The organism is Vibrio gangliei, assembly GCF_026001925.1.
GTDB lineage: Bacteria > Pseudomonadota > Gammaproteobacteria > Enterobacterales > Vibrionaceae > Vibrio > Vibrio gangliei.
Genome location: NZ_AP021870.1, coordinates 403,319 through 460,989, shown reverse-complemented (window position 1 = coordinate 460,989; position 57,671 = coordinate 403,319). Strand labels below are relative to the sequence as shown.

General features: G+C 43.2%; 55 protein-coding genes and 4 pseudogenes (3 of these 59 only partly in view). 22 read left to right on the top strand and 37 right to left on the bottom strand.

Annotation, left to right across the window (positions count from 1 at the left end; all coding sequences use genetic code 11):
* Positions 1 to 319 carry the 5' portion of a DMT family transporter gene (locus tag Vgang_RS14075; RefSeq protein WP_105901479.1) on the bottom strand. The gene continues 14 nt to the left of window position 1, outside the view, so only the first 319 of its 333 coding nucleotides appear in the window; the start codon lies at positions 317 to 319; its stop codon lies off the left edge, out of view.
* Positions 320 to 640: 321 nt separating this feature from the next.
* Between Vgang_RS14075 and Vgang_RS14070 the strand changes: the two genes are divergently transcribed.
* Complete coding sequence (locus tag Vgang_RS14070) at positions 641 to 1,900, top strand: D-amino acid dehydrogenase (RefSeq protein ID WP_105901478.1); 1,260 nt, start codon at positions 641 to 643, stop codon at positions 1,898 to 1,900.
* A complete protein-coding gene (alr, locus tag Vgang_RS14065) occupies positions 1,893 to 2,969 on the top strand; it encodes an alanine racemase (RefSeq protein WP_105901477.1) in 1,077 nt (358 codons plus the stop codon). Before Vgang_RS14070 ends, alr begins: the two co-directional genes overlap by 8 nt.
* A 49-nt stretch (positions 2,970 to 3,018) precedes the next feature.
* Here the strand turns inward: alr and Vgang_RS14060 are convergent, their stop codons facing one another.
* Entirely contained in the window at positions 3,019 to 3,915 is an 897-nt protein-coding gene (locus Vgang_RS14060; RefSeq protein ID WP_105901476.1) for a LysR family transcriptional regulator, read from the bottom strand.
* Positions 3,916 to 4,147: 232 nt separating this feature from the next.
* On the opposite strand from Vgang_RS14060, the gene Vgang_RS14055 reads away from it, so the two are divergent.
* Together Vgang_RS14055 and Vgang_RS14050 are read left to right on the top strand one after the other, a co-directional pair.
* Positions 4,148 to 5,320: an MFS transporter gene (locus tag Vgang_RS14055; RefSeq protein ID WP_105901800.1), complete on the top strand. Its 1,173-nt coding sequence runs from the start codon at positions 4,148 to 4,150 to the stop codon at positions 5,318 to 5,320.
* A gap of 159 nt (positions 5,321 to 5,479) precedes the next feature.
* Positions 5,480 to 6,055 (top strand): nucleoside triphosphate pyrophosphohydrolase family protein, encoded by a 576-nt coding sequence (locus Vgang_RS14050; RefSeq protein ID WP_105901475.1) that lies wholly within the window; start codon positions 5,480 to 5,482, stop codon positions 6,053 to 6,055.
* Between the two features lie 418 nt (positions 6,056 to 6,473).
* Here the strand turns inward: Vgang_RS14050 and btuD are convergent, their stop codons facing one another.
* From btuD to Vgang_RS14030, 4 genes are all read right to left on the bottom strand, one after another.
* Positions 6,474 to 7,223 (bottom strand): vitamin B12 ABC transporter ATP-binding protein BtuD, encoded by a 750-nt coding sequence (gene btuD / locus Vgang_RS14045; RefSeq protein WP_105901474.1) that lies wholly within the window; start codon positions 7,221 to 7,223, stop codon positions 6,474 to 6,476.
* On the bottom strand, positions 7,207 to 8,205 hold the full coding sequence (gene btuC, locus Vgang_RS14040) for a vitamin B12 ABC transporter permease BtuC (RefSeq protein WP_105901799.1): 999 nt from the start codon (positions 8,203 to 8,205) through the stop codon (positions 7,207 to 7,209). The genes btuD and btuC overlap by 17 nt, the downstream gene beginning before the upstream one ends.
* Before the next feature lie 148 nt (positions 8,206 to 8,353).
* A complete protein-coding gene (locus Vgang_RS14035; protein WP_105901473.1) occupies positions 8,354 to 9,400 on the bottom strand; it encodes a succinylglutamate desuccinylase in 1,047 nt (348 codons plus the stop codon).
* A 154-nt stretch (positions 9,401 to 9,554) separates the two neighbouring features.
* Positions 9,555 to 10,490, bottom strand: coding sequence for a siroheme synthase (locus Vgang_RS14030; protein ID WP_105901472.1), 936 nt, complete (start codon positions 10,488 to 10,490; stop codon positions 9,555 to 9,557).
* 492 nt (positions 10,491 to 10,982) lie between these two features.
* On the opposite strand from Vgang_RS14030, the gene Vgang_RS14025 reads away from it, so the two are divergent.
* The 7 genes from Vgang_RS14025 (at position 10,983) to Vgang_RS13995 (ending at position 17,686) form a co-directional block, all read left to right on the top strand.
* Positions 10,983 to 12,005, top strand: coding sequence for an amino acid ABC transporter substrate-binding protein (locus Vgang_RS14025; RefSeq protein ID WP_105901471.1), 1,023 nt, complete (start codon positions 10,983 to 10,985; stop codon positions 12,003 to 12,005).
* An 81-nt stretch (positions 12,006 to 12,086) separates the two neighbouring features.
* The gene (locus Vgang_RS14020; protein ID WP_105901470.1) at positions 12,087 to 13,301 is read left to right on the top strand and encodes an amino acid ABC transporter permease; all 1,215 of its coding nucleotides are present in this window, start codon (positions 12,087 to 12,089) and stop codon (positions 13,299 to 13,301) included.
* 16 nt (positions 13,302 to 13,317) lie between these two features.
* Positions 13,318 to 14,415: an amino acid ABC transporter permease gene (locus Vgang_RS14015; RefSeq protein ID WP_105901469.1), complete on the top strand. Its 1,098-nt coding sequence runs from the start codon at positions 13,318 to 13,320 to the stop codon at positions 14,413 to 14,415.
* Between the two features lie 34 nt (positions 14,416 to 14,449).
* A complete protein-coding gene (locus tag Vgang_RS14010) occupies positions 14,450 to 15,199 on the top strand; it encodes an amino acid ABC transporter ATP-binding protein (protein WP_105901468.1) in 750 nt (249 codons plus the stop codon).
* Between the two features lie 243 nt (positions 15,200 to 15,442).
* Positions 15,443 to 16,321 (top strand): hypothetical protein, encoded by an 879-nt coding sequence (locus tag Vgang_RS14005; protein WP_105901467.1) that lies wholly within the window; start codon positions 15,443 to 15,445, stop codon positions 16,319 to 16,321.
* A gap of 178 nt (positions 16,322 to 16,499) precedes the next feature.
* Entirely contained in the window at positions 16,500 to 17,159 is a 660-nt protein-coding gene (locus Vgang_RS14000) for a Bax inhibitor-1/YccA family protein (RefSeq protein ID WP_105901466.1), read from the top strand.
* A gap of 197 nt (positions 17,160 to 17,356) precedes the next feature.
* A complete protein-coding gene (locus Vgang_RS13995; protein ID WP_105901465.1) occupies positions 17,357 to 17,686 on the top strand; it encodes a TusE/DsrC/DsvC family sulfur relay protein in 330 nt (109 codons plus the stop codon).
* Here the strand turns inward: Vgang_RS13995 and yccX are convergent.
* A complete protein-coding gene (gene yccX / locus Vgang_RS13990) occupies positions 17,681 to 17,953 on the bottom strand; it encodes an acylphosphatase (RefSeq protein ID WP_105901464.1) in 273 nt (90 codons plus the stop codon). The two genes, Vgang_RS13995 and yccX, sit on opposite strands and share 6 nt — an antisense overlap.
* A gap of 449 nt (positions 17,954 to 18,402) precedes the next feature.
* Here yccX and Vgang_RS13985 point away from each other — a divergent pair, with 449 nt between their 5' ends.
* Together Vgang_RS13985 and Vgang_RS13980 are read left to right on the top strand one after the other, a co-directional pair.
* Positions 18,403 to 19,662 (top strand): class I SAM-dependent methyltransferase, encoded by a 1,260-nt coding sequence (locus Vgang_RS13985; RefSeq protein WP_105901463.1) that lies wholly within the window; start codon positions 18,403 to 18,405, stop codon positions 19,660 to 19,662.
* Between the two features lie 115 nt (positions 19,663 to 19,777).
* A complete protein-coding gene (locus Vgang_RS13980) occupies positions 19,778 to 20,128 on the top strand; it encodes a DUF2750 domain-containing protein (RefSeq protein ID WP_105901462.1) in 351 nt (116 codons plus the stop codon).
* A 109-nt stretch (positions 20,129 to 20,237) separates the two neighbouring features.
* On the opposite strand, the gene queC is transcribed toward Vgang_RS13980, so the two are convergent.
* The 3 genes from queC to Vgang_RS13965 form a co-directional block, all read right to left on the bottom strand.
* Complete coding sequence (gene queC, locus Vgang_RS13975; protein WP_105901461.1) at positions 20,238 to 20,930, bottom strand: 7-cyano-7-deazaguanine synthase QueC; 693 nt, start codon at positions 20,928 to 20,930, stop codon at positions 20,238 to 20,240.
* Positions 20,927 to 22,387 (bottom strand): bifunctional NUDIX hydrolase/phosphatase PAP2 family protein, encoded by a 1,461-nt coding sequence (locus Vgang_RS13970; RefSeq protein WP_170066818.1) that lies wholly within the window; start codon positions 22,385 to 22,387, stop codon positions 20,927 to 20,929. Before Vgang_RS13970 ends, queC begins: the two co-directional genes overlap by 4 nt.
* Before the next feature lie 65 nt (positions 22,388 to 22,452).
* Complete coding sequence (locus Vgang_RS13965) at positions 22,453 to 22,932, bottom strand: GNAT family N-acetyltransferase (protein ID WP_105901459.1); 480 nt, start codon at positions 22,930 to 22,932, stop codon at positions 22,453 to 22,455.
* Between the two features lie 167 nt (positions 22,933 to 23,099).
* Between Vgang_RS13965 and Vgang_RS13960 the strand changes: the two genes are divergently transcribed.
* Both Vgang_RS13960 and Vgang_RS13955 read left to right on the top strand, forming a co-directional pair.
* Positions 23,100 to 23,732, top strand: coding sequence for a LysE family translocator (locus tag Vgang_RS13960; protein WP_211293997.1), 633 nt, complete (start codon positions 23,100 to 23,102; stop codon positions 23,730 to 23,732).
* Between the two features lie 502 nt (positions 23,733 to 24,234).
* Positions 24,235 to 25,611 carry an L-cystine transporter gene (locus tag Vgang_RS13955; RefSeq protein ID WP_105901457.1) on the top strand — a complete coding sequence of 459 codons (1,377 nt, stop codon included), beginning with the start codon at positions 24,235 to 24,237 and terminating at the stop codon, positions 25,609 to 25,611.
* A gap of 90 nt (positions 25,612 to 25,701) precedes the next feature.
* Here Vgang_RS13955 and Vgang_RS13950 read toward each other — a convergent pair whose 3' ends face one another.
* Entirely contained in the window at positions 25,702 to 26,232 is a 531-nt protein-coding gene (locus Vgang_RS13950) for a 3'-5' exonuclease (protein ID WP_105901456.1), read from the bottom strand.
* Positions 26,233 to 26,541: 309 nt separating this feature from the next.
* On the opposite strand from Vgang_RS13950, the gene Vgang_RS13945 reads away from it, so the two are divergent.
* From Vgang_RS13945 to Vgang_RS13930, 4 genes are all read left to right on the top strand, one after another.
* A complete protein-coding gene (locus tag Vgang_RS13945) occupies positions 26,542 to 27,168 on the top strand; it encodes a DUF2760 domain-containing protein (RefSeq protein ID WP_105901455.1) in 627 nt (208 codons plus the stop codon).
* Positions 27,168 to 28,979, top strand: a complete 1,812-nt coding sequence (locus Vgang_RS13940; RefSeq protein WP_105901454.1) for an Hsp70 family protein — start codon at positions 27,168 to 27,170, stop codon at positions 28,977 to 28,979. The genes Vgang_RS13945 and Vgang_RS13940 overlap by 1 nt, the downstream gene beginning before the upstream one ends.
* Before the next feature lie 105 nt (positions 28,980 to 29,084).
* Positions 29,085 to 31,898, top strand: coding sequence for an Hsp70 family protein (locus tag Vgang_RS13935; RefSeq protein WP_105901453.1), 2,814 nt, complete (start codon positions 29,085 to 29,087; stop codon positions 31,896 to 31,898).
* A 234-nt stretch (positions 31,899 to 32,132) separates the two neighbouring features.
* On the top strand, positions 32,133 to 32,807 hold the full coding sequence (locus Vgang_RS13930) for an SDR family oxidoreductase (protein ID WP_105901452.1): 675 nt from the start codon (positions 32,133 to 32,135) through the stop codon (positions 32,805 to 32,807).
* Between the two features lie 100 nt (positions 32,808 to 32,907).
* On the opposite strand, the gene Vgang_RS13925 is transcribed toward Vgang_RS13930, so the two are convergent.
* From Vgang_RS13925 to Vgang_RS13900, 8 genes and pseudogenes are all read right to left on the bottom strand, one after another.
* The gene (locus Vgang_RS13925) at positions 32,908 to 34,203 is read right to left on the bottom strand and encodes an NRAMP family divalent metal transporter (RefSeq protein ID WP_105901451.1); all 1,296 of its coding nucleotides are present in this window, start codon (positions 34,201 to 34,203) and stop codon (positions 32,908 to 32,910) included.
* Between the two features lie 470 nt (positions 34,204 to 34,673).
* Complete coding sequence (locus Vgang_RS13920) at positions 34,674 to 34,862, bottom strand: hypothetical protein (RefSeq protein WP_105901450.1); 189 nt, start codon at positions 34,860 to 34,862, stop codon at positions 34,674 to 34,676.
* A gap of 250 nt (positions 34,863 to 35,112) precedes the next feature.
* On the bottom strand, positions 35,113 to 35,727 hold the full coding sequence (locus Vgang_RS13915) for a fumarylacetoacetate hydrolase family protein (protein ID WP_105901449.1): 615 nt from the start codon (positions 35,725 to 35,727) through the stop codon (positions 35,113 to 35,115).
* Positions 35,728 to 35,785: 58 nt separating this feature from the next.
* Positions 35,786 to 36,148, bottom strand: a pseudogene (locus tag Vgang_RS17155) (SbcC/MukB-like Walker B domain-containing protein); the annotation flags it as partial.
* An 80-nt stretch (positions 36,149 to 36,228) separates the two neighbouring features.
* Positions 36,229 to 36,427: pseudogene (locus tag Vgang_RS17150) on the bottom strand (hypothetical protein); the annotation flags it as partial.
* 2,240 nt (positions 36,428 to 38,667) lie between these two features.
* A pseudogene (locus Vgang_RS17120) lies at positions 38,668 to 39,574 on the bottom strand (AAA family ATPase); the annotation flags it as partial.
* The gene (gene sbcD, locus Vgang_RS13905) at positions 39,571 to 40,941 is read right to left on the bottom strand and encodes an exonuclease subunit SbcD (protein WP_105901447.1); all 1,371 of its coding nucleotides are present in this window, start codon (positions 40,939 to 40,941) and stop codon (positions 39,571 to 39,573) included. The pseudogene Vgang_RS17120 and the gene sbcD, both read right to left, overlap by 4 nt.
* A gap of 745 nt (positions 40,942 to 41,686) precedes the next feature.
* Positions 41,687 to 41,824, bottom strand: coding sequence for a hypothetical protein (locus Vgang_RS13900; RefSeq protein ID WP_157946000.1), 138 nt, complete (start codon positions 41,822 to 41,824; stop codon positions 41,687 to 41,689).
* Positions 41,825 to 41,920: 96 nt separating this feature from the next.
* Here Vgang_RS13900 and Vgang_RS13895 point away from each other — a divergent pair, with 96 nt between their 5' ends.
* On the top strand, positions 41,921 to 42,772 hold the full coding sequence (locus Vgang_RS13895) for an IS5 family transposase (RefSeq protein WP_105901446.1): 852 nt from the start codon (positions 41,921 to 41,923) through the stop codon (positions 42,770 to 42,772).
* A 147-nt stretch (positions 42,773 to 42,919) separates the two neighbouring features.
* Here the strand turns inward: Vgang_RS13895 and Vgang_RS13890 are convergent.
* Positions 42,920 to 43,081: pseudogene (locus Vgang_RS13890) on the bottom strand (L-threonine 3-dehydrogenase); the annotation flags it as partial.
* 416 nt (positions 43,082 to 43,497) lie between these two features.
* On the opposite strand from Vgang_RS13890, the gene Vgang_RS13885 reads away from it, so the two are divergent.
* Positions 43,498 to 44,109 (top strand): Rha family transcriptional regulator, encoded by a 612-nt coding sequence (locus tag Vgang_RS13885; RefSeq protein ID WP_105901445.1) that lies wholly within the window; start codon positions 43,498 to 43,500, stop codon positions 44,107 to 44,109.
* Between the two features lie 89 nt (positions 44,110 to 44,198).
* A complete protein-coding gene (locus tag Vgang_RS13880) occupies positions 44,199 to 44,489 on the top strand; it encodes a hypothetical protein (protein WP_105901444.1) in 291 nt (96 codons plus the stop codon).
* Between the two features lie 54 nt (positions 44,490 to 44,543).
* On the opposite strand, the gene Vgang_RS13875 is transcribed toward Vgang_RS13880, so the two are convergent.
* Positions 44,544 to 45,545, bottom strand: coding sequence for a contractile injection system protein, VgrG/Pvc8 family (locus Vgang_RS13875; protein ID WP_105901443.1), 1,002 nt, complete (start codon positions 45,543 to 45,545; stop codon positions 44,544 to 44,546).
* Positions 45,536 to 45,742 carry a tail protein X gene (locus tag Vgang_RS13870; protein WP_105901442.1) on the bottom strand — a complete coding sequence of 69 codons (207 nt, stop codon included), beginning with the start codon at positions 45,740 to 45,742 and terminating at the stop codon, positions 45,536 to 45,538. The genes Vgang_RS13875 and Vgang_RS13870 overlap by 10 nt, the downstream gene beginning before the upstream one ends.
* Positions 45,717 to 46,121, bottom strand: coding sequence for a phage tail protein (locus Vgang_RS13865; protein ID WP_105901441.1), 405 nt, complete (start codon positions 46,119 to 46,121; stop codon positions 45,717 to 45,719). The genes Vgang_RS13870 and Vgang_RS13865 overlap by 26 nt, the downstream gene beginning before the upstream one ends.
* The gene (locus Vgang_RS13860; protein ID WP_105901440.1) at positions 46,121 to 47,911 is read right to left on the bottom strand and encodes a phage tail protein; all 1,791 of its coding nucleotides are present in this window, start codon (positions 47,909 to 47,911) and stop codon (positions 46,121 to 46,123) included. Before Vgang_RS13860 ends, Vgang_RS13865 begins: the two co-directional genes overlap by 1 nt.
* A gap of 105 nt (positions 47,912 to 48,016) precedes the next feature.
* Positions 48,017 to 48,307 (bottom strand): phage tail assembly protein, encoded by a 291-nt coding sequence (locus Vgang_RS13855; RefSeq protein ID WP_105901439.1) that lies wholly within the window; start codon positions 48,305 to 48,307, stop codon positions 48,017 to 48,019.
* A gap of 68 nt (positions 48,308 to 48,375) precedes the next feature.
* Positions 48,376 to 48,891 carry a phage major tail tube protein gene (locus Vgang_RS13850; RefSeq protein WP_105901438.1) on the bottom strand — a complete coding sequence of 172 codons (516 nt, stop codon included), beginning with the start codon at positions 48,889 to 48,891 and terminating at the stop codon, positions 48,376 to 48,378.
* A complete protein-coding gene (locus Vgang_RS13845) occupies positions 48,891 to 50,357 on the bottom strand; it encodes a phage tail sheath C-terminal domain-containing protein (protein ID WP_105901437.1) in 1,467 nt (488 codons plus the stop codon). The genes Vgang_RS13850 and Vgang_RS13845 overlap by 1 nt, the downstream gene beginning before the upstream one ends.
* A 57-nt stretch (positions 50,358 to 50,414) precedes the next feature.
* Complete coding sequence (locus tag Vgang_RS13840) at positions 50,415 to 53,213, bottom strand: phage tail-collar fiber domain-containing protein (protein ID WP_105901436.1); 2,799 nt, start codon at positions 53,211 to 53,213, stop codon at positions 50,415 to 50,417.
* Positions 53,214 to 53,216: 3 nt separating this feature from the next.
* Positions 53,217 to 53,930 (bottom strand): phage tail protein I, encoded by a 714-nt coding sequence (locus Vgang_RS13835; protein ID WP_105901435.1) that lies wholly within the window; start codon positions 53,928 to 53,930, stop codon positions 53,217 to 53,219.
* Positions 53,927 to 54,820: a baseplate assembly protein gene (locus tag Vgang_RS13830; RefSeq protein WP_105901434.1), complete on the bottom strand. Its 894-nt coding sequence runs from the start codon at positions 54,818 to 54,820 to the stop codon at positions 53,927 to 53,929. The genes Vgang_RS13835 and Vgang_RS13830 overlap by 4 nt, the downstream gene beginning before the upstream one ends.
* Positions 54,820 to 55,158 (bottom strand): GPW/gp25 family protein, encoded by a 339-nt coding sequence (locus Vgang_RS13825; RefSeq protein WP_105901433.1) that lies wholly within the window; start codon positions 55,156 to 55,158, stop codon positions 54,820 to 54,822. Before Vgang_RS13825 ends, Vgang_RS13830 begins: the two co-directional genes overlap by 1 nt.
* Positions 55,159 to 55,163: 5 nt before the next feature.
* A complete protein-coding gene (locus Vgang_RS13820; protein WP_105901432.1) occupies positions 55,164 to 55,454 on the bottom strand; it encodes a PAAR domain-containing protein in 291 nt (96 codons plus the stop codon).
* Entirely contained in the window at positions 55,442 to 55,924 is a 483-nt protein-coding gene (locus Vgang_RS13815) for a hypothetical protein (protein WP_105901431.1), read from the bottom strand. The genes Vgang_RS13820 and Vgang_RS13815 overlap by 13 nt, the downstream gene beginning before the upstream one ends.
* Positions 55,924 to 56,571: a phage baseplate assembly protein V gene (locus tag Vgang_RS13810; RefSeq protein WP_105901430.1), complete on the bottom strand. Its 648-nt coding sequence runs from the start codon at positions 56,569 to 56,571 to the stop codon at positions 55,924 to 55,926. The genes Vgang_RS13815 and Vgang_RS13810 overlap by 1 nt, the downstream gene beginning before the upstream one ends.
* Positions 56,558 to 57,094 carry a hypothetical protein gene (locus Vgang_RS13805; RefSeq protein ID WP_105901429.1) on the bottom strand — a complete coding sequence of 179 codons (537 nt, stop codon included), beginning with the start codon at positions 57,092 to 57,094 and terminating at the stop codon, positions 56,558 to 56,560. The genes Vgang_RS13810 and Vgang_RS13805 overlap by 14 nt, the downstream gene beginning before the upstream one ends.
* Positions 57,091 to 57,671: the 3' portion of a phage tail protein gene (locus Vgang_RS13800; protein WP_105901428.1), read on the bottom strand. The gene runs 34 nt beyond the window's last position; only the last 581 of its 615 coding nucleotides appear in the window; its start codon lies off the right edge, out of view; the stop codon is at positions 57,091 to 57,093. The genes Vgang_RS13805 and Vgang_RS13800 overlap by 4 nt, the downstream gene beginning before the upstream one ends.
* A protein-coding gene (locus tag Vgang_RS13795) for a head-tail joining protein (RefSeq protein ID WP_105901427.1) crosses the window boundary here: on the bottom strand, position 57,671 shows a 1-nt sliver of it. The gene runs 347 nt beyond the window's last position; only 1 of the gene's 348 nt is visible here; its start codon lies beyond the right edge, outside the window — the gene reads right to left on this strand; only part of the stop codon is in view: it crosses the right edge, with 1 base visible at position 57,671. The genes Vgang_RS13800 and Vgang_RS13795 overlap by 35 nt, the downstream gene beginning before the upstream one ends.

Sequence of the window (57,671 nt, the reverse complement as noted above, 5' to 3'; positions counted from 1 at the left end):
TTTTTGAAAATACATTGATGATAATAACCCCAAGCAAAATTAGCCCCATTCCGAGCACTGCGGGTAAGTCGAGTTTTTGGCCATGAAAAATCCAGCCGATTACGCCAATTAACACAATGCCTAAACCAGCCCATATTGCATAGGCAATCCCGACTGGAATGGTTTTTAGTGTTAATGACAAGAAATAAAATGCAACTGCATAGCCCGTCACAACAATGAGTGAAGGCACTAATTTAGTGAAACCATAACTCGATTTCATTGCAGAAGTCGCGACCACTTCGGAAACAATTGACACAGCTAAAAACAACCAATGCTTCATATAACTCTCCACTTGGCGACATACAAAGATAAATACTCTAAGTAACTATATAAGAAGGATATTTTACACTATTTCGTGATAAATTGCACCACATTTGATATTCATTATCATTTAGAGTCTTGTAATAAGCACTTAAATTGCATTTTTATTTGATGAGGTTCTCACTTTGTAGCACGTTAAAATTTAATCATTTTAATCACCATTTTTTAATAATTTATTAGCATTTATATCTACAAATAAAAAAACTTCAAAGTTCAATTCTCCTAATATTGAAATAGAATCAGTTATATCCATTGTTTAGGCGACAAATTAAGGAAGATCATGAAGATTGCAATTTTAGGTGGTGGTGTTTTAGGGGTCACAACGGCCTGGTACTTAGCGAAATCAGGACATGAAGTCACTGTGATTGATCGTCAATCCCATGTCGCGGAAGAAACCAGCCATGGTAATGCGGGTATGATATCACCGGGGTATAGCTCACCTTGGGCTGCTCCGGGTGTGCCGATCAAAGCGATTGGCTGGATGATGCAAGATCTGTCCCCTTTTATGATCAACATGAAAGAAGTCGATGCTTACACGCTGTCGTGGATGAGCAAAATGTTGGCCAACTGCAATACTAAAAGCTATCAAATCAATAAAGCGCGTATGTTGCGAATTGCTGAATATAGCCGTGATTGCTTTGTCGATCTGAGAAAAGAGCTTGATATACATTATGATGGTCGCCAAAAAGGCACGCTGCAATTGTTCCGAAAACAAAAGCAAATTGACGCTCTACAGAAAGATATTGAAGTGCTGAAGCAACTTGGCATTGAGCACCAGGCGCTTGATATGAAAGGCTGTGTTGAATTTGAGCCAGCTTTAACACACGTTAAAGATAAGTTTGTCGGTGGTTTACGTTTACCCGGTGACGAAACCGGCGATTGCTATAAATTTACCACTGAACTGGCTAAACAATGTGAGGCCATCGGGGTTGAATTCATGTTAAGCACCAAGGCAGAGCATTTAGTGCAATCGAACGGTAAGATTGTCAGCGTCAAAACGGATAAAGGCGTGGTGAAAGCCGACACCTTTGTTTGTGCACTTGGTAGTTACTCACCCCATTTAATGAAACCGCTGGGCATTGACTTGCCGATTTACCCAATCAAAGGCTATTCATTAACGCTGCCAATTGAAGATGAAAGCCGCGCGCCTCAATCTACAATTATGGATGAAACCTATAAAGTGGCGGTGACTCGCTTTGACGATCGGATCCGTGTTGGTGGCACGGCTGAAATTGCTTCTTATAATTTAGAGCGCCCTGTAAAACGCAGAGCCAGTATTGATTTTGTGGTACAAGATATGTTCCCAGGTGCAGCAGATGTTGCCAAGGCAGAATTCTGGTGTGGGTTACGACCAATGACTCCTGACAGCACGCCAATCCTAGGTGGCACAAAATATTCTAACCTTTATTTGAACACAGGCCACGGAACACTTGGTTGGACAATGTCTCTTGGCTCGGCCAAATTTGTTGCCGATATTATCAATAACAAAAAGCCTGACATTAACCCTGAAGGGCTTTCCATTGAGCGCTATTATGGCTAGACCAACAAAAGCAAGCATCGATCTTGCCGCATTCAAACACAACTACGCATTAGCTAAATCAACGGCCCCTAACGCTCAAGCCGTTGCCATTGTGAAGGCCGATGCGTATGGTCATGGCGCCGTCACCTTATCTAAAGCATTAGAAAATGAAGCGGATGCATTTGGCGTGGCTTGCCTAGAAGAAGCGATTGAATTACGTGAAGCCGGTATAAAGCGCCCTATTTTACTGCTTGAAGGTTTTTTTGAGCCCAGTGAATTAGCGCTGATACAACAATATCAGTTATGGACTGCCGTGCATTGCCAGCAGCAGATTGAGGCGATCAAAGCACAACCAGAGTTAAGCCAACTCCACATTTGGCTAAAACTGGATAGTGGGATGCACCGACTTGGTTTTAACCCTCAAGATTACGCGAAGGCTTTTCATGAGTTATCTGTCTTGCCCCAAGTCACTCAAATGGTTCACATGACGCATTTTGCCTGTGCCGACGAATTACATAAAGGCATGACGCACAAGCAACTTCAAGCTTGCCATGCGGTTTTGGACAACCTTCCGGCAGGTGCCAGTTTTGCTAATAGCGCAGCGACACTCGCTCACTCACAAGCCCATCAGGCGTATATTCGCCCCGGTATCATGCTCTATGGTGCTGACCCTTTAGACGAGGCCAACCGTCTATCGAAACAATTGCGACCGGTTATGACTCTCACCTCTAAAATCATTGCTGTGCGTGATATTGAAGCGGGTGAATCTGTCGGTTATGGCGAACGGTTTAGAGCCACAAAACCGATGCGAATTGGTACGGTGGCGATCGGTTATGCTGATGGCTATCCACGTCATGCTAAAGATGGCACACCGGTTATGGTTGATGGCGTGCGAACTCAATTAGTGGGTAGAGTCTCAATGGATATGCTGACGGTTGACCTCACACCGCTTCCTGATGCACACATTGGTTCAGAAGTCGAATTATGGGGAAAACAGGTTCTTGCTCAAGAAGTGGCTGAGTGCAGTGATACCATTCCTTATACCTTATTTACGGGCATCACACGCCGCGTCTATAAAGAATATCGTTAACCCCAACTGCGGATAGCTAGACGTCACTCACTAGCGTAGAGCAAGTTATTTAGCTTTTAGCTCTGCCGGTGAGTGCGGGTAAAGCCTGCTTGGTAAATTCCATAAAGGCTTTATCTGCCACTGATAAATAGCCTGATTTACGCCACGCCATGCCAATTTTTAATCGAATCGGCGTTTCAAACGGAATGCCGACAACACCTTTTTCCTGCTCTGTCACCAATCTTAACAGTGCTCCGATAGCGAAGTCTTTTTGTACCACTTTTAAAATCATAGGGATCAAATTGGTTTCAATCGAAATATTGGGCTCAAAGCCATGCTGAGCACACAAACGATCGACCATTTCGCGATGAAAATAACCTTTTTTAAACATGATGAGTTCTTGTGAGAAAAATTCCGTTAGTGACAATGAAGTTCGCTGAGCAAACTCATGTTCTGGGCTCACAACCACCAGCATGTCATCTTCAATTAAAGGTTCAATGTCGAGTGAATCCGGTACATTTTCATTTAAGATCACACCAAGATCCAAGTCTCCGTCTAGTAGCATTTTTCGAATTGACTGTGTACCCGCATCCACAATCGTCAGTTTCAGATCTGGATATTGCTGTTTAAATGCCATCAAAATATCGGGGAAAAAATACGAGCCCATCATACTCGGCACGCCGAGACGTACTTCTCCTTTCGATAACCCCCTTAACTCCTGCATTTCGAGCGTAGCATCATCAAGCTGACGCAAAATCTGCTTGGCATGCTTGTATAGCCGAGCCCCTTCATCCGTCAATTGCACGCCTTTTTCATGACGATGTAATAATACTAATCCAAGCGCTGATTCGAGCTTTTTTATCGAAATGCTCAAAGCCGATTGCGCAATATGCAGTTGTTCTGAAGCTCGACTAAAGCTGCCTAGATCAACCACCGAAACAAAGTATTGCAGTGATTTGGTATTCATAAAATTCAACTCGAAATAGCTTAAAATCTGATAAGTGTTTAGATCAAAAATAGATGGATGTTATATAAATAATATATTTTATATATAGCACGCCGATTGTTACTATTCCGTTATCCAGTTCACATGAGTCGCGGCTATGAGCAGTAAAACCTTGAATCAAGAATCCCTTTCCTTAGCACAAGATGCTCCCCATTCAGCTAAACAAAATCAAGGCGACTCACATGCTGATGTGATGCAATCGGATTCATTAAAGAAAGTCACGTTTGGTTTATTCATTGGTTCGTTCATTTCTTTCTGCAACCTTTACCTATTCCAGCCATTACTGCCTTTGATTGCTGAGCATTATCAAGTGTCTGCTACCCATGTAAATTGGGTTTTAGCTTCGGCAACTTTAACCTTAGCTTTCTCACTTGTGCCGTGGGCGATTTACTCTGAAAAAATTGGCCGCCGCAAAATCATGTTGTTTAGCCTGTATGCTTCCCCATTTGCTGGCCTATGTATTCTCTTTTCTGATCAATTAACGCTATTGATCGCCGCACGCGCTTTAATGGGCATTACCTTATCTGGCTATATTTCCGTGGCCGTTGCTTATATGGCTGAGGAGTTCAGTCCTAAAGTCTTTTTACTGGCGGTTGGTTCTTATATCGGAGCCAATTCACTCGGTGGAATCACCGGCCGAATTTATGGCGGTATTGTGGGTGAATGGTTGGGCTGGGAAACGGCTGTTGCAGGCATGGCATTATTTAGCCTTTGCGTTGCGGTACTTGTGCATTTATGGGTGCCAGCGCAAAAGCACTTTCAAGCCTCAGATACATCGTTAAATCAGCATATTAAAAATGCGCTGCTGCATACAAAAAACACCAAACTCTGGTTTGCCATGTTAATTGGTGGATTAAATTTTGCGTTATTCGTTAACCTTTACACGGTAATGGGGTTCCGTTTAGTGGCCGCGCCATTTTCACTGCCTGTCAGCTTGGTTTCTTTAATATTTTTATGTTACTTAACCGGTACACTCACGTCGAAATTGAGTGGCCAATGGAGCTTACGCTTTAGTGCCACCAGCGGTATGACATTAGGTACGATTGTCAGCTTAATTGGCATGTTGATTGCCCTCATCCCAAACCTATACGCTATGTTTGTTTCTCTCATCTTCATTAGTGGCGGCGCATTTTTTACTCATTCATTAGCTTATGCCTGGGTCAGCTCTAAAGCCGAACAAGCAAAAGCCAGTGCCACCGCTTTGTATCTCGTGCATTACTATGCTGGAGGTAGCTTAGGAGGCTTTTATCTTATTTACTGTTGGCAGCATGGCGGCTGGAGTATGGTTGCTCTCGGAGGCATTGTGCTGTATTTCGCCATTCTAGGATTGGTATACCTGTTAAATCGAATAGAACAAGCTGCCTAAGGCCTGATGTTTTTTCAATTACTGAGCTTATAAACTACCGAACTTACCAATTATTGAATTTACCAATGACTGACATGACAAATAGCAGTGTGTAACGATATCGGCACTGACGGTATATTTTGTTATGATGGCGCTTTTCAGGTTTAACAGGATAGCGCCATGCAACTGACTCTTCTTACGGAGCAACTTTACCAACACCTTTATCGTGATATTACTGAGTTTCGTACCACCTTTGATCTCCCAGTCAACGACCTGTCTTCTCTAGATGATAAAGCCGATACCCTTCACACTTCGCTTGCCATTGAAGAACTGACTGAATTAGCGGAAGCAGATTGCAAAACAGAGCAAGCCGATGCCATTGTGGATACGGTTTATGTATTAATGGGTCGTTTGGTGCACCGTGGTGATAGCCAAATCACGAGTAACATTGGTATGAGTTATATCATTGAGCTTTTGCTTCATGTCGCTAAAAATCGCGGCATTGATTTCTTACCATGCTGGGACGAAGTTCATTCAAGCAACATGAGTAAGGTTTGTCGTACTGAACAAGAGTTTATCGACACTCAAGATTTTTACGCCAAGCAAGGTGTGGAATTAGAAGGTATTCAAAAAGGAGAATACATTATTGCTAAGTGCGCAAAAGATGTCGACATGCAAGGCAAAACAGTACGTAAAGGTAAGGTTCTAAAATCAGTTTACTACCGCCCTGCCGATCTCGCTTCGTTAACTCGATAGCGGCAATTAAAGACACATAATTTCGGCTTGTCAGGTATAACATTCTTAACAAGCAAGCTGTACACAAAAATCAAGATAAAAAAAAGCCTGTCTCAGATGAGGCAGGCATGTGTGTTACGTGTAAAGATATCCATAAACGGGTAACTTTCTCAATTAACACAAGGTAGGACGAGAATGTATCACTCTAACTTATGCTAATCGCGTGCCAACTTTTAAATAATAATAAATAAAAACATAAAGCATTGATTTTAATAAACTAAAAATTAACAACAATGCAACAAGCCAAGGTTCGCACTGCGTACTACTTTAGTATTAATTTTGTTTGCACACTTTTGGTGGGAATTGCTCTAAAAGCGATCACGACAACCATCATAAATGCTGCTCAAGAAGATGAGCCACTAGCTAACTTCAACTGGGCTTAGTTAAAAATCAAAAATGGCCTTCCTTGATGCTCAATTCTACTGACATCACTATCAAATACTTGACTCACGAGGCTATCCGTTAATACCTCTTCGGCTTTACCATACGCTTTTACTATGCCACTTTTTAACACCAGTACGTTATCCGCGTGATGTAAGGTTCGATTAAGGTCGTGATTTGCCACAACAACACACAATCCCTGTTGAGACATTAAATCCATCATTTTATACAGCGAGCTTTGTTGCCCTACATCGAGCGGTGCGGCGGGTTCATCCAGTAACATCATACGGGCATGAGGATTGATAGACGGCCATGCTTGAATGCAGACTGCCGCAATACGCACACGCTGCCACTCACCGCCAGATAGATGATGAATCGATTTCGTGAGTTTAGATTCAATGGCCAGTTCATGAGTAATGGTTTGAATCGCCTTCTCAACCAATGACGCCTCTGCTGATTGAGGTATCGACAAACTTAAATAATGAAATACCGACATATTAAAGGCAGGAACACCCGATTGCGGTAAATAAGCGCGAATAGTGGCGAGTTCACTCAAATTACACTGATGAACCGAGCGTTCGTTAATCGTCACCTCACCGTTATAAGTCAGCATGCCGGCTATCGCGGCTAATAACGTACTCTTACCGCTGCCATTTGGGCCTATGACATGGAGCTTTTCTCCTGCTGCGACGTTAATACTTAATGGCAGCAGGCGCGGTTCAATGGCCAGATTATTTACGCTGATCATGATTTCTTAATAACATCCATATAAAAACGGGAGCGCCTAGTGTGGTGGTCATGACGCCAAGCGGTAATTCAGCACTAGATAAAGAAATGCGCGCTAATAAATCAGCAAGCACCAATAAACAGGCCCCACTAATGGCAGACAATGGCAACAAATAGCGATTTTCACTGCCAAAGGCCAGACGAATTAAATGCGGAACGACCAAACCAATGAAGCTGATTACCCCACCTAATGCGACTGAACAGCCAACCAAAATCGACACAAATACAATCAGTTGCCAACGAAGTTTATGTACATCTAACCCTAGTTGTTTGGCGTGTAACTCTCCCGCCATCAACATATCCAACCAACGCGCCTGGCAACACAGCCACACAATGCAAGGCAGCATAATCAACCCCAGCGCTACTTGCGGCCAAGTTACTCCACTGATGCTTCCCATTAACCAGTACATCAAAATACGCAGGTTAAAGTTATCACTAAAATAAAAAGCCCAGGTGACGACTGAACTGGATAAAATCCCAAGTGCAACCCCTACCAAAAGTAATCGCCCGGTTGATAAACGCATTGCCTTTGCCAGACTCACAATTAAAAAAGTAAACGCTAATGCGCCAATAATGGCAACCAACATTGCGCCGTATGTCGTCATGACAGCTGGAAAGAAAAACAGCGCGATCACCATAGCTAAACTTGCCCCGCCTGAAATGCCTATCACACCCGGCTCGGCCAATGGATTACCCAGTAAGACTTGTAACGTCGCGCCAGCTACGGCCAGTGATGCTCCCAACAAAATCGCAGCGATCAGCCGAGGTAAACGTAAATTAACAATAATTTGCTGCTGTAACTCACTCATAGGTTGAGACAGCGATAAGGATAATTCCCCAACCGACAGGTATGCAAAGCTCATCACTACCAAGAGCACTGACAACACAATAAATGGTAATGTCCACAATCGCCGCTTTGAGCGAATAAGTTGATTGAAATGCATTTGAGGCATGGTCATAAAAGAAGTTGCTTATAACATGAGGTGCAAAAGAATTTGGCTACCATAACCAGTTATGTGGCGGTTGAAAAGTATTACAGCGGTATTTCTGTTATCCAAACAAAAGCATAACTCATTCTTTTAGCTAATTCTTTCAACTGATTCGTTCAACTAAGAGCGCTGCACGTTGCCCTATTTCAACATCGGGGTTAGCAAAAACTAAAGCATGCCGACCCGATTCACAAATGAGCGGTAATCCATTTTGAATGGCGTATTCTTGATTAAAATACAACGGCTCAAAATTTATCAGCGCTTGCGTTGCGGTAAAGACTAAATCATCAGACTGTTTTCTGAGTTCTTCCACAACGTTATAAATCGCCATCGGTTGTTTTCTATTCTCACCAAAGTTTGGAACAAGGCTACGGGCCAGTAGGCTTTCCACTCCACTAGAAAATTCGTGAAATTCACTGAGATCATTTTCACCTAACGCTCGTAATTGCCCGAGTTCGATTGTCAGGCTCTTGGCTTGACAATATTCCCCAGTGAACCAACTAAATGTGAAGTTAGGTTGCTGACATTGTAAAAACGCTTGAATATCGGCCTGGCGAGCAAAAGCCATGAGTTGCTCATCATCCGAATGCGAAAGGTGCCGTGTTGCTGGGCGGATAGCAAAGACTGGATATTGTGAAGGCTGTGATGAGCAATGCAAGTCCAAATGCCATCGATTTTGTGGTGCAGCACGTTCGTAAAACAGCTCCACCACATCCTTAATTTTTGCAGCGATCATGCTTTCTAAGCCCTGAACAGGCATAGATGACATTTCAAACATCTGGTTAAGGTTGTGCTCAATAAATCTAACTTTTTTAGCGGTCGCATCTGGATGGGCAAAGATGAACAAGCAAGGATGTGACAATGTCACCTTACCATGAAGCACTTGATCGACTAGCCGATCCACTAATTCAATCGGCCCGGTCTCATCGCCATGAATCCCAACAGAAATAACCGTCGCTCCACTTTCTTTGGCATATTTCTGAGGTGAGATACTCAACATACCTCGGTAATAAAAGCGGACGATCAGCCCGTTATCCAAGGTCAAGGTTTGTTGTGGCCAAGTGAGGTGGTGAAGTGATGTATATATCAACCCTTTATCCAGTAGCTCCTGTAATAACGGGTTTTCACTTTGATAATGCTGATGGGTCATAACTCCCCCCGTCAAGTGTCTCTTCTAAGTTTAGACGAGATTCTTATACATTGAGGAGTTAGACCAAATAAGATCAGTGAGTTAATGGGCTATTTAACTATCTTTCTTAATTAACTATCTTTCTTATTAACTTTCTTTCTATATGACTATCTTCCTATTTGACGATAGGAATATAAGTATCATTTCCCATCAAAAGTTTTAATTGTGCGGAGCACTCCTGCTTAGGAATAAAAATGCACACACGTAATTTGTCTTGTTTCGCTTGTTCAATCAGCTGTGCAAGATGATGAATATCTTTATATTCCATCCTGTCGGCATCACGGCGGCATAAGTCCACAAACTCAAAAGGACAGTTTGAGGGATATAGGACTAATTCAGATTCCTGCATTAATCGCAGGCCTTTCAGTGATAAGTTTTCGACATCGTTACCAAATTGAATCCACGTTAGTGAAGCGGTGACTTCTACTCTATCTGCAAGAATGTCTTCATATAAACGCTCAAGCTGATCACGCTCTGTGATGGTCGATAACTCTGGCGATGAATAAAAACGCTCCCAAAATTTTCGTCTTTCATCTACCGAAGGTAATGCAGCTTTTATGCTATTTCGTTTTGATGCGCCAAAATCCGCCAATGTAGAAAGATTTTGCGGTAAAACAGATTCTAATTTTTCTCTTAAATAACGAATCAAAACTGGTGAAGCGCCGCCACTGGAAATCGCTACTTGAATACGGCCGCGATTAATCATAGAAGGCGTTATGAAATCACAATAGGGTTTGTCATCGACGACATTCACCATGATATTTTGCTTTTTAGCATCGTGGTGAACCTTGTGATTTAGTTCAGGGTTATCCGTGGTCGCCCACACTTGAACATAATCATGCAGCATATCCGATTGATAAAAGGCCTTAACCCACAGCAAAGCTTCTTCTTGCGCCAGAGCAAGTAAATGTGGATGAATCGTTGGTGAAACAACCGTGACATTCGCCCCAGCTCTTAAAAGCATATCCACTTTGCGACAAGCCACTTCTCCACCGCCAACGACCAGCACGGCTTTATTGTTTAAATCGAGAAAGATTGGGAAATAGCGCATTCCATTCCTTTTTTGTGATGTGTGACGGAAGATTGATACTATCAAATTTGTGCAAATTGGGTACATAAGATCTAGTTCACAAACAATTTTACTCCGAATTTTCACTACCCACTTATAAATCAATCTAAATGAGCGCTATCTATAAAGTTATAAATATCGAAGATCACCTCATCGATAGTACAAAAAATAACAAGCACTATTTTGGTGCATTTTTGCACTATTTACATTGCCATAACAATTATTCATTCTAGATTTAAAGGAATATTTGTGAACTTACTCAAGCACATAATGGATGTAGTGAGTTGTGTAATTCATTTTTTTTCCTACTCTTTAAGAGTGGCCTCATATTTGCACCATGATAAATATGTACGCCGTATAACAATATTTTTTAATCGTATAACTATAAAAGACAACAACATTACTTTATTCAATCACAGACAAATTATGGTCAGTTTTGTACTGATTTAATGGACGCATACAGGAAGGATACACATGCAAAAATCAATTAAGCTTCTCGCCTCTGCCGTTGCTGTTTCTGCAGCTATGATGGCTAACTCAGCTTTCGCAGGTACTCTTGAGGATGTACAAAAAGCCGGTGAACTTAAATGTGGTGTGAGTACTGGTCTTGCCGGTTTCTCAAACCCAAATGCTAAAGGCCAATGGGAAGGTCTTGATGTGGAATACTGTCAAGCACTTGCTGCTGCAGTATTAGGCGACAAAACAAAAATCAAATACGTTCCTTTGAACGCTAAAGAACGCTTTACTGCACTTCAATCAGGTGAGGTTGATGTTCTTTCTCGTAACACCACTTGGACACTGCAACGTGATGGCTCACTAGGTCTGAACTTTGTTGGTACTACTTACTACGATGGCCAAGGCTTCATGGTGAAAAAAGATCTGGGAGTGAAAAGTGCTACGGAACTTGATGGCGCATCTGTGTGTGTTCAATCCGGTACCACAACTGAGCTTAACCTAGCGGATTACTTCCGCCTAAAAGGCATGTCTTACAAGCCAGTGGTATTCGATACCATGGACCAAACGGCGAAAGGCTTCGACTCAGGTCGCTGTGACGTTCTAACCTCTGACCAATCTCAACTTTACGGACTTCGCTTGAACCTAAAAGATCCAAGCTCAGCTGTCGTTCTACCTGAAATCATTTCGAAAGAACCGCTAGGCCCTGTTGTGCGTCAAGGTGATGATCAATGGTTCAACATTGCTAAATGGACACTGTTTGCGATGATCAACGCAGAAGAATACGGCATTACGCAGAAGAACGTTGATGAGATGAAAAAGTCTAACGATCCAAACGTAAAACGTATTCTTGGTCTTGATGGCCCTAAAGGTGAAGGTCTTGGTCTAAAAGATGACTGGGCTTATCAAATTGTGAAACAAGTGGGTAACTATGGTGAAATGTTCGAACGTACAGTCGGACAAGGTTCACCACTTAAAGTTGACCGTGGTGTAAACAAGCTTTGGAATGCTGGTGGCTTCCAATACGCTCCACCAATTCGTTAATACATCGAACTTCATAAAAACTGAACTAGGGGCAGTGATATTGGCTGCCCTTTTTCTAAAAAGATTTTGAGGTTACGAAGTATGAAACCGATTGAATCCGAAAAGAGCAACAGCCCTGAAACTTCTGAGGCTAAAAGCTCTGTTTCTCACCTGCTCTATAATCCAAGATTCCGCTCTATTGCTTTTCAGTTAATTACTGTGGCCGTTTTGGGTTATTTCTTTTATGTCATAGTGACGAATACTATTGCCAACCTAAACGATCGTGGTATCTCCACTGGTTTTGGTTTTCTTGATAGACAAGCTGGCTTTGGTATTAGTTTAAGTTTAATCGAATACGATGAAAGCTACTCCTTTGGGCGAACTTTCTTCGTTGGCTTACTGAATACCGTACTGGTCTCCATCTTGGGGATCATTCTTGCCACGATTTTAGGTTTCTCAGTCGGCATTGCTCGTCTATCATCTAACTGGATGGTGAATCGCTTAGCCGCTGTTTTTATTGAGATTGTGCGTAACGTTCCACCTTTACTGCAAATTCTATTTTGGTATTTTGCGGTTTTACAAGCCCTCCCTTCAGCAAGACAAAGCCTAAGTTTAGGCGAAGCCATCTTCCTTAATATTCGTGGTTTATACATACCAAAACCGGTATTTGAAGCAGGTAGTTGGCTGATCGGTGCGGCTTTGATTATCGGCGCAATATTAAGTGTTGGCGTATATATTTGGGCTAAAAACAAACAAAAAGTAACCGGTGTACAGACACCCGTTGGCCGCATTGTTTTAGGCTTATGTATCGGTCTACCCCTCGTCGCTTATTTCCTGACTGGAATGCCTATTTCGGCAGACTACCCAGAATTAAAAGGATTTAATTTCCAAGGCGGTATTACGGTGTTACCGGAGCTGTTCGCGCTTTGGATTGCTCTTGGGATTTTTACTTCAGCCTTTATTGCAGAGATCGTCCGCTCAGGGATTAATGCGGTTAACCATGGGCAAACCGAAGCCGCATTAGCGCTAGGCTTACCAAAATCCAAAACACTGAAACTGGTCGTGATTCCACAAGCGATGCGAATCATTATCCCGCCTCTGACTAGTGAGTATCTCAACTTAACGAAAAACTCCTCGTTGGCAATGGCTATCGGGTATCCCGATCTCGTTTCTGTGTTTGCAGGTACAACCCTAAACCAAACCGGACAAGCCATCGAAATCATCTTTATGACCATGGGCGTATATCTCGGTTTGAGCTTACTCACATCATGGTTAATGAACATCTATAACCGCAAAGTTGCGTTAGTAGAAAGATAACAGGCGGAGAAGTTAGATGAGAAAGCACCAATTTCAACCAAGCCTGCCACCACCGCCAAATACTGTAGGTGTTGTTGGTTGGTTACGTAAAAACTTATTCAGCACCCCATTAAATAGCCTGCTGACTTTAGTTATGGCTTACCTCGCGATCACGACTATTTGGTCATTAGTCGATTGGGGCATTATTCACGCCAATTGGATTGGTTCAACAAGAGATGCTTGTACGGATACCGGCGCTTGCTGGGTATTTATCAGTGTTCGCTGGGATCAGTTCATGTTTGGGTTCTACCCTGCTGAAGAACTTTGGCGTCCAAAACTTTTCTACTGGACTCTAGCCATTTTAGTTGTCCTTATGGCTTATGAAAAGACACCGAAAAGAAGCTGGATTTTTATCTTCTTTGGTAGTGTTTATCCAATCTTAATGGCGGGATTACTTGAAGGTTCGATGTTTGGCCTACCAGTAGTAGATACCCACCAATGGGGCGGCCTACTGGTTACCCTGATCTTATCAACCATCGGGATTGTCGTTTCATTACCTATCGGTGTTGTACTGGCATTAGGACGCCGTTCCAAAATGCCGATTATTAGTAAACTGAGTATCGCCTACATTGAAATTTGGCGTGGTGTGCCATTAATCACGGTACTTTTCATGGCATCGGTGATGCTGCCACTTTTCTTCGCTGAAGGGGTGCAAACTGACAAGTTAATTCGCGCATTAATCGGTGTAGTCATGTTCTATTCCGCTTACATGGCCGAAGTCGTTCGTGGTGGTTTACAAGCGATTCCTAAAGGTCAATATGAAGCCGCTGACTCGTTAGGGCTTTCCTATTGGCAAAAAATGGGACTGATTGTGCTACCACAGGCATTAAAGATCACGATTCCTTCTATCGTAAACAACTTCTTGTCATTGCTAAAAGATACCAGCTTAGTGTTGATTATCGGTATGTATGACGTATTAGGTATTGGACAAGCCGCCAACAACGACCCGGATTGGCTAGGTTTTTCAACCGAAAGTTATGTGTTTGTTGGGTTAGTTTTCTGGATTTTCTGTTTCGGGATCTCTCGTTACTCAATCTACCTAGAAAACAAACTCCACACTGGCCATAAACGTTAATGGTCATTAGAACAAAGTATTCAAGGATGTATATATGACTCAACAACAAGACTACATGATCCAAATTGAAGACATGAACAAGTGGTACGGAGAATTCCATGTACTGAAAAACATTAACTTAAAGGTGAAAAAAGGCGAAAAGATCGTGATTTGTGGCCCTTCTGGGTCTGGCAAATCAACCATGATTCGTTGTATCAACCACCTAGAAGAGCACCAAAAAGGTCGTATTAATGTCGCCGGTACAGAACTAACAGAAGATCTAAAAAACATTGAATCGATTCGTAAGCAAGTCGGCATGTGTTTTCAACACTTCAACCTCTTCCCTCACCTGACTGTGTTAGAAAACTGTACGCTAGCGCCTATTTGGGTAAAGAAAATGCCACAAGCGGAAGCTGAAAAAATTGCCATGAAGTACCTTGAGCGGGTAAAAATTCCAGATCAAGCGGATAAGTACCCTGGTCAATTATCAGGCGGACAGCAACAACGTGTAGCGATTGCTCGTTCGTTATGTATGAACCCGCAAGTGATGCTATTTGATGAACCTACGTCGGCACTCGACCCTGAAATGGTACGCGAAGTATTAGATGTTATGGTTGAATTAGCTGGCGAAGGCATGACAATGCTGTGTGTGACTCATGAAATGGGTTTCGCTAAAGAAGTTGCTGATCGTGTGATTTTTATGGATGCAGGAGAAATCATTGAGGAAAACAATCCTCATGAATTTTTCACCAATCCACAATCGGATCGCACCATTAACTTCTTGAGTCAGATACTGCATCATTAATGTAATACCCAAGAATTTATTGCCAAAGCCTTAGTCTTTACCACTAAGGCTTTTTTATACCATTTCGACCCAATACACATGATGTCACTTGTGTATAAAAGTAACGTATGTAACTGACTCATTTGTTATTTTTACATGCGTCCCAAAACTCACCCATCCTCACTAACTACTGTAGCCGTCACATTTTTGCCTGATTAAAATGCAAATTATTTCAAATCTTAACAATAGGCTTACAGTGCAGTTATGAGTTTAGAAACCCAAAGCGTAAATTTAATTTTAAATGCCACGTCCATTAAGCATGATGGTTTTATTCAATATCTTCTTTCATCCAAATGCTATGATACAGAAACCGGTTTCTTCTCTGTAAAATGTGAAATTCCGACAGCACCCTATACGCTTTATGAAGGCTTAAACGAGCAGACTAAATGGTTACTTCCCAAAGCCTTAAAACAACATGCCTACGCCTTATTCATCGCCAAGGAAACTCGTCATGTTCAATCGCAAGATTTCATCTATTGTTCTGAAAAACTGAATTTTGGAACAAATCTAGTTGGTATTTTACAATCTATTCCTACCGCGCTTGATGAGTCTTTACTATTTGAATATTTGAACATAAACCATGATTCTGACCATCAACAAGCCCTATTTTGGAATGCAGCACTTGGTGAATTAAGTGACGGTTCTGATGGTAAGTATGTTGTCGATTTGTTTGGGTTACCTAGCCATAAGCAATCGAAGATCGCTTCACGATTTAATAGCCAAGATTGGTTACAAGTCAGCATTGACACCTTATGTGAGAGAAAAGAAAATCAACTTTGTTATGCCGTATCTCGTCAGCTAGACGACAAAACACAATACTTAGCCTTTGATACCGACACGAGCAATAAACCCATTAATCTTGAATGGCGAGAACAATTAAACCTCGCATTCCTCTTCGCCAAAGTGCCTTACTCACAAGTGCAAGAAATCACCTCCGCTTATGAAGACGCGCATCAAATAAATAAAGTACTCAAAGAGCATTGTGACTACCCCAATGAATTGGATGCGCTTGAAAACATGCTTCCATTTTTGCAAACCATGGATGCAAGCGTAAAACTCGATTGGTTCACACTAAACGAATAACTTTGTGTGCATTTATACTGTGTTACAACTTCCCCTTAGTGTTCATGGTGAAGATCAGTAAAATAAACCAATATTAAATACAGATTCCCCTTGAAAAAGTGAACTTTAAACACAATAAATGTCTTACTAATGCTTAAGAATTTTTCAACTTAAGTGAAGGATATTAATGAGGAAAGCTATGAACAGTCCACTAACATCACGCTCAGCAAGAAGCGAAAGCGTTGTACAAACAAACCGAGTGTTACGTAACACCTATTTCTTACTGTCCATGACACTACTATGGTCAGCAGTAGTGGCTGGCGTTTCTATGGCATTCAACCTACCTCGTCCAGGTCTTATCCTGATGTTAGTAGGTTTTTATGGCTTATTATTCTTAACCGAAAAGAACCGCAATTCTGGATTAGGCCTAGTATTCGCCTTCCTATTTACTGGTTTCTTAGGTTATAGCCTTGGCCCAATTCTCAACATGTATGTTGGTGCGGGCATGGGCGATGTGATAGTGACAGCTCTAGGTGGTACCGCATTGTCTTTCATGGCAGCGTCTGCTTACGCTCTTACTACTAAGCGTGACCTTTCAGTATTAAATGGCGTAATGATGGCAGGTGCCATTGTTCTGATCGTTGGTATGATTGCGAGCTTCTTTATCCAGATGCCGATGTTCCACCTAGCATTAAGTGCGATGTTTATCCTGTTCTCAACAGGTGCTATTTTACTGACAACGCAAAGCATTGTTCGCGGTGGTGAAACCAATTATATCTCTGCAACAATCACGCTTTATGTGTCGATTTACAATATCTTCATTAGCCTACTAAGCATCTTAGGTGCTAACAGAGATTAATTAAGAGATGAATTCGCTCACTCAAATAGCGAATGATATCAAGCAAGCCTGAAGGGAAACTTTCAGGCTTTTCTTTTATCTAGGGCGTTTTTAATATTATCATTAGTGTTATCAAGCTAATCGATACGGTTCACACTATTCGATAGTTAAGTAACCTCAACAGTTCAGATTAAGTATTAGCGTCAGGAACACGATACATGTATCAATATAACAATCAAAATATCGAAACCGATAAAGAAGGCTATCTTTTGGACCACACTCAGTGGGAAGAAGGACTCGTGCCAGTGATCGCACAAGAAGAAGGCATTGAGTTAACCAATGCACATTGGGAAGTCATTCGTTTTGTGCGAAACTTTTACCTTGAATTTAATACCTCCCCCGCGGTACGCATGCTCGTTAAAGCGATGGAAAAAGAACACGGCCCAGAAAAAGGCAACAGCAAATACTTATTTACTCTCTTTCGCAAAGGCCCAGCTAAGCAAGCAACGAAGTTAGCGGGTTTACCCAAACCTGCGAAATGTTTATAAAATCGCAAAATCTCTCGGTGCGAATAGACTGGTTTCAACCTCTTGAACGGACTCGACATAGGCCGTTCTTGGGCCTTGATGCAACCATTGATGAAATTCTTCTACCTTTTGCTCACTGCCACAAGCTAATACCTCGACGTCACCGTTATTGAGATTCTTTGCATGACCAGTCAGCCCCATCGTTAACGCGTGATGCGCCGTTTGGTAGCGAAAGCCCACACCTTGCACTCGACCTGACACGATAAACATTCTGCCAATTTCTGCCATTTCCGATCTCCTGATTTGGTTGAACTACTCGTTATGTTTAAATGTAACGATATTGAAAGAATAGCTAGGGTCTGTTGATCTTTTGTGGTTAAATTTTGTTCGAGATAAAAGCATTTTAGACGAGGCAAGTTGATTGTAGCCTAGTTATTCTAAGTAAATGAGACTTAACCTATCTTATTACAAAGTACGGTATAAAATGCTTTTAGCCGAACCCTTCGGGCAGAGCTTGTTGGACATTTGTACTGCGTTATCGGCTCCTCGTGTAGGCTAGCTACACCACGGAGCCTCTGCCTTGTTCAAATGTCCAACAATTCGCTGCAAAAATCATCACGAAAGGTCAACAGACCCTAGAAACCTGTCCGAATTAAACAATTGGCAGATTCATTTGCTTTCAGGCTCACATTCCATGAGAATAGCGCCCAACATGTTCATTTCAGGCTTTTTCAATTATGTCTTCTTTAAACCAAGCGTCTTCTGCAAATACAGCGTCGTCTTCAAACTCAGCCCCTTCTACCACTACTGAAACTTCATCAATTTACCTAGTAAAAGGCAGAGAAAAATCGTTATTACGTCGCCACCCTTGGATTTTTTCTCGCGGTATTCAAAAAGTTGAAGGAAAACCTCAACTTGGTGAAACGGTAGATGTTTACTCAAATCAAGGCCAGTGGCTAGCCAAAGCGGCATTTTCGCCACAATCGCAAATTCGTGCCCGAGTGTGGAGCTTTGAAAAAGAAGAGATCAATACTGCGTTTTTTGTTAAGCGCCTTACTGATGCACAAAATATGCGTGAAGCCATAATTAAACGCGATGGATTAACCGGTTATCGTTTGATTGCAGGTGAATCTGACGGTCTTCCTGGTATTACTATCGACCGCTATCAAGATTTCTTAGTCTGCCAATTACTCAGTGCAGGTGCTGAAGCCAAACGTGATGAACTAATCGAAGCCTTAAAACAAGTTTTCCCAACTTGTAGCATTTATGAACGTTCTGATGTGTCTGTGCGTAAGAAAGAAGGCTTAAAAGAGCGTCAAGGTGTGTTACATGGTGATACTCCACCAGAGGTTGTTGTTATTGAAGAAAATGGCGTGAAGATCCAAGTTGATATTCAATCAGGCCACAAAACTGGATTTTATTTAGATCAACGTGATAGCCGCCAACAAGCGATGAAATACGTGGGCGGTAAATCGGTTTTAAACTGTTTTTCATATACCGGTGGTTTTGGTCTTTATGCATTAAAAGGCAACGCTGCTCACGTAATCAATGCTGATGTCTCTCAACCCGCACTTGATAATGCAAAAGCCAATGCTGAATTAAATGGGTTTGATGTCACTAAAGCTGAATTTTTAAACGCTGACGTATTCAAACTGCTGCGAGAGTACCGTGACAATGGCACGAAATTCGACGTTGTGATCATGGACCCGCCAAAGTTTGCAGAGTCTAAAGCACAACTCAATGGCGCTTGCCGCGGCTACAAAGACATTAATATGCTGGCAATGCAAATCCTAAAACCTGGTGGTACATTATTAACGTATTCGTGTTCAGGTTTAATGGAACAGAATTTATTCCAGAAAATCCTAGCTGATGCAGCCTTGGACGCTGGCCGTAAAGTGCAATTTATTGAACGTTTCAGTCAAGCTGCCGATCACCCTGTCGACAGTGCTTATCCGGAAGGTTTTTATCTTAAAGGTTTTGCCTGTCACGTTCTATAAAATCAAATACTATAATCTGCCTATGCCTGTTTTTTCTAGCGGCCTAACGATATAACGCTACACTGATAGGCAGACTATTCACCAATCAATCATACTCATATTAAGAGAGTAAAACATGTCAAAATTAACCTCAGACATCCAAGCAAACTTAGCGCTTTTTGTTCAAGAAACTCAAGAAACCAAGTTGGTTTGGGGTCTTAAAAATGAAGATGGCTGGTTAGCTTGTGATTCATCTGAATTTGAAAACAGTGAAGTTATGCCTTTTTGGTCAGCGAAAGAAGATGCTGTTATGCACAATGTTGAAGAATGGGCTGATTTCGAAGTGCTTGAAATTCCATTAGATATTTTTGTTGAAGATTGGTTGATCACACTCGCGGAAGATGGCGTATTGATTGGTACTAACTGGAATGCCGAACTTGAAGGCAAAGAAGTGGAACCAAGCGATCTGGCAAAAATGTACTTGTAATCGCAAAGTCTTTCCAAACGGCCCTCGAATTAGAGGGCCGATTTACAAGTTCTTATATTTATCAACTCTATATTGAACAAAACAAAGTATATAGCGGCTTACTGTACGATCACTCGGTTGATTTTTGCTTCAGTGATGCCATTACCGCTTCACGATTTTTAAGATAATCTTGTAAGCCTGCCTGACGCAATTGGCAAGCAGGACAATCGCCACAGCCATCGCCGATCACACCGTTGTAGCAAGTCAGTGTTTCATTCCTAACCAAATCGAGCGCTTGATAGTGGTCCGCCAAGGCCCATGTTTCCGCTTTGTTTAGCCACATTAATGGTGTTTCAATCTTAAACTGGCGATCCATCCCCAACACTAAAGATTGGTTTATAGAACGCACAAACTCATCACGACAGTCTGGATAGCCAGAAAAGTCGGTTTCGCATACGCCAGTAATCACCGTTTGAGCACCAATCTGATAGGCATAGATACCTGCTAAAGTTAAAAACAGAATATTTCTGCCTGGCACGAAAGAATTCGGTAAACCGTTGTCTTGTAACTCATGTGAGACCGGAATATCATCGCGAGTTAAAGAACTGATCGCCAATTCATTCAAAAGCCCCACATCCATGACTTTATGAGCGCTAACACCTAGTTTTTTTGATAAGCCTTGAGCGACTTCAATTTCCAGTTTGTGACGTTGCCCATAATCAAAGGTAATAGCGTGTACTTCATCGTACTCTTTCAATGCTTTTACTAAACAAGTGGTTGAATCTTGCCCACCGCTAAATACTACAACCGCTTTTGACGTCATTTCGTTTTCTCTTTTGTTTTAAATTCAATACAACTAATTCGAATAATTATATAAGACAACACAAACCAAAGACCACTTTGCATAAAATAGTTCAAGCTTGATGAAACGCCTGTAAAATGGCTGAACCACTCCATCTCCCCTTCAATCAGCACTGCTCCGATTGTCCAACAAATCAGCAGCTTTATGAACATGTGTGAACGCTGTTCAATCTTTGATGATCTTAACACTGAGTGAACACCTGCCATCGCTAATGAAACAGCAGTAATGTTCGCCATTTGTATAGAGCTGAATATCAATGTCAATACAGCGCTCACTAGAGCCATAACTAACCATAAAGCCGGGTAGTCAAAAATATCAAGCTTACGGCGGACTAAAGTGCCCTCCATTCGGATAAAGTGCCATAAACCAAATAAACCAATCACATAGCCAAACAATACATCTGAAATAAATTGTTCACCTAAAACCACGCTGGCCATACCTTGAAACAGCATCAAGGCAATAAAGAAAAGAAGCGCACCTTTGATAGATCTGTCTTCCTGCTGCTTCCAGACTCGATAGAAATACCCAATTAACACCACAGCCAGAGCAGAACGGATACTCGGAGTGCTAAAACCTATCGCATCGGTCATTTGTAAACTTGGCAAATAAATATATGGTCGTGGATATTGCAACCCAAGCTGAATCAGTAAACAAATTGTCGCCGTCATTACGCCTAAGAAAATCATTCGATTTAAGGCATTCCCACCCATGAAATAGAGCAATATAGGCAGAAGAAACAGTACTCCAAACAAACTTGATAATATGTTAAATGCAGATAAAGCATAATGCATAACGTTACTATCGTTATGGTTATTGGATGTCAGGTAATATTGCATCGATTCAATAATAGGAAGCTCACTTCGATGTACTGCTGGCGCAGCCGCCTCTGCTGACTGAATATATTGTATAGGTGCGTTAACCACCTTATGTCCTAACACCTGCTGTGCAAATTGGTCTGGGTAACGATACTGCGCCTTATCTATTATTTCTGGGTACCCTAACAAAACTTGTTTAATTTCAATCGCGAAATCTGGGGCAAACCAAGCTGGCAGTACATGAAAACCCTGTTGATTCGTCGCCGCAAACGCAATCACTCCAGAAGCGGGCTCACAATGGAAAACCACAGCTGTCTCGGTTTGAGTTAACACATCTTTCGCATGAACGACTAAGCCAGTTTCCTCCCATACTTCTCGCTCAGCAGTTTTAGCTGGGTCTTCCCCTTGCTCTATCGTCCCACCGGGTAAAGACAGTTTTTTAGAGATGACTTCATCAACAAATACAACTTGATCATCAGCTTGTATATAACACAATGCGCCTTTTAGATTCTTATTGAGTTCTAGCTGATTGCTCGTAGCTGAACTTAGAGCATGAACAGTAGATACCTCATTTGATGATGCAATAGCGCATGCTGACGACACAATCAGCATCCAAAAAAAGACAAAGATAGAAAAAAATGATTTCACTGAGTAATGCTTTCCAAAAACTAAATCACCGACTTTCTTAGCCAGTGAATATGAGTGTTATAACCGAGTTTGTTATATAATGATTTCGCCGTTTGATTGAAGTCCCACACTTCGACAAATAATTGCTGAACACCGTAATCAACCAAGGTTTGTTCTATTTTTTTTAACAGACGATTTGCGACACCTAAATGACGACATTCAGGTAAAACATAGAGCTCATCAATACTCCCCATTGGTACAGGTTTGCTGACAGTCGAAATAAGCTCGCCAAAATGACCAGTGACAAACCCAATGAATTTTCCTGAATCCAAGTCTTTTGCAATATAAACCAAACAATCGGGAGACTGCAGATAGCGAGCAATGCTCTTCTCTTGTTCAATTTCTTCTGCTGTTTTAAATAGTTCCGGGCAAGCCTCATGGTGCTCTTGATGCAACAAAAACATGAACTCATCCAATTGTTCCAGATCTTGCGCTTGAGCTGCCTGTATTTGAACCTTCATTTATGAGTAACCAATAAAAAATTCGATAGCACGCCATTTTACTTGATTGTTTCTTCATTGTATTTAACCGATTTAACTTTTACCTGACATAAATGCCAATAACATTCTCTGCCTTCTTCCTTCTCCACATAATTTCCATTAAAGTAGAAACATTATTTAACATTTGGATGTTGTTTATGCTCGATTACGCCCTGCTTACTGCGTTTATTCCGACTTTCTTTTTTGTATCCATTACGCCTGGAATGTGTATGACGCTGGCGTTAACACTCGGTATGAGCATTGGCATTAAGCGCACTTTATGGATGATGGTCGGCGAGCTTGCTGGGGTCGCTTTGGTGGCCACTTCTGCTGTTATTGGTGTGGCGGCAATTATGCTCAATTACCCTAGCCTGTTTATCGCATTAAAGTGGATCGGTGGTGCATATTTGATTTGGATTGGTGTCAATATGTGGCGCAATAAAGGCAAAATGTCTTTAAACCTTGAGCATAATGGAACCTCTACTGATCGCTTCAAATTAATGAGTCAAGGCTTCATCACTGCTATTGCGAACCCTAAAGGTTGGGCATTCATGATTTCCTTATTACCCCCTTTTATTAATGTTGAAAAATCTGTTCCACACCAGATGATAGTACTGATTGGTATCATCATGTGTACAGAATTTATTTCCATGATGGCTTATGCCTCAGGTGGCAAGAGTCTGCGTCTCTTCCTAATGAAAGGCGACAATGTGAAATGTCTCAACCGTATCGCTGGTACATTAATGATAGGTGTCGGTATTTGGTTAGCTATGATCGACTAAAAACATTCATTAGCTTTTACCAAGCACTAAACCTATTTCAAGCGGCTGCCATTGAGTAGCCGTTTTTACATAATGAACTAGCATGTGGATGCTAGGACATATACCCAAGTGACCTCAAGATGCAGAATTCAGAGCTATCATCCAAGTTCTTAGACAAGGAAGATTTATGCGGAATGTAAACACCTTTCAATTAAATCTGACGTAGGCTAAGAGCTTGGATGAAGCTCCCGAAGGGCAAGTTAAAACAAGCTTTATGCTGCGTTAAATTGAACAGAGATAGAATGACTATGATCATATTCAATTCGCCTTGCCTAAAACTTGTTTTATTCTTGCTGAAACTCGCATCTTGAGGTTACTTGGGTATATAACTAAACGTAATAATAGATAGCATAATCAGCTTTCATTCATTGTTACTAAACTGTAAGTTATCGATAACTAGTCGTTTATTCATTTCGACTTCTATCCTTCCTACTTATTTACAACACATTTTAAGGATTAAAATATGTCACTTGTGGTTATCGCGAATTTAGCGATATTTGTGTGCATTCTTTTCTTTCTCTTTAAGCAACAAAGAAAATCTAGCACTCTATCTCGCCTCGTTTTATTAGGACTTGTCTTTGGTAGTGCTTACGGCCTATTGATTCACGTTTTCTACGGTGAAGGAAATCCTATCATCAAAGAAACCCTTGATTGGGTAAACGTGATCGGCAGCGGTTATGTCGGTCTACTAAAAATGGTGATCATGCCATTGGTATTGATCTCAATGATTTCTGCAGTGGTGAAACTCGATAATTCAGGTTCGCTTGGCAAAATCAGTGGCTTAACCATTGGCGTATTATTATTTACAACTATGATTTCGGCATTAATCGGTATCGCCGTAGCACATGGTTTTGGCCTATCTGCAGAGGGCTTGTCTGAAGGTGTGCGCGAAACCGCTCGCATGGCAGTACTTGAAAACCGTATGGGCAGCGTGGCAGACCTCACTATTCCACAAATGCTGGTAAGCTTTATTCCAACCAACCCGTTTGCTGATTTAACTGGTGCTCGTTCTACCTCTATTATCGCAGTAGTTATCTTCGGTATTTTGGTCGGCATTGCTGCTCGTCATGTAATGAAAGAAAAGCAAGAGCTAGAATCGCCTATCCGCACTTTCGTTGAAGCGGTGCAATCTATTGTGATGCGTTTAGTGAAAATGATCATCGCTTTAACGCCTTACGGTATTGCAGCCTTAATGACCAAAGTGGTGGCTACCTCAAGCCTAAACGATATTCTGAGCTTGATTGGTTTTATCGTGGCATCTTACGTAGCAATTTTGCTGATGTTCCTAGTGCACGGCCTATTAGTATCTTTTGTTGGCGTGAGCCCGAAAGAATACTTTAAGCGTATTTGGCCAGTGCTGACTTTTGCATTTACTTCTCGTAGCTCTGCGGCCACTATTCCGCTTAATGTTGAAGCGCAAATTACCAAACTGAAAGTGCCACCAGCCATCGCTAACTTAGCGGCGACATTCGGTGCGACGATTGGTCAAAATGGTTGTGCGGGTATCTACCCAGCGATGCTTGCGGTGATGGTTGCGCCTACCGTTGGCATTAACCCAATGGACATCAACTTCATACTGTCTTTAGTCGCTATTATTACCATTAGTTCATTTGGTATTGCCGGTGTGGGTGGCGGTGCAACCTTTGCTGCGTTAATCGTACTACCTGCAATGGGCCTTCCTGTCACTATCGCCGCGCTGCTGATTTCAATCGAACCATTAATCGATATGGCGCGTACTGCACTTAATGTAAGTGGCGCAATGACTGCTGGCACCATTACTTCACGCTTATTGGGTGACAAAAAAGAAATCAATAAAGAGTTCAATAACGTCACGGCGTAATATTGAACACATCATGATGCTGTAAAATGCAAAATGCCCGTAAGCGCTATACTTACGGGCATTTTTGTATGAAATAACGACAGAAATAAATTACAAAATCGCGAGTGCTAATTTCGCCAAATTATAAGCATCCACATAACCTGAATGTTGGCGTCCTTCCCACTCAATATTCAACTGCTCTTGCGCCGCTTTATGACCAATACGCTTGTCTTTTAAACGATATTTAATACGATACAAGGTCGCCAAATTCAAAAACTCGCTAAAGGGAAAATCGAGCCCTTTGTCTTGGCACTCTTTACGTAAGATTTCATCATCTCGTCCCCAAGAGGCGTAGATTTTATTCGGGCCACCAAAGTTTTTGATCATCGATTTGATCACCTGCTGCAACGGACGCCCTTGTTTTTGCACTTTCTTCGGCGTAATACCGGTGAGCTCAAAACAAAAAGCCGAGATCTCATCATGCTCAGGTTTCACGTAGTATTGCGCGCGTTTAACAATCTCACCACTGGTCAAATCGATTTCAGCTAATCCTACTTCAATAATCTCGCCTGTCGTGCCTACACCATCGACATTCCAGCAACACATCTCTAAATCGAAGCAGACTACCCTGTTATAATTCATGTTTTGCTTTTACCTATACGCTCTTATTGGCTTATTCTCATGAAGCATAAGAATTTAGCGAGCAATTCTAACCAAGATTGCTACGTTTCTCGACCTTAAATAACCGACCACTACAATATCAACGCGGATATGAGCAATTTTCAAGCAACAATCCATTGAAATTACGATTGTTTAATGGAATTTTCTAGGCTTATGTTAAAATATCTGACATTCAAGCTAAGCAACCGAGCCTTGTTTTCTCATATTGCGCCCTAATATCCTCGTTTAGGATTAAGCTTTATAAAAGAATTTTAACCAAGAGATTAAACCATGAACTTTGACCTATCGGTTTTCCCAACCACCTTTGATCTATTACACGTCATTTTAGCTGCCACCACTGTCATTTTCTTATTGCTGAGCCTAAGAACTAAAACGATTGAGAAAGTCGTCGAGAAACCAGTGGAAAAGATTGTCGAAATCGAAAAACCAGTCGAAAAAATTGTTGAAGTAGAGAAAGTAGTCGAAGTCGAAAAAGTGGTTGAGAAAATCGTTGAAGTTGAATCAAAACTGAAAACCGCACCAACCGATTCTGCGCTGCAACTGCTTTCTATTTTCCAACAGGAAGCCCGTTTAATTGATTTCCTATCTGAAGATTTAACTGGCTTTAGTGATGAGGAAGTCGGTGCAGCCGCTCGTGTTATTCACATTGGTGGTCAAAAAGTCTTAGCTGATCATTTCAAACTCAGCCAAATCCGTTCCGAAGACGAAGAATCTCGCATTACCATCGAAGAAGACTTTAACGCTCAAGAAATTCGTTTAACTGGTAATGTTTCTGGTCAAGCGCCATTTACTGGCACGCTTATTCATAAAGGTTGGAAAGCTGAGTCAATTACGCTTCCTAAGTTATCTGAAAACTACGATGCCAATGTACTCGCACCAGCAGAGGTTGAGCTTTAATGTCTAACAGTCAATATTTCGTTGGTATCGACTTAGGTACTACCCATTGTGTTCTCTCTTACTGCCCTATTGGCGCAGACGATCCACAAGTCAATGTATTCCCTATTTCTCAACTCATTGCACAAGGCCAAGTTCAGTCTCTGAACCAACTGCCTTCGTTCCTTTATCAAGCGCATGAAAGCGAAATTGCGTCTGGCAATAATGCGCTACCTTGGGCAACGTCGACTAACAACACTTTAGTGGGCAGCATTGCTCGCAATATGGGGAATAAGACTCCAATGCGCTTAGTCGCGAGTGCAAAAAGCTGGTTATGCCACGGTGGTGTTGACCGTCGCAGCGCTTTCTTACCGCAAGGCAGTGATGAAGAAGTACAAAAAGTCTCACCACTCAAAGCGACTCAGTTGTATTTAGAACATTTGATGGCCGCTTGGGATCATCAACATCAAGACGCACCACTGCGTGAACAGCAAGTGACCATTACCATTCCTGCTTCATTTGATCCTGCGGCAAAAGAATTAACCGCAGAAGCAGCACGAAACGCAGGTTTTCAACATGTGACTTTGTTAGAAGAGCCTCAAGCAGCACTGTATAGCTGGATTGACAGCAATAGTTCAGCATGGCGTGATCAAGTTGAACTTGGCGACCTTGTACTGGTTGTCGACATTGGTGGCGGTACGACCGACTTGTCTTTGGTTTCGGTTACTGAGCAAGAAGGCAACTTATCGCTAGAACGAATTGCGGTTGGTGAACACATCCTGTTGGGAGGTGACAACATGGATCTTGCCCTCGCCTATCGTTTAAAAATGAACTTAGCTCAACAAGGCAAGCAATTACAACCTTGGCAAGTTCAAGCCATGGCACACTTATGCCGTGATGCCAAAGAAGCGTTATTGAATGATCGTTCGCTGACATCAGTACCAATCGTAGTACCAAGTCGCGGCTCAAAACTACTCGGCAGCACCTTAAAAACTGAGTTGACTCAGCAAGATGTCGAGCAAACTCTATTAGAAGGCTTCTTCCCTCAAGTGTCTATTAATGAGCACCCAGTGCAAACTGCACGCAGCGCGTTAACACAGCTAGGCTTGCCTTACGCACAAGATGCGGGAATCACACGTCACATTGCTGCATTTTTATCTCGTCAAAAGCATTCAAATCATGAACATAACGACGACTTTATTAAGCCAACGAAAGTATTATTCAATGGTGGTGTATTAAAGTCAGAGCTGATTTCAGACCGTCTACTAGGCATTATCAACTCATGGCTTACTCAGAACCCAACTCAAGCGTTAACAGGCGTTGACCTAGATTTAGCCGTCGCGCGTGGTGCTAGCTACTACGGGTATGTTCGTCACAATATGGAAACCGGTAATAGCGGCGTTCGCATCCGTGGCGGTATCGCAAGCAGTTATTACGTCGGTATTGAAAGCGCGATGCCCGCTATTCCAGGTATGGCACCACCAATGGAAGCGATTTGTGTTGCCCCATTTGGTATGGAAGAAGGCAGTCATGTTGAACTGTCTAGCCAAGAGTTTGGTCTGGTAATTGGTCAACCGGTGCAATTCCAGTTTTATGGATCAACCACGCGTCGTGATGACGAAGTGGGCACCCATCTTGATTACTGGGCACCAGAAGAGCTGGAAGAACTGCCCGAAATCCAAGTGACACTGGATGCCGGACAAGGCCGTAGTATCGGTGAAGTTGTGGTGGTTAATCTTTCCGCAACCATTACAGAAATCGGTACGTTAGAGCTTGAAGCTATAGCAAAAGACAATGGTCAAAAATGGCAAGTTGAATTTAGTGTCCGCCAATAGTGCGAAGCACAAAATGAAGCGCAGCGATAAATAACGCGAAAGTAATCTTAAAGGCATTGAATAATCCCATCACATTCAGTGCCTTTTTCGTAATTAGGAAATCTTATGACTTCTTTACCAATCAAATCCAAAGCCCGTTATCTCGTTGGTATCGATTTAGGTACCACCAACAGCGTAATGGCGTATTGTGAAATTCAAGATGATTTAACCCATAGTCCAGTGAGCATCTTCGATATTGACCAACTCGTCGGCCCCGGTGAAGTCGTGCGCAAGCCCTTATTGCCCTCTTTCCGTTTTCACCCAACTCAAGGGCAATTTCAAACCAATGACATGACACTACCGTGGAATCCTCAGCCAGTAGCAGGAGAAATCGATCAAGTCATTATTGGTGAATGGGCTCGAGAATTAGGAGCGCAAATTGAAGGTCGACAAGTTTCTAGTGCTAAAAGCTGGCTATCGCATGATGCGGTCGATCGTGAATCTGAAATCCTGCCTTGGTCTGGCTCCGATAATGTCGAAAAAGTCTCACCATTACTGGCCAGTGCCAGTTACCTAAACCACATGCGTCAGAGCTGGGATCATCACAATCCAGGTCATAAATTAGCCGAACAAGAAGTGGTGGTCACCATCCCTGCCTCGTTTGATGAAACCGCGCGTAATCTCACTTTAAAAGCCGCGCAACTGGCAGGTTTAACACAGATTCACTTACTCGAAGAACCTCAAGCGGTCTGTTATGACTGGTACAGTCGCCATTTAGACAGCGCCTCAGAGCAGTTAAAAGACATTCCATCAATTCTTGTGTGTGATGTTGGCGGTGGTACGACCGATTTAAGTTTAATTGCTGCCCAACATAATGATGTTCAGTTGTCACTCAACCGTATCGGTGTAGGAGATCACTTAATGCTCGGTGGTGACAACATCGATCTCGCCCTTGCCCATCTTGCTGAACAACGTTTAAGCCAAAATAAAAAGCTCAATGCAGCCTCTTTAATGAAGCTCATTCAACAGACTCGTAAAGTCAAAGAAGATCTGCTGCGCCCTGATGCTCCCGAGCAAGCCAAAATTTCCATTTTAGGTAGCGGTTCACGTTTGATTGGTGGCACCAAAAGCGCGCCTATTACCAAGCAAGAAATTCATCAAATCGTATTAGATGGCTTTTTTCCATTAACAAAACCAACAGAAATCCCTCTTCAGCGAAGAACGGCTGTCGTCGAATTTGGTCTACCTTACGCTGCTGATGCGGCCATTAGTCGCCATTTAGCAGAATTCATTGCCAACCACTCACCCGATGGCAAAACCCCAACCGGCTTATTATTAAATGGCGGTGTATTTAATAGCGAATTAGTTGAAAACCGCATGCTGGAATTGCTTAGCCAGTGGCATGGTTCACCCGTGACATTGCTCGATAACCCGAATCCTGATTTGTCGGTGGCTTACGGCGCAGTCGCCTATGCGAAAGCGCGTCATGGCGCACAACTGAAAATCGGTGGCGGTTCAGCCCGTTCTTACTTCTTGCATCTCAAACAAAAAAACACTACGCAATCGAAAGCCTTGTGCGTACTAGCCAAAGGCACAGAAGCAGGACAAGAAATTCGCCTAAACGGACGACAATTTTTACTGACCTTAGGTGAACCAATTCAAATTGATTTGCTCACCTCAACTCAAGAGCAGTTCATTGACTCTTCAGGCTCTCTGACAGCTCCAAAAAATAGCCTACTAGTGAATGTTCAAAGCAACTTGGAACGCGCAGCATTCAAACCTTTGCCGCCTTATATCGCCACATTAGAAGGCAGACAAGCGCGTGAAAGTTTACAAACGAACCAAAAAGATCGCGTCGAAGTCATGCTGGCTTGTCAATTAACCGAAGTCGGCACCTTAAAAATTGAATGTGTCAGTACCGAAGATAACAGCAAGCGTTGGCTGCTTGAGTTTGATACCCGCAAACATGAAGAGTTTGAACAAGCACAAACTCACCCTCGTTTAGAGCAAGCCAAAGCATTGATTTCGGCTGCCTACTCGGCCAATAAAAAAGCCGACAACACGAAATTAATCAAAACATTGAGCAAAGATCTGGAAAAACAATTGGGCAAACGTGAACAATGGGACTTCCCAACCTTACGCCAACTGTTTGATGCTTTCTCATTAGGAAAGAAACGCCGTCGTCGTTCAGATGCCCATGAAAAACAATGGTTACGTTTAGCAGGGTTTGCACTACGCCCAGGCTATGGTGATCCAACTGACGAGTGGCGAATTGAACAAACTTGGGCGCTTTATCAGCAAGGCATTCAATTTCCATCTCACCAAACGTGGTCTGATTGGTGGGTATTTTGGCGTCGCATTGCGGGCGGTTTAAATCAAGAACAGCAAGAAGCCATTCTGGCGGATATTGCCAAATACCTTCACCCTGGCGCACATCGCAGCAAAGGAACAGGTAAAGAAGCCAATGAACATGGATATGAAGCCATGGTGCGTTTATCGGCCTCTTTGGAGCATCTAGACAGTGAAGATAAGATCTTACTTTCAACTTGGTATTTAAACCGCGCACAAAAATCCTCAGAACATACACAAGCGCATTGGTGGGCGTTGGGCCGCTTAGCATCTCGCAGCCAAATGTACGGTAGCCAACACAATATTGTGCCTGCCGCGCAAGTGAATCAATGGCTACTTAAAATGCTTGAACTTGATTGGAAACAAGAACCGATGATTGCCTTTGCTGCGGTAATGATGGCACGTAAAACCGGTGATCGGAGTTTAGATATTTCTGAAGATATTCGCGTGAAAGTGATTGAGAAACTGCAAGCATCCCGTGCAACGCTTAGCTGGATAGAACTAGTCAGTGAAGTGAAACAATTAACTGAAGATGAATCGAAAAAAATCTTTGGTGATTCGATTCCTGCTGGTTTACAAATGATTGGTTAATACCAATCACACTAATTAGATGGTCAGAAATTGCGTAGGAAAAAGGCTTGAGAACAAGGCGGAAATTTTCGATAAGTAGTTATTCTACAATCAACTCTTTTTTATACGAAAAGTCTAACGAAGTTATCGAGCTTTTTAACAAGCAAGTTCGATCAGATAATTAGTACGATTGGTATAAATACGTTACCGTATCGATGAAGAAGCTTTTAGTTTATAAACAATAAAGGATGCGCCATGAAGATTTTAGTTACGGGAGCAACAAGTGGTATTGGCTATCAAACGGCTAAATATTTAGCACAACAAGGTCATCAAGTGGTAGCAACCGGTCGCAATCAAGAAAAATTAGATGAGCTCGCCGCCGAAGTGGAGTGCCGAACTATTACAGCGGATTTAAGCGATCCGACCGAAGCGGTTGAATTATTTGCTCAAGCACTTAATTTGCTTAATGGTATCGATGTCTTGATCAATAATGCCGGTTTAAACACGCGTAAATGTGGCATTGATGAATTCACGCTAGAAGAATTCGATTTGCAATATGCTGTTAATTTACGTGCACCCGCCCTGCTCTCTCGCGAAGCATTAAAGCTCATGAAAGCGCAACAGTCTGGCTACATTATCAATATCGCCAGTACTGTGGCTAAACGTTCAAATGAATCCATGAGTGTCTACACCGCAATGAAACAAGGTTTTGCTGGTTTTAGCTCAATCTTAATGAAAGAAGCCCAGCCGTATGGCATCAAAGTCAGCACCCTATACCCGGGTGGTACGGACACCAACTTCCGAGAAGCTGAACGTCCACAATATATGTCGGCTCAAAGTGTCGCTAAAACCATCGCCCATATCCTAGAGTTGCCAGCAGATGTGGTGATGCATGAAATGACCTTCCGCCCACCCGTTGAATTAGAGTAATCAAATTAAGCTGATTAATTTTACGTAGGTCTTATCTAAAAAATAAAGCCCAAGCAATGACGTGATTGCTTGGGCTTTAGCGTATCTGCTCAATGGCTGATTACATAAACCAACTCCACCAAATAAAGGCTGCTAAGAAACCAAATAGATAGATGAAGCCAACCCATGATAGCGCTTTTAATTTACCAGCAAACTTCAAGTCATCCGGCAAGCTCGTTTTTGTTACCAAGCGGTAGTTCAAAATCGCGAAAATCGGCGTTGTCATAAAGGCTAAGATCATTGCGAAGTGCATCATCGACATTAATGATGAAGTGAAGAATAGAATTACCGCAAAAGCCAACAAACTGACAATTACCATCCAGACGTTTAAAGTCGATTTAGCAACTTGTGGATGTGAATCTTCTGTTTTACTGCGTAACAGCAATGTGCTTTCAGTTAAAACACGTGAATAACCATCAATACAAGTAATGGTGCTACCAAAGATACAGAAGAAGGCAATAACCGCAATCAGATAGCGAGACCACTCACCAATTGAGGCGGTGTACATGCTCACTAATTGATGCGAAAAACCAATACCAGACGTTTTTAGCTCTTCACCACTGCCGTTTAACACTAACGCGCCTAATGCTAAAAAGACGATAGCAAGAATCGCGGTGCCAATGTAACCGACATTAAAATCAAACAATGCGCTGCGAGCTGTGACTTTTTGCTCTTTGCTTTGTGACTTTAGCCACAATGAATTGAAGCACGAAATTTCAATCGGCGCTGGCATCCAACCCATCATGATTACAATGAAACCAAACGCGGCCATCGTCCAAGCGGATGGGCTTTGATATTCAGCAGGAGCAACCGCACCTTTACTTGCCGCAATCATCACCGCCAGTAGCGTGGTGATCACGAGCACGGCCATGATCACTTTTGACAGAGTACTTAATGCTTTAAAGTGACCGGCCATCAAAATAAAGAGACACACGACTAAGATCCCACCAGAAATCACGGGGATAGAAAGCGAAATCGGTAGGAAGTAGCCCATCAAACTAGCACTAAACATTAATAGTGCAGCGATGTTGACGAAAGCAGAGACAAAGTTCAACACGTTAAACAACCAAAGGTAGCCAATGCCCATTTGGTGATAGCCTTGCACCAAACTTTGGCCCGTACCAACGGTATATTGCACCCCTGCTCGGAAAAATGGGTATTTGAATAAGTTAACAAGCAGGATCAACAACGCAAGTTGCCAACCATAAATTGCTCCCGCTTGAGTTGATGATACTAAGTGTGAGCCGCCAACTGCCGCAGAGGCCATCATAACGCCAGGGCCAAGCGCTTTTAGTAAAGAGGCTTTTTGATTGATTTCAACGGTTTGGGGGTTGGATATTGTGGCGGTATTTTCCATATTCTGTCCTTATCAAGTTGTCAGAAGAAACATTAATCAAACCACTGATCGATCGATTTTCTTCAACTTGTTATTGTTTGCCTTCCTAGCGAATAACCTACAGCCGTTGGGGTAAGACATTCGCAAATTGGCTTTATATTAAAATCCGCTACTCGTTTAATGACATGGCTTACAAGATAAAGACCAGCATTGTGAGTGAGGATGTTACAGATTGTTAATTATCTGTTTTAGAACATTCTGCTACCTTTGCCACCTAGGTACAAGCATTGAAAATAACCGAGCAGAACTTAATACTGACTTTGACATGAATATTAGTAATATCATTCATGATAGAACACTCAACAGTAGGAGTGCCTTGTGAGAAGGGCTAAAAAAGACATAAAAAAAGCTGACTAAATCAGTCAGCTTTTATCGAAAAAATGTTCCATGAATTTAGTCAAGAAGCGACCAGATTCATTTCAACCGGGTAATTAGTACAAACCCAAGTCTTTTTGCAAGTGAGATGATAGTGTTGACGCATCATAAGCTGCCGTTGCAGGCTTTTTGGTTGCACCAAACAAAACATCTACGATATGCATCATCAATCCTTTGACGTTAACCGAGTAGGTTTTTTGCTCCATTGATGGATTTGCAACTGATTCTAAAATTGCTTGTGTCATCGCGGTATTCACTCTATTTAACGTTCAATTTGCGCGCATAATAGCGCTGAGATTGAAATGATAGAAATGAAAAAACACACAACTTCGGATTAGTTTTTCTAATTAACAAGGTTTCAAACTGATTTAAAACCAACCAAAAATATAATTCAATAAAAACAACCACTTGGCTTTTAACTCAATGATTTATTTCATCAACAAGTCGGCGATAACAATTTAATAACATTTAACTTATTTAACACTGAGATGAAATTTATTGTGCAATCCACTGAGTCTCAATTAACACGTCATCATACTGCTTAATCCGTGCGGTAAAAATATCGCCCTCATGAACCACACCTACCCCACTAGGTGTGCCTGTCATGATCACATCGCCATTGTTGAGGGTGGTATAAGATTTCACTTCATTAAGGATATCTTCCGGAGAGTACATCATATTCATCACCCCACCGGCTTGCACACGTACGCCATTAATCAGCAACTCCAGCGAAAGCCCTTGCCAATTACCATTAGAAAGAGAGACAAATTTACTCAACACCGCTGAGCCATCAAACGCTTTCGCACGCTCCCAAGGCAGTTGCTTAGCTTTAAGTGCAGATTGTAATTCACGTTTGGTTAAATCTAAGCCAAAGCCTACTGCATCAATTTCACCATTTTTGATGGTAAAACAGATTTCACCTTCATAATGCAGTGGTTCTTGATGGTATGACGTCAACTGGTTAGTGATTGAGGTATTGGGTTTATTAAACACCATCATTTGGTCTGGCATCGCATTATTCAGTTCTTTCACATGCTCGGCATAATTACGCCCTACGCATACGACTTTCGATGGTTTTACTTTTTTGTTATCCACCAATATTGTTGTCATCTTGCTTCCCTCTTTGACTTACACCGCTATACCTTTCCTACTTGGGGCATATTAATGATTAATTTGAAATACGAAACGATGCATCAAGCTCACTCATGCCTAAGCCATTGCGTTTGTTCACTTTAATTTGTACAGGGATGCGTTCTTTCATTGCTTCAATATGACTAATCACGCCGATCATTTTTCCTGAAGCATTAAGGTTATCTAACGCATTCAAAGCAATATCTAACGTATCCGCATCCAAAGTACCAAAACCTTCATCTAAAAATAACGAATCAATACTGGTTTTGTGACTGACTAAGTCAGATAACGCCAGCGCTAGGGCTAGACTGACCAAAAAACTTTCACCGCCCGATAAAGTTTTTGTATCACGAACACTATCACCTTGCCATGTATCAACCACAGACAAAGCGAGTCCATCGGCAGATAACGCAGATTGCACTTCTGAATCGCCATTGCCAACCGCCTTTTGTGAAACATCCAACGCTTGTTCCAAACCTGATCTTTGCAGCAAATAGCGGCCATGCAGACGCTCTAGTTGCTTATTGGCGAGATAAACTAGGTTATCTAACGTCAAGCCTTGAGCGAATTTTCTAAATTTATCCCCACTTTTCGAACCGATCAGAGAATGCAGATATTGCCAATCATCATAATGACCGCGTGCTTGTTCAATTTGATCAAATAGCGCTTGTTGGTTTTGTTTACGGCTTTGGTTAAGTTGCAATTCATGCTCAACTTGCCCAGTGCGATAGGTTTGAGCATCCAGTGTTTGACTCAATTGTTGCTGCTGCGCTTGTACTTCAGTCAATTCAACTTGTTGCCATTGGTGCGCGTTAGGATGCGCTTTTATCTGCTGCCACTGGCTTTGCGCATTGTCCATTAACGCTTGGGTACGTTGTAATTGGTCATTAATGCTTTGCTTGAGAGTCACTAGCGCTTGTCTAGTCTCAGCATCTAATAACGCACGCTCAAAGTCTTGTTGCTGCTCAAAAGGGCTTGCCTGTAAAGCGTCAAGCCACTCTTGATGATAACCTTGCTGCTGTTGCTTTTGTTGCGTAAGTTGAGTCTCTAAACTTTCAAGCTCGCCAGAAGATTTCTCTAGCGCGGCTTGTAGCTGATGAAAATCTTGCTGCGCAGTCAGTTGTTGCTTTTCTTTTTCCGCTAATTTTTGTTGGCTACTCGCCTTTTCATCAGCAACTTGTCTTACACCAAACAAAGCCTGCCTTTGCTGTTTTAAGCGCGACAATAATTCGGTTTCACTGGCAAGCGACTTTTGCGTTTGATTTAAACCTGTAGACAGTTCTTCCAGTTCTTTTTCAATTCGAGTTAACGTCTGTTGGCTTTGCTCTAATTTATGTTTGAGCTCACTGTGCGCTTGATGTTGCTGTTGCCATAAAAGCAACGCTTGTTTCTTCTCTGCAAGCCAGTCGGTCAAAGTTGCAACGTCATGCGCTTGATAATGCACATCATAATCAGGGAGTGCATAACCTAATGACTGCCATTGCTGTGTCAGCGATTGATAGAGTGAGATTGCCGCTTGCTGTTCATCTCGAACTCGCTGAGCTTGTTGTAAATCCTGCTGACTTAACGTGTCCAGTTTATGTTGAAGGCCACTTAATGCCGCTTTCGCTTTATCACGCTCATTAATACTCAACTGCCAAGCTTCTTTAGCGGCATAACGCTGCTTTTCTAATTGCGTAACCTGTTGCAATTGATGCTTAAGTCGTTCAATTTCAACGGGTAAACTGACTTCTAATTGTCGCAATTGCGCCGCATCATCAATGGCAAACTCAGTCAGTGTTGAGCCTTTTATTATGTCGAGCCATTGTTGATTCAACTGAGCCAGCTCATCCGCATCTTGCTTTTGCTTTTTGGTGAGGTCTTCAATATAACGTGCGGCAGAATCCAGTTGTGTTCTTGCCTGCATGCCTTTTGCTTCAATTTGCTGCTTTTCCGCTTGTGCTTTCTCCTTATCTAACACGATCTGTGAACGATCAGCGAGCATGCCGTGTTGTAAAATTGGGTGCTCTAACGAACCACAAAGAGGACACGGTTGCCCATCGATAAGTTGAGCTCGGAAATCAGCAAACTGCGTATCGTGATCAATCAGCTTACTGTAACTTTGAATTTGCGCATCGATCGCTTTGTATGTTTGACGCAAAGAAGCACATTGCTGATCGAGCTGTTGATGTAACGCGGTTTGCGCCTTTAATGATTCGGCATCTTCAAGCATTTTAGAAGACAATTTAAGCCAAGCCGTGTGCTTTAGTCTTAATTGATACACGACATTCAGCTGCGCGCTTTTTTGTTCAATACGCACCTGTAAGTTTTCATCATCACTGGCGGTATTACGCGTTAATTCTTGATGATTTTTTTCTGCCGACTCATAGACACTTTGTTTGCCTACAACGTCATTATCAAGCAGCTTCACTCTCTCGGTTTCAGCTTGAATATTTTTTTCTAGCTCGGCTTTCTCGGTTTGTTCTTGCAGTAAAGAGCGCTGCATCTGAGCCAGATTTTGCCCTTTTTGTGCTAATTGCTGAACTTGTAAGTGCCAGCTATTAAGATGCTCAGACAACACTTCATCATTGGCATGCGCTTTCAAATAAGCCTCACACTCAATTTGTTGAGCTTGTTCCGATTTCAAACGCCGTACAACGTCCGTATTTTCTTGCTTTTTTTGATTAACTCGTTGATTTTCTTTCTGATAACGCTCACTCAATTCAGCAACTTTTGCCGTAGTTTGCTCAATTTGATTATCTAATGGCAGGACTTTTTCATCGATTAAATCGAGCAAGTCTTGATGTGATTTCTTCTGCTGTTGGTAAACAAGGTTCGCCTGCTCAAAAGCCTGTTTTTTCGCCTCTTTTTGCGTTTCAAGACCGGTAAAGTGATCACGTTTTTGCTTTAGCAATTGCTCAACTTTCTCCACTTGAGCGCCTGCGTCTTTCCATTGCTGAAACACGAATCTCAATTTTTCTGCCGGTTCGCTAGCGGCTAAGCGTTCTAATTGCGGCTGCGCTTGTTGCTGTTTATCCATCGCAACATCAAAAGCCTGTTTCGAATCCACCAGCGCTTTTTCTGCAGCTTGATATTGTTGCCACCACTGGCTGTGCTGATCCCAACCTTGCAATTTCGATTTGTTGTCAGTGATTGCTGCTTTCAGCTGTTGCAGTTCATCATCAAACGCTTGAATTTGCTCTTGAGTTAATAATTCAACGCCTTTTGCTTGTGATTCTAACTCTGCAAGTTGCTGCTTTACCGCACTATACTGCTCATGCACATTCTCAGAAATTAAGCCGTAAATTTCGGTACCGGTCAGCTCTTCCAATAACTCGGCACGTTCCGATTCTTTTGCATTCAAGAACGCCGCAAACTGCCCTTGAGAAAGCATCATAGATTTAGTGAAGCGAGAAAAATCCAGCCCGGTAATCTCTTTCAGTAAGGTGTCTTTCTTTTTGACTTGGCTTGCTAGCACCTTACCGGACTCAACTTCGGCCAATTCCACTACCGCCGATTGCAAATTGCCCTCTACTTTTCCGCGCGAACGGCGCATACTCCAAAACGCACGGTAAGCTTTGCCTTTTACTTCAAACTCGACTTCTGCCAAACATTCAGCGGTGCCGCGGGTCATGATTTCATTTGATGAGGTAGAAATCAGACCAAGTCTTGGCGTTTGATGATATAAGGCTAAACAGATGGCATCCAGCAGCGTGGTTTTCCCTGCGCCGGTTGGACCCGTTATGGCAAATAAACCATTTTCAGCAAACGGTGACTGACTGAAATCCAACTTCCATTCACCTTTTAAGGAATTCAAATTTTGAAAACGCACACTCAGTATTTTCATTGTTGAGCCCCCTTATTTGGCTGAGATTGGTTTTGTGGAGATTGGTTTTGTGGAGATTGGCTTTGTTGAGTCTGGCCTTTAGTCGTCTCAGTGTCGGAATTCGAGCTTTCAATGTTGACCAGAACTTGCTTAAACTGCTCGGTGATACGCTGTCTACGCAATTCTGCTTGCTCACCATCGAAATCTTCTAAACTTAAACGCTTTTCAAACACATCAAAGGGAGTCAACTCAGCGAGAGTTTCTTTACTGATTTGAGCGAGTGATTTGGCTTGTTGGGTACGGCTACGACGCAGCTGCAATACTTCAACATTATACCCTTCGGTCATTGCTTGAATTCTTGGCTGCAAGTCCGATAAATAATCGTCATGCTCAACGTGAATACACAGCCAAACGGTTTGAGATACGCCCTCGAATTGTTGCAATTGTTGCTCAAGTGATTCCAAAGAACCTTTTAATGTTGCCATCGGCTGGAAAAGTGGGACTGCAATGGGCTCAATGCGCTTTTCCTGCTCCGCAAATTCCACTAGCACAACTTGTTTATTTGATAGCGCAGGTTCTGAAGCCAAATCATTGATTGTTGGCATGCCTTTAATTTCATCAAAACTCAGTGGGATCGGTGAACCGCTATAACGAATCGACTCTGATTTCGCGACAATTTGAGGACGGTGAATGTGCCCTAAAGCCATGTAATCAACCGGTGGAAATGCTTTTGCATCAAAGGCTTCTAAACTACCAATATAAATATCACGCACCGATTCAGAGCTGGTTACACCAAGCGCAGTAAGATGGCCTGTCGCGATGATAGGCAGAGTTTTGTTATGCTTTTTTTGCAGACATAACTGGGTCTCCAACGCCTTGTCATACAGGGATTGATAATGTTGCTTAATCGCCTCACCTAAGGCTGTGTTTTTGTGACTGCTGCTTTCACCTGCGACACTTTGTACGACATCACGCGGACGAATAAAAGGCACCGCGCATAAAATCGCTCCTGGCTGCCCTTGTCGATCATTCAGTATCATCACTTGTTGATCTAACTCATCGGTTGTATTGGCAATCACATGTGTGTTTAAGCAGGCAAGCAGCTGTTTCGATTCATTTAGCATTGAAACTGAATCATGGTTTCCCCCTAGCACCACTAAAGTCACGCCAAGTTGATTCATTTGTACGATAAATTGGTTATACATTTCGCGGGCATAACTCGGAGGTGCACCGGTATCAAACACATCACCGGCTATCACAACGGCATCAATGGACTTTTCTTCGACTATGCTCAATAACCAAGCAATAAAAGCTTGATGTTCGTCTTTGCGACTTTTAGTAAAAAAATTCTGCCCTAAATGCCAGTCGGAGGTATGGAGTAATTTCATAGTGATAGAGGCTAATTTGATGAAGTTAGGCGGTAGATTGTGCCATAACCACTTGAATATGAAAGCAACTAAATGGATTTTCTACGCGCATAAAAAAGCTCAGGAAATTTAACCTGAGCTTGTTACAAAAACCATCACAAAAGTAACGGCCAGCTATGCGTAACCAGAAAATGCACAGTCTGTTTAGCTGATCGGCGGCCAAACCAAAAGCTAAACTTGTGCTGGTATACAGCTAATAATGCTGTATTACCTACATACACCACCTGTTTTAATGATAGACAATTGCAAGCAACCGAATTCATCGCAAACAGGTCGTGTACATTCGAAGAAAAAGAAATACTAGGCTGAAACTAGGTATTACAAGACATTATGCTGAATGCACTGTTTTCACTGTGAGAAGTTTCAATCATTTACATTTAGGTTTTGTGACATTTAGAACATTTCGAATAAATGACACGATCTGTCCCACAACTTGTCGTACAACCTCTCAATGACAACGATTGTAACGTGTCAGTTTCCGGCTGTCACCATAACTGTGAGATTGGTCTCTATTTTAATGTAAGCTAATAAATATAAACTCGATAAATTGTCGGATAGGCTCAAAGCATCCAAGCTGATAGATTACCAAGCAATTAAGACAATTTAATGAAAGGGTTCACATAATGAAGAGCATTATGCCCACTTCGATTGAAGTGGGCAATGTTAACATCAAGGTACTAAGATCTGTTGGAAAATAGTCTAAGAATTAGAGTACTTCAACAGAATCATCGACATATCGTTTAAAGACTGGGTTTTCTAACTCTTGTGGGCCTGCGGGATTCCAAAGTCGATTTTTAATACCTTTAACGACGAGATAAATGACTGCAGTATCAATGGCAGACATCAAAGCGATGTTGACGGGGCTTTGTTGCTTAAATCGATGGAACTAAATCAAAAAGCTCCGATCTGATCGGCTACACCCATCAATCGTCGTAGCCTCATGCCTAAACCTCTTTATAAAACAACTAACTGGAAGCAATACAACAAAGCCTTAATCAACCGTGGTAGACCTCGCCGATTAAGCGACTTAGCCATTACTACCGCTCTGATGGTGAAACGCGTTTTCTCTATGCCATTGAGAGCGCTGCAAGGTTTTTTAGACTCAGTATTTAAGCTGGCTAACCTCCCGCTTGTTTGCCCACACTACACCTGTATAAGCCGTCGAGCTAAGGAAGTTGAGGTTTCATTTAAAACCAAAACCAGAGGTGCGATACAACACCTAGCCATTGATGCCACTGGCCTCAAGGTTTATGGCGAAGGTGAATGGAAGGTCAAGAAGCATGGTACTGACGGGAAGCGTAGAGTTTGGCGTAAGCTACATATCGCAGTAGATACCAACACCCACGAAATAGTCGCAGCAGAGCTGAGCTTATCTAACGTAACCGATGCAGAAGTACTTCCCAACTTGCTTAAGCAGACACGTCGCAAAATCATTGAGATATCAGGCGATGGCGCTTATGACACAAGGAATTGCCATAATGCCATACGGTTCAAGCGAGCAGTTCCGCTCATCCCGCCAAGAGAAGGAGCAGCCTTCTGGGAACAAGGGCATCCTCGTAACTTAGCGGTAGGTTGCCAGAAGCTCTACGGCTCCAACAAGAAGTGGAAAAAGCGGTATGGCTATCATAAGCGCTCTCTGTCAGAGACCGCAATGTACCGAGTAAAACAGTTGCTAGGTGGGAAATTAAGCCTAAGAAATTACAATGCTCAGGTTGTCGAGACTTACGCTATGATCAAAGCGCTGAACAAGCTTACAAGGCTTGATATGCCTGAAACTCGGTATGTTGTTTAAGAACTGATCAACATGGGGCTACCATGTCTTTTCACCGAATTAAGCAACAAAGCCCTTAATAGGCTCAAATCTTCCACTTTACTGATTTATAAACAGTGTTAGCAAAATAAAAAAACGCACCCGAAAGTGCGTTTCTTCAATGACTAATTACTTCGTCCAATCTAAGATAACTTTCCCAGAAAGCCCGCCACGCATAGTGTCGAAGCCTTTTTGGAAATCATCAACGCTGAAATGATGCGTGATGATTGGTGTTAGATCTAGGCCAGATTGAATCAGTGATGCCATCTTGTACCAAGTTTCGAACATGTCAGGTATGAGCTTAATATAGGCTTTTATTTTCAATAAGTTATCAAAACAAGCTCTTATCATGGGGCTAATATGGGGCTTTTGTAAAAACCACGCAAAATCCTTAAAGATCAACCTAACCACTTCATAGTATATACAACCTAAATATTGACAACGCGCCTAGTTCGGGGCTAACCTAAAAATGCACTGGCAAAATCCAGTGTCGGGATTAGTCCCCCGTTTCGTTTACAGGCGCATAGTCGCCAACCTCGTGTTGGTTTTTTTATGCGTAAAATCCGCACACCTAAAAAATTATGGTGGGCTGGATGAGGCAGCTTCGGCTGGCCGTTTCCTGTAGACGGTAGGACTAACCTTGTTCAGTTCACCACCCAAGATTAGTCCCTTGATGGTGAACTTCTATAAATTACAGGAGTGTCACTATGACTACATTAATTAGCCCTATCTCATCCGCCAGACCTACCGATCTTGTTTTTATGTCACAAACAAACGATCTTGTTACAGATTCATTTCTGGTTGCAAAATATTTTGGTAAGCGCCATGACAATGTATTACAAAAAATAAGATCTCTTGGGTGTACGAAAAATTTCGTAGACCTTAATTTTAAGGTTTGCCATAAAAACAATGAGTTACAAAACGGAAGGCTGCAGCCATTCTATCAAATGACTAAAGATGGATTTGTATTTTTAGTGATGGGTTTTACAGGAAAGCGCGCCGATGAAATCAAAGAGCGCTACATTAACGCATTTAATGAAATGGCGGATCAACTTAAAAAACCACAGCAACCAATGTTTACCCCACTTCCTGAAAACGCCCTGCAATTGCCAGACTTTCACTACCAACGCATTCTATTAACTGTTGAGCATGGCAATATAATAAGTACTAAGATCCTTTCCAACGAAGAACAGTTCCTGAACACCAAGCAATTCATTAACTACTTTAAGGAGCCGTGTGTGGCACTTAACCAGATGCCTCAGTTAATTGAATTGGCTAAAGCGGTAAATGATCGGATCTTACGACTGGCTAGTAAGTAAAAAAATAAACTATTACAAGCTAAAAATATAAATAAAAAAGGCTGCTTTAATAGAAAGCAAGCCACAAAAAATAATTAAAGGTAAAATTTATGACAATAATTCAACAAATAAGGTTTCACTCAGATAAAGGCACAATTGTGACTATTATTGAGCCATCAAGCTCAGTTAATGGTAATTATTCTATTGTTAGCGACATGCTAGGTATGATTGATGACAATAATTTTCAAGATGCCGAAAGTGCTTTCCGCGCAATAATCCGATGTGTCAATGAGGTGAAAGTTAGCAAAATAACTAGCACTGGTGAATATATCAGTAACGAAATTATCCAAGAAATTGTGGATAATACGGTTATGAGAAACGTACCTATCATCTCTGAGTAACATACATTGCTTTAATAAATAGCACTGAATTTAACGTGCTATTTATTAATTGCATCACCTAGCACCATGATCCCCACTCAATCGAATCGACATTCCAGAGTCATTTAATGACCACTCCACTGATTTTGTGCGCCACTTGCCATCTTCTACATCACCGAACCCATCAAGATTCACATGACCTTCAGCAACCAGCGTCATTAATGACGAGCGAGCTGGCATCGTAATATCCAGCGTATCACTGCCCGACTTTACGCTTTTCGCTCTGGCGACCACTGCAGCCTCGGCCTCTTCGTAGTTCGGGTACTTAAAGACAATTCTGAACTCTGGCTCTCCGGTACCTGTAGACACCTCTTTAATGTCACCAGATTCGAGATCATGATAAGTCGCAACTACACGGCGCACATCATTGCGACTACTAAAACGGCACTGCCACGTTGTAACTTGGTGCGGTTGAATAGTGATATTTGTCAGCTTCTTACCCGACGCTGATTTGCCCTCACCCTCTTTTAAAAAGAGCCAGTAACCATTAGCAGGCTTGCTAACAGCGCCGTAACGCTTAGCCAGCCGCGTTAACAGGTTCATGTCACTTTCGCCAACCTGATCAACGTGAGTAATCTGAATGCTATCCAACTCACTGTTAACTCTCGGTACCAGACCATGTTCAGACGCCACGGTTTTAACTAAATCACCCAAAGTGACATCATCAAAACTTCGGGTTTTTTGAGTCTGCAGGCTTCCTGATTGCTTGCGGTTATCCATTGGAGCGGCGTTAGCCACAATCTGCACTCGTCTTGGTGGGCCACTGGAAGTTACCTCATCAACAACGTACTGCCCTTTATCAATCAATTCACCATTAAACCCCAAACCAAGGCGAAGAACGACACCTTTCTTCGGCGTTGCCACTGAATCAGGCAAACTAACGGTAATGGCTAGGCGATCAGATTCACTGCCAGCATTATCTGTTAAGGTTAAGCTGATCAGATTTTGCTGAATAACAGCCGTGATGTCTTTGCCATCCGCTGAAAGGGAAAAATCTGGACGGTAATCTAATCCCATAAACTAGATGACTCCTTAGCGACTGGTGTAGGTAGGTCAGGCAGCGTAATTTGAATACCGCTTGGAAGAACGGCACCACGGTCAGCAAGACCAGGATTAGCTTTTAGCACCTCAGTCACTGCACTTTCCCGACCGTAATGACGCCAACAAATAGCATCAATCATATCCCCCTCACGGGTTCTGTAGGTCGTCGCCATAAAATGATACCTCCAAGGTAAAAGACTGACGTCTTGGCAGGCCACCTTTGATGAATTTGGTATTGGTTTCACTCAAATCAGTCATAACCCAATACCCCATCACATCACCAAGACCGCTAACGAGCAATTGGGGCTTGTATTCATTCCCCATATCCGCCAGCTTTTCAATTTGATGGGTGCCGACATCTCGAAACGTGGTCGCAATTTGCCCGTTAAGAGAAATCTTTACGGGCGCTTTGCCTGTGTACTGAAGAAGATCGGACTGACCAATCCGTGACTGTGAATTCCAGCGCCACTGCCACGTTCTGACCAGTTCATTGTAAGCGGCGGAATCAATATTAAATTTGAAACCGCCAAGGGACAGCATAACTTGAGCCATTAGCCCGCCTCCGGTAGATCATAGAGCGCACTATCTTGATAACCGCCAAGCTGAGAATGAACAGCCTGAGCGACTTCTGCAGGGGATTGACCTGGTGCAGCATAAACTTTGATTTCACCAACGCTTTGGTGAACCGTATTACCTTTGCTGGCAGGGTATGAACCATTAATTGCGGCAACAGTTCGACCTTGCGAGGCTTCCTGCTGAATCTGGTGATAAGATTTAACTTGCGGTGCCGGGGAATCGCTATCCCAGAACTTCAAAGAATCCATCCAGCCGCTAACGGTATCCCAAATGCCTGAAATCTTGGCTAGACCAGCATCGAAGATGCCTGTAATGCCACCCCAAAGATCAGAAAAGAACCCGGTAAGCGGCTCCCAATTGTTAATAATCAGCCCCAAAGGAGACCAATCAAACAGTGTCTTGATGACATTGAACGTTGCTGGAAATTCGGTTTTAAACCAAGTCAGCTTTTCGCTAAACCAAGCCGTAACCGCATCCCAGTTTTGATAGAGCTGAATACCTGCGAAAATAAGAGCACCAACAGCAGCTACTACTGCTCCAATTGGGTTGGCGACCATAACAGCATTTAGACCGGCCATGCCTACTTTCATGGCTCCAATTGCTTTAACAGCAGAAAACAAGGCTTGCCCCATGCTAAATAAGCTTATAACAAGCTTACCAGCCAAAAGTGAAGCAACAGCTACTCCTACTGTTTTCCAACCGCCAAATATTTGCACTATGTTATTAACGCTGGAGCCAATTTCCCAAACTGCAACAGTAAAATCCTTAGCTCCATAGACCAGGCCTTTTAAAGTACTGACCACCTCTTCTTTGTTCTCTCGAACGTACTTACTAACCGATTGACCAAGGTTCTGAATATCCCCAGCCATCTCACCGCCAACAATGCCTGCAATCTCTTGCCAAGCTGAACTGATGGTCGTTTTCAGGTTTTTGAATGACTGACCATAAGCTACCGCACCATTCGCACCTTCCTCGGTCAGCATGTTGAATTGGCGTTGCTCGTCCAGCAGTTCGTTCAGGCTTTTGCCCGTATTGCGGATATAAGTGGTAACTTTGTTGCCTTCACCACCAAAAAGCATGTCAGCCAATGAAGCGGCTTGCTGCTTATCTGTTACGCCCTCAAGGCGTTTCATGATGAACTCAAACTGATCGGCAGCAGCCATGCCCTCCATCATTGACTCATTGATACCAAGAGCACCAAATACATCAGCAACGGATGATTGCTCACCCAAGGATTTGAACTCACCAAATTTATTGCTGAGTTCTTCAATCATGTCACCAATGTGTTCACCATCAAGCCCAGCCTGCTGAGCCACGCCGCTCCAGGCATTGAAACGCTCAATGCTCATATCATAAGCTTTGGCCATGCCAACCATGGTGGCGGTGTTTTCATTAGTTACTGTCATTAAGCCAGTGATGGCGGTGGTAGTCGCCCAAATACCGCCAACTGCAGCAGCACCTGCCTTTGCAATTCCACCTAAACTCTTACCTAAGCCAGATGTTTCTTCAAAAGCCACTGCCTTTTCGCGGGCTTCATCCAGCTCATCACCAAGCTGCTTATAACGCCGGGTTAATAAGCTAACATCAGCCCCTGCTAACTTAGATTTTTTGATCTCTTTGGTGAGCTTACTTTGCTCACGCTCGAGCTCTTTGACATTCTTGGTTGCCTTTCCCATTGACTCATTGAATGCAGAGCCGATTTTTCCAAAGCTGCCATCAACGGTGCCACCTAAGGTGACCACCGTTTTAAGATTTTGACTTACCATCAGACTTTTCCTTCTTCGGCAGCAGTTCAATGAACTCTGTGAAAGTGCTCATAGGCAAATCCAACAACTCAGAGAGTGACCAGCCTGTGTGGCTGGCCAACACGATTAACCCTCGTTGGATGTCTCGTTCTTTGAGTTCTTCTTGCGAAAACCCACGATGACTTTTTGCACCTCCGTGTAGTCTTCCATATCCAGCTCTTGAATAACGGAAGGATCAACTTCCGCTAAAAGCGACATTAGATGCACTTCTTTGTCGGCATCATTTTTGTTCTGTTTATCCGCGATCAGCTGATCACGAACTTTAGGACGGCGGAGGTTAAGAACTTCAATTTTCTGACCACCTAACTCTACTGGGTAGGCAAGTTTCACTTCTGTTTTTGCTACTGGGTATGTCATAACTTCAATCCAATAAAAAAGGCCGCATTAGCGGCCATAAATACGAATGCGACCACGGTCGCAGAGAATTAAGAAAGCTGCAGAATAGCTCGGATGCCCTCAAGGACATCAATGCCACCCAATTTACGAACGTGGTTAACCGGATCCACTTCAATAAGAACCACGCCAGCACGGACAACCTTGTAATAGTCCAGCTTCATGGTTACTTTCATGGCTTTATCACGCTGGCTTCCAGTATCCTGAGTGTCACGCTCAATCTTGGTGATCATGCCACCCAGTTCTTCAACCAGGTCATAGCTGCCACCTGTTAGGTCGGTGTACGTAGAACGAACCGATACCGCTGTGCGGGTGCCTTGACGCAAACCAAACAACGGCAATACAGTCACATCCACACCAAAAAGTGCAAAACTCGCTTCCATACCAGCCATGCCTTCATCCACTGGGATAGGCATATCCATGTCACCCGCTTGGAAGTCAGAGGTCAGCACCTCAATAACTGGCGGAGTGTACTCTTTGGCATTACCGGCTTTGCCGATACCATCCACCCAAATAGCCCAGCGGCTAAGTAAATTGTCACCTGCCATTAGCCAAATACCTCTTCAAGATAATCATTGTTCAAACGAGAGCGGAACACGATGTGCTCAGCCGGATACGGTGGACAGAAGTCGAAATCAAAGTACACCAGACCTTTTTGAATGGTTTCTGGTGTATTCAGCTCTTTGTCAGCCCAACATTCACCACCTAGAATCGCTCCTAACGCCTTTAATTCACGTAGGTAGGAATTCACCCCAGCAATTACGTCATCGACGTAGGTCTTGGTGATGTTGCGGTCTACGGCCCACATATGAGAGCGCTGTACACTGTCATTGATGATGTCAGCAGTTCGGCGGGTCTGCTCAAACGTCCACTTAGGATCCACGCTGCAGGTACGGTTACCCCAGTGGCGGAACCCCCCCTCACGAATGATGGTACTCACCTTGTTTTCGTTCAGCATGTTAGCCGTGGTATTCGGGTCACCCAGTGACCAATCTACTGGCTGAGAAGTACCAACGATGCCATAAACCTGCTGATTCGATTTCGACCACCAAAAACCTTTCTCTGCATCGATACGCGCACGCAAACCTGCAGCACGAGCTGAGTAAGGACGATCAATTTCTTTGGCCTGCTCAGTATCGAACACTCGCACCCATGGCCAAGTCACTTCCACACGCTCACCAAACTGGCGAGCACGCTTGATAGCGTCGGTATAGCTGGCAGTGCGTTCACAATCTGAGTAGAAGATAGCGCGGAGGCGTTTGGCTTTCGCCTCGCCCTCACTCGATACGGCATCCAACTGGCTAAATTCTGGAGCAACCAAGATGCGCGGGGTGTATCCGGTTTCGGTTTGGCTATCAAGCCAACCCTGCATAGCCTTGATGATATTTGCCTGGGTAGTGGCATCATCCGCACCTTCTTCGGCGCGAACCACGATGACCAATGCACCTGTTTGGTCAAAGATGTCATCAATCGCAGCAGGTAGCGTACCGCCAACACCCAAGCCTTCAGCACGTTTGCGACTGCCTGCCACTGCAACCGGCTTATACAGTGGGAAAGGCTCATTCTCACCGCCAGTGAGATAAGTGCGAGGGGCTGAAGCCACATCACCACTGCCATCACCAAGCACCGCTACACCTACCAAAGCAGTAGCGTCTGCATCGGCATCAATGGCGGCTTTAATCTCGACTGCAGTCGATGTGATCACCTTGCTGGCATCGGTGGCCAGCGTTACCTTAACTTTACTGCCGTCCACTTCAACGACAAGTGCAGTATCAGCTGCTGCTGGGTCAACCACTTCAATACTGATGGCGTTGCCTTCCGTGCCTGCTGTCTTAGCAGTAAACACTAAGCCATCATTTAGGATTGAACTGCCAAGGGTGAGCGTAGCTGCAACTGCAGCGGCGGCTCCTGGTGCCGTACCAACCAGACCAATAACGGCTGATTTTACGGTTTGAATCGGGCGTGAACCGTCATCAATCTCGATGACTTCCACACCATGGAGAAATTGCGTCATAGCTAATTCCTATTCGTCGGATAATAAAAAACCCCGCCGAGGCGGGGTTAAGGTCAATTATGCAAGAGGCTCGTGATACTCCCTGAGCTGTAAGTAGTCCAATTCAAAAACACCCTGAGCAGATGAGCCGCTACTGAACGAACCACCACAATATGCTGTAGCAATTTCACCAATCACCAGTGGGTCGGTAATCGTACCTTCAAACAGCTGCGTTAAGTCCGTGCGAAGCAGCGTCAACTGAATCGTGTAATCAGCCCTTAGCTGCATTCGAACCAACAAGGTTTTACCCTGAAGTTCTGCTAAATCCACACCAGTTTCAAATAGTGGAACGCTTGGAAAGCTCACATTAATAGGATTTAAGAATGCAAAACGAACTAAACCACCAGCTACAGTACTGACATAAAAAATCAACACACCTGCAGACGAAAACATCGCGTTTTTATCAAATTCTGGAGGGTAATCATTCGAATCATCCATCTTGTTCCATGCCAGCGCGACACCTGTTCCTAGTGGAAAATTCGCCTCGAAACGAAACTCCACCACATCTCCCGGTTTTTTCAGTGAATAGGAGTTAAACCCATGCAATGATGGAGAAATGATATTACGCACAAAATTGTTTGGAACATTGGTATCTATTGGAGGATGGACAACACGACCACGACCAGCCACAACATCACGCCAGTGAGCTTTATCCATATAGCTAAATCCATTATTGTAATGCATCACCGGATAGCGGTTTTCCTGACGGTCGACAATAAAATCTAACCAACCGATTTTGAGATAGTTGGTTACGATTTCATTTCCAAACAGTTTTTGTGCCGTTGGTGGGATCTGAATACGAATCCGATTCAGACCATAACGCAACTTACCAATAAAACACGGGAAATCACTACGACCCGAGGTCGTATGACCAATACAATCTGGCGAGACATCATCAAAAATAACTTTCCGGTGGTACTCCTGAGCGGTAAATAACTGCGATTCAACCAAGATTCGAGGTAAATCTACGCGATCTGCCAACTCGAATTCGGCGTACCTATCTTTATAAGCGCGGTACACCAGAGAATGATCACGACGTTCATTCCACACCCACAAGTCAATCACATCTTTACCGAGCACCTTGTCAATGTCATTCACATCAATCATGCCGTTTTGATACAGCTTGTTAGCGCCACGCATTGGGTCACCTGAGCTAATATCCGATCGGCTTAATGCATAGCGCACAGCGGAGTGAACCACATCAAAGCAGTGTCGGTCTTCAATCAAAGTTGGGACGTTCTCACGCTCCGCTGTTTTAAATAGAAACTCGGCTTTTTTCAGGTGACCTAAATCGTTCAAGTGCAAGCCATCAGACGAGGCAGACGAAAAAGCAATCTTGTCACCGTTATTGTAAATCCAGTGTTTAATGGCCTGGTTTACGTCAAGGAACTCGATACCGTATTCATGCGCCAGGCGTCGCTTAACTTGGTCAACCAACTCGTTAACCTCGTTATTATTGCCGTAATCCCCGGTAGCAGCGGTATTGTTCGATGGTGGGCATGACATGAGCGCTGGCTGAACACCACGAGCGAACGCATCCAAAATCAATGCCTGATTTTCTACGTAGGTTCGACGCTCTAACAGCTCTGGGTCGGTTGATGCGGCAGAATCATTCAAACCGAACATGATCCCCATCCACTCCAGATCCGCATAGGTTGTATTACCATACACGGCATTGTGAACATTATTCACAGCCCAGCCATCTTGTGCCTGTTTGCCGCGATAGCCAGCGTTATAGACACGAACTAAATCATTGGCATGAAACTCACGCAAAATACGTTGTAACACGTTAGAGTAAGCGTTCGGGACTTCCGTATCATCATGATCATAAACCAGACCATCAGGAACCATATTCCCAACCAAGCGATCGGTGTTCCACTTATTCGCGTCTGTTACGCCGTCGATAGTCGTGATTCGACCATCTGTTGTTGAGTCACCAAAGAAACAGATCGGCGCTTTCTGTCCTGATGCCCAACGTGCAGCTTGTCCCTGCAATGAGGTCAGACGCTTAGGCTTGGCAAAGGAAACGCCTGCATTCAACAATTCTCGAATACGGGCCGGACCATTCTTGTTTGGTTGCCAACCCGCCTGCTCTGGCGTAATAGTCAGGTTGCGCCGCACCCAATAACCAGAGGCACTACCTGAATCAAACACAGTGGCATCATTCGCTGAATGCGGTGGATTTGTCATCCAAATCAATGCACCACCACCACCATCACCTTCAGCATGATAACCAAGCAGTTCCACTTGTTGCCCTGGTGTGGTACCGCGATACTTTTTCAGTTGAGTAACATTCTTAATCACCGTAGCAAAGTTGATTGTTGTCCATTCTCGACTGGCCGTCACAATGTTCGGGTCAATTTCAATAATCGGCTCTGCACTGGTAATGACAAAGATCATTTCCAGTGTCACTGGCGTGGCAACATTGCCATTGTTGAGCGGCTTCGGCACATAAATGCGTGCACAGTTACCTACAGCGTGCAAATACGTCCCGCCATTGAACTCCGCCACTGCAGCAAATTCACGAATAATCAAATCATTCACATCATCTGGCAGAATGGCTTCGACTTTTAGCATCGGCACACTGTCAGGCGTTGGCTGCAACACATCCACGGAATTAACTGGAATACGTGCCAACTCATTAACCAATGAGGTCTGCGCTCGATCAGGCTGAACATACGTATCGTTAGCGTCACCGATTGCAATATGAGTGAATGAAATCTGCTTATTCTGCAGCTTGCCGTTTTGCTCAGCATTTTCACCAAGCACGGTTAAAATTGAGCCAAACTGTTGTTGGCTCTCTGGTGTTGTTGACATGGTTTACTCCAGAACTAACGATAAAGGCCCAGAGCGAATGCACAGGCCAATAAGGGAAATACAAGAAATTGAAGAACTGCCTTCTGTAATTGCCCTGATCTTCAGTGGGCCAGAACGCAAAGCGATACCTTGACGAGAAAAGCAACTAAGACTGGAACCAGACGAACTCACCATGGAAGATATTGACCATGGCCCCGCCTTTACACCTACTCCCTGACGACTCAATGACGACAGTTTTTCAGGCGCCTCAATACGGCTTGTAATATTGATGTTGGTTAGCTTGCTACGAACATTTTTCGCGCTATTAATAACGGGTATAAGTTTTTGAATTTCATTCCCATCAATAGGTTGCCCAGTTGAAAGATAATTAACTTCAAAATCACCTGGCTGAAGATTATCCTTGTCTTCAAACCACTCTTTAACTTCCGTTAAATCACCTCGAATAGCGCTAACCACTCGCTCAATGGCTTCCCGTGTGCCTTTTTTACGGTGGATGTGAATGCTTTCCTTGATAACTTCTCGCTTTCGATCCACTGGCCACGTTGAATCCCAGTTATCAACTGAAAGCGCCCATGCTAAATGTGGTAGAAGATGTTCAGGACACTTTTCAGGGTTCCAAATATCACGATTTGGAAAAGAAAGAGGCGGTGAAATCACCGCCTCTATATCTCGTTCATGTTTGCTGGCATTGGGTGGCAGCAGGCTTTTCACCGTCATGTTGTCACCCTCGCTGTTAGCGTAATGCTATTCGCATAGCCGGCACTAAACTGATCATTAATAATGTCTGCAGCAGGCGAGGTTAAATGCACCTTATAAACACCTGAGACACGTAAAGCTGCATAAAAACCATCCAACGTAAGGTCTATACCTTGTTGATGGGATTCAGATAACCATGTGTCCAATTTTTGCCTTGCTGCACTCAATACTTCGGTTTGATCTGGGCCAGAGAAAAGCTCTAATTCAGCAACTACTTCAAACTCGTTGATGGTGGCACTTTGTACAACTACCTCATCACTTAATGGGCGGGTTCCTTTTGGTGTTAGTGTATCTTCAACCAGCTTAATCAGTTCTTGACTTGCGGCTCCATTCCCCTCATGAGAGAGCACTGAAACGGTCACTACCAATGTTCCTTTTGGGGAATCGGTAGCAACGCTTTTTACTCTTCCATCAGCCGATAACGCCCAGAACTCATAATCATCGGCACTGCCTGCTGTGTTCTTGGCTCGGTTAGATAATTGAATCCGGTACCGGAATGCTTCGTCTGACTCCATAATTTGAGGTCGTGGAGGTACTGCATCGGGGTCACCCTTATCAATAACCAATCGCTCTACATCAAAGTCAGCACCTCGAACATCTAAATCTGTTCCATTTGCATACGCCAACATAGTGGCATGAGCACCGTCATTAACACGCTGACGCAGCACCATTTCACGAAATGCCGCCACTTCCATCAGCTTATAAACCGGATCAGACTCATTTACATCTTGATAATCAGGATCGAGTCCCTGATAGCGCTCAATCCATTCCTGGAGAATCTGCTCATAATCCAACTGCTCAATCACAGCTGGCTTAGGCAGTTGGCTCATATCTACATTTACCGTGGCCATTAATTCACCTCAATACCTTCCAGTGTGATTGGTTCACCATTGGGCTTATATTTCCCTTCGATGGTAAGTGTTACCGAACCAGGTTTTACAGAGGTAACAAGAACTCGTGAGACCTCTATACGTTTCTCCCATTTCTTCAGTGCTTGGGCGCTTTCAGCCACAATATCAGCTACTGTTTCTTGGTTACCTGGGTTATCAATTAATTCAAACAATCGACTACCATAGTCACGGCGCATTACCCGCGAGCCTATTGGTGTGGTGAGGATGTCACGCACAGACTGCTTTAAGTGGTCGATGCCACTTAGAGCTCGACCTGTGGTTGCATCCATACCACGCATGGCAGTTACCCCCCTGCAAATACATTTGATGAGCCAGCTGCTACCACTGATCCACAATCCACTGCGTCACCAACTCGCCCAATAGGCTTGTCGTTAACGAAAACAGATGATGAGCCACCGGATAAGCTACCAGCATGACAAGACGGTGAAGGATCACAATGCACGCCCCAGGCATCACCCTGACGGTGAACAGGAATGCCATTGCAAAAAACATCACCGCTTCCTGCTTCGCTTGCTCTTGGAGGAAAAGCACCATGGCCCGTTCCTCCGTCTCCTTGTCGGGTTACGGCTGGCATTGCATGTACTCCAATAACTTCTGCTTACCTGAGCTGTAATCGTGCAGAATCACCATTGTCCAGCTGTTGCTGTACTCAGTTTCAACTTCTTGGTTTGTGTCTGGGTCGGTTGATTTCACGGTAACAGTGACCGCTATGGTGTAATCCAGTTGGCTAATACTGCTCGGCTTGAACTCAACCAAATCTTTGCAAGGTGGTAGTTCTGGCCAGTCAGATACTCTTAGCACCTGGTCACCATCCCGATAATCAAGAAAATCCGGCTTAAACAAACCAGCTAAACTCGCTGCCTGCAGTCGAACACCGCTTAAATCCGCTGAGATAGTGAAAGGGTTTGGTTCTTCTGGTGACAACGACCAGGTATAACTCATAACCGTTTCACCTTCTGATGCCTGATATGACATCAAGTAATCAAGGTTTTCATTAGTATCTGGTACCTGAAACAGCACCGATTCAATAGGGTTCCAACTCATCAGTTCAGATCCACCCGTGAGCCTGTGACTTTCACGTTGCCACCTGCCTTAATATCGAAATTACCAGAGGCATCCAGTGCCATATTGGCGCCTGTTTTGATGCTAAGGTCTTGAGCCGATTCAACATGCAATGTGGCATCGGTTTTCACTGTGGTTGCTTTCGCCACGGTGACATCTGCAGTACCATCGATCTGGGCGCTCATGTTGCCCTCTATATGGCTCGTTACATTGCCTGTGGCATGAAAATTAACATCACCCTGAACATCAATAGTTAACGTGTGTGTTTTGCGGTTATAGGTGAATATGGTTCCATCTTCATAGCGGCTTACATGCTCATCCGGTGAGGTGCTCGGTACTGGGCTTGTGGCATCTGGTAAGGATGGAAGCACCACGCCTGCAGATAATTCACCGGATTCTGATAAGATGATCACCTGCTCGCCGACGGCAAGCGGTTCCCAGTCAGTACGGTGCTGGCTTGACTCCCTACCAGAGATCCAAGGAAGCCAGCCAGTTACCGCATCTTTTTCATATTCAACTTTTACCCGAGGCGGTGACTGCTCAAAGTCCACGCTATGAACTCGACCACGGCGAATCATATTCGCCATTCGACGCTGCAGATCGCGGACGATGTAATTAAACTCCTTCATCCGGTACCACCTGTTCATATTTGTCTTCATTTTTAGCGCCAATATCAGGCGCATAACCAACAAAAACGGTACTCGGTGTTATGCCTTCCGGCTTATAAACATCGGTTCCCACTTCAATGGTTTGAATATAGCGAATAGACCATACAGCATAATCATCAAGCTCTGGTTGAAAGCTGTCAGGCTCGGCACCTTGCAATACTAGCGGCTCAATAGGCAAACCAAATCGTTGTTCATTTATTGCCGAACAAATTGCCATGGCCGCATTGCGCACTTCTATTTGATAATCTTCATTTAACAACCCAAACACGACCATGATTTTACAATTGAGATCAACGGCCAGCATGCCATTCATTGGTTGTTCTTCGCTAAGGTCCCATTCTTCAACCGCAAAGAATGCGCAAGGTGCAGGCAACTCGGTTTGCACTTCTGGGTAATATTGAACAGTTTGCAGCCAATCAACATTGGTTTTTAACCAGTCGATCACTGCATCGTGATAAGTGGTTAAATGAATACTATCTGTCATGATTTCCAGCCATTTTTATTTAGCCCCATACGAACACGGCCTTTTAAATCAGTCTCAAAATGCTTCATAAAGACATCGGTTAATTCAGAAAATATTTCATCTTCAATTGCATCTTGTAACTCATCAGAAACCGGTACCCGCGCTTCTTTAATTGGGTATTGAGCTTGTGTTGTTCGAGTAAAGATAGAGCGTTTGTTATAAGCATTAGCTACGAAACCATCATCGTAAGTTTGTGCCTTTACTTTTCCTGCCGGTGAAAACATCGCACCTTGTGGTCTTTTCTTCGCCCCAAGAGCTTTAATTCGGCCTTTCAACTTACTCACTGGAATATCATTCATACCAAACCACAGCTTCAATTCATCCAGTCGAGTTTGTTTGCTGGTACTTTTTAAGCGAAAAGTTTGCAAGCGACGACGCAAATCTTTCATGCGCCGCACCTGCAATTCATCTTTTAGCTTTTTATTCGCCATGGATTTCATGGTTTTCGCTGTACGAGTTAATGCTCGATTATATGCCGCTTTTACTTGAGCTTGTGTTGCACCAAAGACATTCTGAATCGCGTCTATTTCTTCAGTAT

Excerpts from the sequence above, each read along its gene's own strand:
- Vgang_RS14070 (WP_105901478.1), top strand. The coding sequence starts at position 641 with ATGAAGATTGCAATTTTAGGTGGTGGTGTTTTAGGGGTCACAACGGCC.
- alr (WP_105901477.1), top strand. The coding sequence starts at position 1,893 with ATGGCTAGACCAACAAAAGCAAGCATCGATCTTGCCGCATTCAAACAC.
- Vgang_RS14060 (WP_105901476.1), bottom strand. The coding sequence starts at position 3,915 with ATGAATACCAAATCACTGCAATACTTTGTTTCGGTGGTTGATCTAGGC.
- Vgang_RS14055 (WP_105901800.1), top strand. The coding sequence starts at position 4,148 with ATGCAATCGGATTCATTAAAGAAAGTCACGTTTGGTTTATTCATTGGT.
- Vgang_RS14050 (WP_105901475.1), top strand. The coding sequence starts at position 5,480 with ATGCAACTGACTCTTCTTACGGAGCAACTTTACCAACACCTTTATCGT.
- btuD (WP_105901474.1), bottom strand. The coding sequence starts at position 7,223 with ATGATCAGCGTAAATAATCTGGCCATTGAACCGCGCCTGCTGCCATTA.
- btuC (WP_105901799.1), bottom strand. The coding sequence starts at position 8,205 with ATGCATTTCAATCAACTTATTCGCTCAAAGCGGCGATTGTGGACATTA.
- Vgang_RS14035 (WP_105901473.1), bottom strand. The coding sequence starts at position 9,400 with ATGACCCATCAGCATTATCAAAGTGAAAACCCGTTATTACAGGAGCTA.
- Vgang_RS14030 (WP_105901472.1), bottom strand. The coding sequence starts at position 10,490 with ATGCGCTATTTCCCAATCTTTCTCGATTTAAACAATAAAGCCGTGCTG.
- Vgang_RS14025 (WP_105901471.1), top strand. The coding sequence starts at position 10,983 with ATGCAAAAATCAATTAAGCTTCTCGCCTCTGCCGTTGCTGTTTCTGCA.
- Vgang_RS14020 (WP_105901470.1), top strand. The coding sequence starts at position 12,087 with ATGAAACCGATTGAATCCGAAAAGAGCAACAGCCCTGAAACTTCTGAG.
- Vgang_RS14015 (WP_105901469.1), top strand. The coding sequence starts at position 13,318 with ATGAGAAAGCACCAATTTCAACCAAGCCTGCCACCACCGCCAAATACT.
- Vgang_RS14010 (WP_105901468.1), top strand. The coding sequence starts at position 14,450 with ATGACTCAACAACAAGACTACATGATCCAAATTGAAGACATGAACAAG.
- Vgang_RS14005 (WP_105901467.1), top strand. The coding sequence starts at position 15,443 with ATGAGTTTAGAAACCCAAAGCGTAAATTTAATTTTAAATGCCACGTCC.
- Vgang_RS14000 (WP_105901466.1), top strand. The coding sequence starts at position 16,500 with ATGAACAGTCCACTAACATCACGCTCAGCAAGAAGCGAAAGCGTTGTA.
- Vgang_RS13995 (WP_105901465.1), top strand. The coding sequence starts at position 17,357 with ATGTATCAATATAACAATCAAAATATCGAAACCGATAAAGAAGGCTAT.
- yccX (WP_105901464.1), bottom strand. The coding sequence starts at position 17,953 with ATGGCAGAAATTGGCAGAATGTTTATCGTGTCAGGTCGAGTGCAAGGT.
- Vgang_RS13985 (WP_105901463.1), top strand. The coding sequence starts at position 18,403 with ATGTCTTCTTTAAACCAAGCGTCTTCTGCAAATACAGCGTCGTCTTCA.
- Vgang_RS13980 (WP_105901462.1), top strand. The coding sequence starts at position 19,778 with ATGTCAAAATTAACCTCAGACATCCAAGCAAACTTAGCGCTTTTTGTT.
- queC (WP_105901461.1), bottom strand. The coding sequence starts at position 20,930 with ATGACGTCAAAAGCGGTTGTAGTATTTAGCGGTGGGCAAGATTCAACC.
- Vgang_RS13965 (WP_105901459.1), bottom strand. The coding sequence starts at position 22,932 with ATGAAGGTTCAAATACAGGCAGCTCAAGCGCAAGATCTGGAACAATTG.
- Vgang_RS13960 (WP_211293997.1), top strand. The coding sequence starts at position 23,100 with ATGTTGTTTATGCTCGATTACGCCCTGCTTACTGCGTTTATTCCGACT.
- Vgang_RS13955 (WP_105901457.1), top strand. The coding sequence starts at position 24,235 with ATGTCACTTGTGGTTATCGCGAATTTAGCGATATTTGTGTGCATTCTT.
- Vgang_RS13950 (WP_105901456.1), bottom strand. The coding sequence starts at position 26,232 with ATGAATTATAACAGGGTAGTCTGCTTCGATTTAGAGATGTGTTGCTGG.
- Vgang_RS13945 (WP_105901455.1), top strand. The coding sequence starts at position 26,542 with ATGAACTTTGACCTATCGGTTTTCCCAACCACCTTTGATCTATTACAC.
- Vgang_RS13940 (WP_105901454.1), top strand. The coding sequence starts at position 27,168 with ATGTCTAACAGTCAATATTTCGTTGGTATCGACTTAGGTACTACCCAT.
- Vgang_RS13935 (WP_105901453.1), top strand. The coding sequence starts at position 29,085 with ATGACTTCTTTACCAATCAAATCCAAAGCCCGTTATCTCGTTGGTATC.
- Vgang_RS13930 (WP_105901452.1), top strand. The coding sequence starts at position 32,133 with ATGAAGATTTTAGTTACGGGAGCAACAAGTGGTATTGGCTATCAAACG.
- Vgang_RS13925 (WP_105901451.1), bottom strand. The coding sequence starts at position 34,203 with ATGGAAAATACCGCCACAATATCCAACCCCCAAACCGTTGAAATCAAT.
- Vgang_RS13920 (WP_105901450.1), bottom strand. The coding sequence starts at position 34,862 with ATGACACAAGCAATTTTAGAATCAGTTGCAAATCCATCAATGGAGCAA.
- Vgang_RS13915 (WP_105901449.1), bottom strand. The coding sequence starts at position 35,727 with ATGACAACAATATTGGTGGATAACAAAAAAGTAAAACCATCGAAAGTC.
- sbcD (WP_105901447.1), bottom strand. The coding sequence starts at position 40,941 with ATGAAATTACTCCATACCTCCGACTGGCATTTAGGGCAGAATTTTTTT.
- Vgang_RS13900 (WP_157946000.1), bottom strand. The coding sequence starts at position 41,824 with ATGTCTGCCATTGATACTGCAGTCATTTATCTCGTCGTTAAAGGTATT.
- Vgang_RS13895 (WP_105901446.1), top strand. The coding sequence starts at position 41,921 with ATGCCTAAACCTCTTTATAAAACAACTAACTGGAAGCAATACAACAAA.
- Vgang_RS13885 (WP_105901445.1), top strand. The coding sequence starts at position 43,498 with ATGACTACATTAATTAGCCCTATCTCATCCGCCAGACCTACCGATCTT.
- Vgang_RS13880 (WP_105901444.1), top strand. The coding sequence starts at position 44,199 with ATGACAATAATTCAACAAATAAGGTTTCACTCAGATAAAGGCACAATT.
- Vgang_RS13875 (WP_105901443.1), bottom strand. The coding sequence starts at position 45,545 with ATGGGATTAGATTACCGTCCAGATTTTTCCCTTTCAGCGGATGGCAAA.
- Vgang_RS13870 (WP_105901442.1), bottom strand. The coding sequence starts at position 45,742 with ATGGCGACGACCTACAGAACCCGTGAGGGGGATATGATTGATGCTATT.
- Vgang_RS13865 (WP_105901441.1), bottom strand. The coding sequence starts at position 46,121 with ATGGCTCAAGTTATGCTGTCCCTTGGCGGTTTCAAATTTAATATTGAT.
- Vgang_RS13860 (WP_105901440.1), bottom strand. The coding sequence starts at position 47,911 with ATGGTAAGTCAAAATCTTAAAACGGTGGTCACCTTAGGTGGCACCGTT.
- Vgang_RS13855 (WP_105901439.1), bottom strand. The coding sequence starts at position 48,307 with ATGACATACCCAGTAGCAAAAACAGAAGTGAAACTTGCCTACCCAGTA.
- Vgang_RS13850 (WP_105901438.1), bottom strand. The coding sequence starts at position 48,891 with ATGGCAGGTGACAATTTACTTAGCCGCTGGGCTATTTGGGTGGATGGT.
- Vgang_RS13845 (WP_105901437.1), bottom strand. The coding sequence starts at position 50,357 with ATGACGCAATTTCTCCATGGTGTGGAAGTCATCGAGATTGATGACGGT.
- Vgang_RS13840 (WP_105901436.1), bottom strand. The coding sequence starts at position 53,213 with ATGTCAACAACACCAGAGAGCCAACAACAGTTTGGCTCAATTTTAACC.
- Vgang_RS13835 (WP_105901435.1), bottom strand. The coding sequence starts at position 53,930 with ATGACGGTGAAAAGCCTGCTGCCACCCAATGCCAGCAAACATGAACGA.
- Vgang_RS13830 (WP_105901434.1), bottom strand. The coding sequence starts at position 54,820 with ATGGCCACGGTAAATGTAGATATGAGCCAACTGCCTAAGCCAGCTGTG.
- Vgang_RS13825 (WP_105901433.1), bottom strand. The coding sequence starts at position 55,158 with ATGCGTGGTATGGATGCAACCACAGGTCGAGCTCTAAGTGGCATCGAC.
- Vgang_RS13820 (WP_105901432.1), bottom strand. The coding sequence starts at position 55,454 with ATGCCAGCCGTAACCCGACAAGGAGACGGAGGAACGGGCCATGGTGCT.
- Vgang_RS13815 (WP_105901431.1), bottom strand. The coding sequence starts at position 55,924 with ATGAGTTGGAACCCTATTGAATCGGTGCTGTTTCAGGTACCAGATACT.
- Vgang_RS13810 (WP_105901430.1), bottom strand. The coding sequence starts at position 56,571 with ATGAAGGAGTTTAATTACATCGTCCGCGATCTGCAGCGTCGAATGGCG.
- Vgang_RS13805 (WP_105901429.1), bottom strand. The coding sequence starts at position 57,094 with ATGACAGATAGTATTCATTTAACCACTTATCACGATGCAGTGATCGAC.